We start from the raw sequence: 47,881 nt of genomic DNA on the forward strand, positions 1-47,881 counted from the left end.
CAGAGCCTCGCCTGCCGCAATCCAATCAGGAGGACAGATCATGTCGGACTATGACCGTTACGATACACGCGGCCGATCCAAGGGCGAGCAGCGAGGCCGCAACCGCGACAGCATCTTCAGCGGCTTCGGCGGCGGCCGGGATCGCGACCGTGAGCGGAACCGCGACCGCGGCGAAGAAATGGGCGGCTGGGCCGGATCCGGCCGCACTTCCGCTTATGACGAAGACAATGACCGCGGCGGCAATTGGCAAGGCGAACGCGAGAATTTCAGCTGGGGCCGCGGCCGCCGCGAACATGGTGGCCGGGACCGGAGCCAGCATATGGGCGGCGGCATGCACCGCGATCATGACAGCGAGCGCATGTGGAGCCACGACAGCAATGACCGGAACCGGGGCCACGACCAGGGCGAGCGGATGAGCAGCGGCTGGGGCGGCATAGGCGAAGGCCATGATCGCGAACGGCACCGCGAGCACCACCAGGATCGCGAGCGGATGCGGGATCGGGAACGCCATTACGGCCCCGACGATGCACGCTCGGGCCTGCCGATCGACGAGACGAACCGCCTCATCGGCTCCAACAAAGTCGAAGGCACCGTCGTATACGGCAGCGACGGCGAGCGGCTCGGCAAGATCTACAATTTCATGGTCGATAAATATTCCGGTAAGGTCGAATATGCCGTAATGAGCTATGGCGGCGGCCTGTTCGGCGCCGGCACGCGCTATTATCCGCTGCCCTGGGCGACGCTCACCTACAATGTGGAACGCGGCGGCTACGGCATCGCCATGCGCGAACGCGACCTCCGCGACGCCCCGAGCTTCGACCGCAATAGCGAGCCCGAGTTCAACCGCGACTATGGGGAGCGCGTCCATAGCTGGTACGGCGTCAAATATTGAACGAGAAGAGATGAGGCCTTGGCGAATGCCCGGGCCTCTTCTCGCCTGAGAACGCGCAACAGGCTTAACCGGCTTTAAACCCTCCACCGTTACGGCTGCGGCAAACAATTGGGGCTTTGCCGTGAGCTATTCCTTTGCCGATCTCGCCTCTGCCGTGCGCGGCGGAACGCCTATCTCAGCTGCCGAGGTGCTGGATGTGCGCCGCTCGGTGTGGGACGATGGCGGTATTTCCGCAGATGAAGCCGAAGCGCTGTTCGAACTGAACAACCTCGTCCGCCATGCCGCGCCCGAATGGACCGACTTCTTCGTGGAAGCGCTGACGCAGTATGTCGTCCAGAGGCAGGACCCGCCCGGCTATGTGGACGAAGCGAAGTCGGCATGGCTCATCTCCCGCATCGACCGGGACGGCAGGGTGGACACGGGCGCCGAACTGGAACTTCTGGTCAGGGTCTTCGAGACCGCTCTGAACGCGCCGGAGACGCTGAAATCCTATGCGCTTCGACAGATCGAGCAGATCGTGCTGGCGGGCGAGGGCCCCACCCGGCGCGGCCACGTGCGCCCCGGCATTGTCGACGAGGCGGAGGTGGCGCTCCTTCGCCGTCTCATCTTCGCCCCGGCCAGCAGCGGCCAACTGATCGTCAGCCGGGACGAAGCGGACATGCTCTGGCGGCTGAAGGACGCCGCGTTGGGGGCCGACAATGCCGCCGAATGGAAGACCTTGTTCGTGCAGGCCGTGAGCAATCACTTGATGGCCTATGGCAGCTTCAAGCCGCTGGAGATCGACGAGGCGCGGCGGCTGGAAGCTTTCATGAACGATCGGTCGAGCAGCGTCGGCGGCTTTCTGAGCCGTATGGGCAAGAGCATGGCGGAAGGCGGCTTCCTAGGCGTCTTTTCCCGACGGTCGGGCACCAATCACCAGGCGGCCGAAGCGCGGGCACGGGTGATTACAGCCGATGAAGCTGCCTGGCTCCGGCAGCGGGAAGAGGTCGATGGCAAGCTCGATGCGCTCGAGCAGGCGCTGCTCGACGCCATCGCTGCGGAAGGCAAGCCGCGCGACGAACAGCACCTGGATCCTGAGACGATCGTCTATGAGTATGAAGAGGCGCTTCGCGACATCATTGAGGATGAAGACCTCTAGGAGTCACGCTGCGGCGTCTGCCAGAACAGTGCTGAGAACCTAATACAGGTCAGAACGTTCTTTCGGCTGAACAATGATTTAGCCGAGGTTTGATGCGTACCCATCTTATTGCTGTTTCGCTGGCGGCGCTAATCGCCGCCACCGCTTGCAACCGTTCCCCCGACCAGCTTGGCGACCAAGCCGCTGAAAATGTGGAGCCGAAGGAGGTCTCGGCCTCTGAACTCCGCGCCGCAGTCGCCGATCCGCGCGTTAGGGCCTTCTACGAAGCGCGCGGCTGGAAGGCGGCGTGGAACGAGGATCAGGCGAAGGAACTGACCGAAGCGCTTCGCGAGGCGCCGCGCCATGGCCTTGAAGCGGTGAAGTTCCTCCGCGAGGGCGATGCTGCCGCCGATCCGGTGACACGTGAGGCTAAGCTGAGCCTCGCCGCAGTCAGCTATGCCGATGCGCTCGCCAACGGGCAGGTCGATCCGGGCAAGCTGTTCGAGGTGTACAGCGTCCCCCGACCGCGCGTGAACGTGGTTCAGGGCCTCAATCAGGCGATCGGCGGCGGCGATGTGGGCAAATGGCTCGCGAGCCTTGCGCCGCAGGATGCGGAATATCGGGCGCTGTCGGACGCTTTCGTCCGCTATTCGCAGGCGGCGCGGGGCAAGGCGCCGCAGGTTCCGGCCGGCGAGGCGTTGAAGCCCGGCGATCGGGATCCACGCGTGCCGCAGATTGCGGAGGCGCTCCGTATCAACGGCTATCTTGAAGCGCCGCAGCAGCAACAGCAGGGCGCGCGGCAAAAGCAGGTCCAAGCCGACGCCACCCGCTACACCCCTGAACTGGTGGCGGGAGTGAAGCGGCTGCAGCAGGATTACGGTCAGAATGCGGACGGCGTGATCGGCAAGGACACGCTGCAGATGCTGAACACTGGCGCTGCCGAGCGGGCGCGGACGCTGGCGATCAATCTTGAGCGCCGCCGCTGGCTTGAGCGGACGCCGCCCGCCACCCGCATCGACGTCAACACGGCCGCGGCTTTCCTCCATTACTTCCGCGACGGCAACCTGGCCGATACCCGCCGCGTCGTCGTCGGTCAGCAGGACTGGGAGACGCCGCAGCTCGGATCGCCCATCATGCGGCTAGTGGCGAACCCGCCCTGGAACGTGCCGGAATCGATCGAGAAGGACGAGCTTGCCGGCAAGAGTGCCGCTTACTTCGCGGCCAACAACTTCGTACGCAAGGAAGGCCGCTGGGTGCAGCAGCCGGGGCCGGACACGGCGCTCGGCCTCGTCAAGTTCGACATGGACAATCCGCACGCAATTTATCTGCACGACACGCCGGCCAAAACGCTATTCGGGACCAACGACCGGCATGCGAGCCATGGCTGCGTCCGGGTCCATAATGCGGTCCAGTTCGCGCAGCTTCTCGCGGGCCATGACGGCAAGGGCGCCGATTTCCAGCGCGCGCTCGCGAGCGGCAAGGAAAGCCCGATCGAGCTCAAGACGAAGATCCCCGTCCGCCTCCTCTACCACACGGCCTATGTCGAGAATGGCCGTGTCGTCTTCCGGGCCGATCCCTATGGATGGGACGAGGGGCTGGCGGGCGCGCTCGGCATGGAGAAGAGGCCGCGCCAGAAACTCCGCACGCATATCAGCGTTTCCGGACCATGAGGGACGACGACGAAATACCGCCTCTGGTGCAGAAGGAGCGGCGCCGCGGCACGTTGCTGACGATCGTCCTCCTCAGCCTCTTGCTGCTGGTCGTGCTGTTCTTCCTATTCGGAGAGGAATATTTGGACCGGGTGCCGCCGGAGCCGACCGACATCAAGGTCGAGGTCAGACCGGGCGAAAGCTAAGTTGTTCATCTGTCAGACAGAAACGACGAACGGAACGGACCCGGCTTGGTTTTCTGGGCGTTTTCCCCTATATGTCTTTCACGAGAAAGGTGTCTGTCGTGAAGAAGTTTGTATCAGTGACAGTCGCCGCGGTCATGGCCCTCAGCATCGGGGCTCCGGCCACGGCGCAAAATGGCAAGTCCGCAAAGACTCCGGCCAATTGGTCCTACGAGATCAAGAACGGCCAGCGCGTGCCCAAGGCCAATCGCGTGACCAATGCGGACGGAAGTTGGACCGAGGAGATCAAGCAGGGCAACTGCACGGTCACCCGCACCGGTCGTGACGGCGAGGTTCGCGAAGTCCGCACCTGCGGCTAAGCGCTGCGCGCTCATCCCGGCCGGCCTGCTCCTCGAGTGAAGGAGGTAGGCTTATGAAAAGATCGTATCTGACCTTCGCCGTAGCCGCCGTTGCCGTCGGCGGTCTTGCCGCGGCTGCCGCCTGGGCCGTCGCTCCCGAAAAGGACCGCAACACGCCAGCAAGCTGGCCCTACGAAATCAAGAACGGCAAGCGTGTCCCGCGTGTGCCCCGGGTCGTCAATGCGGACGGGAGCTGGACCGAAGAAGTGCGGCAGGGCAATTGCACCGTCACTCGCACCGGTCGCGACGGCGAGGTGCGCGAAGTCCGTAAGTGCGACTAAGCCCCTCCGAATGAACGGATAAGGCGGCATGGGCGTTTATCGCTCATGCCGTCGACCGTCATCAGGCGCCTTTCCTACGATCCCGACCGGGAGGAGCTGCTCGTCGATTTCGTGACCGGTCGCCGCTACCTCTATTCAGAAGTGCCGCCGCACGCGGCGTCAGACTTCGAAAAGGCGTTCAGCAAGGGGCGCCACTTCAACGCCCATATTCGCGACCATTATCCCTTCGAAGAGCTGGAGCCCGCCGACTGAGCAGTGGGGCAGGCGGGGAGCCCAAGCTGCTGCACATGCTCGCAGCTCCGCACCTGCGTATCGCCGTTGGGGGCGACAAACACCGCCCAGGCGCGCTGGGGCTCGCAATTCACGGCAAAGGCGGTGAGGTTCTCATAAGTTCCGATCTCCTGCGAGCCGACCACGCGGCGGCACCTCTGGCCGGAATCGATGACCGCACGGCGAAGCACGAGATCGCGGTCGCTCTGCTTCAGCGCCCGGAGCTTGCCAATATAGCTCCCCTCCCCCGTCACCTCGATCTTCTTCACCTGCCGGGGCGCGTCGTTGCCGCCACCGTCGCAGCCGCCGAGTAGGATAAGGGCCAAAGCCAGCTTCTTCATCGTCTCTCCTCGAATGTGCTTTCTTACACTGCCTTTTAGCAGCGACGAGAGGTCCGGTCACTTATCCGGCGAAAGCAGCGAGCTCTCGTAATTGCGGAGCAGGTCTTCGGGACCCTCATGGATTTCCACCGCGCCCGCCTCGCGAAGCTCCTCCTCCGAAAAGCCGCCGGAGAGGACGCCGATTGTGCGGAGCCCGGCCTTGCACGCGGCCTTCACGTCCCATGGGGAGTCTCCGACCACCACCGCATCACGGACCGTAATTGGCGCGACCTTCCGCATCGCCGCCTCGAAGATATCCGGGCAGGGTTTCGAGCTTTCGACATCGTCCTTCGACGTGCCGCCCGTCACCAGATCCTCGATGCCGAGCAGCCCCTTGTGGTGTTCGAGCTCGGCCCGCTTGGCGGAGGATGCGAGCACGATCTTCACGCCGTCGGCCGCCAGCCGCTCGAACAGCGCCCGCACGCCCGGAAACGGCACCACGCGCGGCAGATACTCATGCTGGAACAGCTCAGACCGAAAATCCTCGATCTCCTGCTGCTTCTCCTTGGCGAGTTCCGGCGGAAGCAAGGCGGGGATCAGATTGTCGCCGCCCTTGCCGATCTGGCTTCTGATTTCATTGAACGGCAGATCGACGCCGAAATGGCGGAACGCCTCCTGCCACGCCGCCGTGTGGAGGTCGTTGCTGTCGATGAGGGTGCCGTCGATGTCGAAGAGAATTGCTTTTGCCATGGCCGCGCCAACGCGCCCGCCTAGCCGAAGGTCCAATCGAGGAACATCATCAGCGCGAGGCCGCTCATCAGCGCGCCAGTCGCGACGCCCTCATGCCCCTTCCCGTGTGTCTCCGGGATGATTTCGGAGCTCACCACCCAAATCATCGCTCCGCCGGCAAACCCGAGGCCCCAGGGCAGCAGGCTCGAGGCGACCGAAACCGCGCTGATACCGAGAAAGCCGCCGACCGGTTCGATCAGACCTGTGCCTAGTGCCACCAGAAAGGCAAAGACGCGGCCATAGCCGACCGACACCAGGGCCACTGCCACCGCCAGTCCTTCTGGCACGTTCTGAAGCCCGATGCCGAAGGCGGTGGTCCAGCCGTTGCCGATCTCCGGGCCGCCGAAGCTTACACCGACCGCCAGGCCCTCCGGGAAATTGTGCAGCGAAATGGCAATCACAAACAGCCAGATGCGGCTCAGCCGCGACCGCGCCGCGCGGTCCGTCGGCCCCGTGATGAAATGTTCGTGCGGCGCCGCCTTGTTGACAATGTGCAGGGTCGCCGCGCCAAGCAGGATCGCCGCCGCGACGATGCCGCCGGAAATCGGGAGGCTTCCCGTCCGCTCCCGCGCCACCTCGAGACCCGGCAGGATCAGCGAGAAGAAGGAGGCGGCGAGCATTACGCCGGCGGCAAAGCCGAGGAACGCATTCTGCAATTTCTGCGACACATCCCGCACGACGAAAACCGGCAGCGCCCCGCCAGCGGTCGCAAGCCCCGCGGCGGCGCTCGCTCCCGTCGCAAGGCCAATCAACTTCCAGTCCACGGCCGCCAAACTAGCGGAAGATCGCCCGCTGCCAAGGCGGCTTGTGCGGCGGAGGCCGATCCGTCACACAAAGCGCATGACGACCGAGCTCACCGTCCTCGCCTGGGGCTGCATCCTAGCGCTGGTGCATGTCTTCGCCGCCGTGCGGGTGAAGACGCGGCAATATGGCACCCAGTGGAATATGGGTGCGCGGGACGAAGAGCTTCCGCCGCCGGAGCCGATCGTCGGCCGGCTGGCGCGGGCGCAGGCCAATTTCTTCGAGACTTTCCCGGTTGCGGCTGCGGCGATCCTGATCGTCAGCATCGCGGACTTGGAGACCCGCTGGACCGCGCTCGGCGCCATCATCTGGCTCGGCGCGCGCATTCTCTACCTGCCGATCTATGCCGCCGGCATTCCGAAGATCAGGACCCTGATCTTCCTCGTCAGCGTGATAGGGATCCTGATGATCCTCTGGCCGGCGCTCTTCTAAACGATCCCGCCGCCCAACATCAGGCGGACAATGCCGATCACGATCACGACGAGGTTGAGGTTGCGGCCGCTTTTCTGCCGCGACACCACGCCGAAGCCGAGGCCGACGAGCGCGATCGGAATGATGATCCAATAGGCCCAGCCGAGCAAAGGAAAGAAGGCGAGGATGCCGAGCAGAAGCGCTACGGCGCCGATCAGGAGCGAGATGAGGTTCAGCATAGAGGCAGGAATACTCCCTTAACGAGCTTCAGGCAAAATATGGGACAGGTCCCCCGAGTCGGCTGCATTGTGCGTCCGCCTCGTGCTCCCTATTTAGGAAGCGAACTTCAGCGGGAATATCGATGAACGACGATCAGAAGGAACCCAAAGGCGGCGGCAATCCCTGGATGAAGAGCCTCTTCATCTGGGCGGGCATCCTGCTCGCGCTCGTCCTTTTCGTGCAGGTGGTGGACGGCGGCCGCACCCCCGCGACCGACGGCATCGCCTATTCGGAGTTCCTGAACCGCGTGGACGAAGGCTCGGTCAAGGAAGTCGTCATCGGCAAGGACGTCATCAGCGGCAAGATGACCAATGACGAGACGTTCCGCACCTATGCCATTCCTGATCCCGATCTTCCCAACCGCCTGAAGGAGCGCGGTGTCTCCTTCGGCGGCGAGCCGGAGCAGCAGACGAGCGTCTGGCTGATCCTCCTCTACCAGTCCCTGCCCTTCCTCCTCATCCTCGGCATTGCTTTCTTCGTGATGCGGCAGATGCAGAAGAATGCCGGCTCGGGTGCCATGGGCTTCGGCAAATCCAAGGCCAAGATGCTGACCGAAAAGCATGGCCGCGTCACGTTTGATGATGTCGCCGGCATCGACGAGGCGCGGGAAGAGCTTCAGGAGATTGTCGACTTCCTAAAGGACCCGACCAAGTTCGCGCGCCTCGGCGGCAAGATCCCGAAGGGCGCTCTGCTCGTGGGTTCGCCGGGCACCGGCAAGACCCTTCTTGCCCGCGCCATCGCGGGTGAGGCGAACGTTCCCTTCTTCACCATCTCGGGCTCCGACTTCGTCGAGATGTTCGTCGGCGTCGGCGCCAGCCGGGTGCGCGACATGTTCGAGCAGGCGAAGAAGAACGCGCCCTGCATTGTCTTCATCGACGAGATCGACGCGGTCGGCCGCCATCGCGGCGCCGGCCTCGGCAACGGCAATGACGAGCGCGAGCAGACTTTGAACCAGCTGCTCGTCGAGATGGACGGCTTCGAGGCGAACGAGGGCATCATCATCATCGCCGCAACCAACCGTCCCGACGTGCTCGACCCCGCCCTTCTCCGCCCCGGCCGCTTCGACCGTCAGGTCGTCGTGCCGCGCCCGGACATCGAGGGCCGCGAGAAGATCCTTGCGGTGCACATGAAGAAGCTGCCGCTGGCGCCCGACGTCGATCCCCGCACCATCGCGCGCGGAACGCCGGGCTTTTCCGGCGCCGACCTTGCCAACCTCGCCAACGAAGCCGCGCTCCTTGCAGCGCGCAAGGGCAAGCGCCTCGTCGCGATGAAGGAGTTCGAGGAAGCCAAAGACAAGGTCATGATGGGCGCCGAGCGCAAATCGATGGTCATGACCGAGGACGAGAAGAAATCGACCGCCTATCACGAGGCCGGCCACGCGCTCGTGTCGCTGCACGTTCCGGGCTGCGATCCGCTGCACAAGGTCACGATCATACCGCGCGGACGGGCGCTCGGCGTCACCTGGAACCTGCCGGAGCGCGACCGTTACTCGATGAACATGAAGCAGATGAAGGCGCGGCTCGCGCTCTGCTTCGGCGGCCGTATCGCCGAACAGCTCATCTACGGCCAGGACGAACTCAACACGGGCGCGTCGAACGACATTCAGCAGGCGACCGACATGGCCCGCGCCATGGTGATGGAATATGGCATGTCGGAAAAGCTCGGCTGGCTCCGCTACCGCGACAATCAGGACGAGGTGTTCCTCGGCCACAGCGTCGCCCGCACCCAGTCGGTGTCCGGCGAGACGGCGAAGCTGATCGACCAGGAGGTCCGCCGCCTGATCGAGGAAGCGGAGGCGACCGCCCGGAAGGTGCTGACCGACAATCTTGACGAGCTGCACAAGCTTGCCGCGGCGCTTCTCGAATATGAAACGCTGACGGGTGAAGAGGCCAAGAAGGCGATCCGCGGCGAGGATATCGGCCGCGAGGACCCGAACAGCAAGAAGCCGCTGCTTCCGGTCGGCGGCACCTCGATCCCCAGCACGCGGAAGCCCCGCGGCGGCATCGGCGGCCCCGCACCGCAAGGCGCTTAAAAAGAACGGACATCCGGAAGGGGCGGGAAACCGCCCCTTCTTTTTGTCAGCCGCCGTTCATCGGCCACTGGCAAATGTCCGCTCCGCAATTCGGGGAGGGACCATGCGTAAATTGTTTGCCGCCGCCATGCTCGCGGCTCTGCCGCTCACGCCGCTTCAGGCGCAGTCGATGCCGATCTCGCAATTTCTTGCGAAGGCCGACGCGCTGAAGGCGAAAGGCGCGATGGCGATGTTTTCGAGCGATCTGGGCCTCCTGAAGAAGGAAGCCGGAAATAGCGGCAAGGCTCTCCGGGCTGAGCAGCAGGCAGCGGTCAAGGCCGGCCGGAAGCCGCCTTATTGCATGCCCGCCAAGGCTGCGATCAATTCCAACGAGCTCCTCGCGCACCTCCGGTCCATTCCGCCCGCCCAGCAGCGCCGGATGAGCGTGAAAGACGGCTTCGCGTCACTGGTGCGCAAGAAGTATCCCTGCTGAAGGGATACGCCTGCCCGGCCTGATCAGCCGAGCACCCCCAGCATCAGCAGCATCAGCGCGAACAGGCTCGCCGCAATTGCGGCAAAGACCAGCAGCATGAAGGTCCGCCACAACGCGCTCCAGCGGGAGAGCTGATAGGTGCCCTTCAGCTGCCGGTACATGTGCACCGGCGGGATCAGGATGATGGCGAGGGTGATGATCGTGTCGCTGATCCCCAGCGGCCGAAGCAGGCTAAGCGCGATCACGCCAAGGCTCATGAACGCGACCGAATAGGTCACGAACACCGTGTGGTCATAGGCCTTGAACTGACGGTAGCGCCTCCGGTGGAGGAACATCAGCCACACGAACGGCACGGAGATGGGTATCAGCGCCCAGGAGAATTTATAGGCGTTGGTCTGCAGCTTGTAGAAGAGCAGCGACGGGTTCTCCTTGGCTCTTTTGTAGGCGTCGTTGAACCAATTGTTGGCCCCATCGGCGCCCGACACGAGCACGAACTTGCCTTCGTCCGCCTGCTCGGCAGCGACCTTCACGGGGCCCGCCTTCGGCTGGGCTCCCTTCGCTGCGGCCGCTTCCGCTTCACGCTGCTCTTCGGCGCCGATCAGCGCCATGGCCTGCTTGAACAGGCGCTCTCGGAGGGCGATCTCGTCCTGAAGCGTTTCGATCTTGATATCGACGTTAAGCGTCGATTTTCCCGCAGCAGCCAACCGCGCGCGTTCCGCCCGAAGCTCTCGCATTTCAGCTTGGCTTTCCGCGCGTTCTTCGTCGAAATCCCGCTGCGCCTCAGCCCGCTCCTCCTGCGTCGTCTCGCCCTTGAAGTCGGCTCCATTGAAGCGAACCGGCCCGCCCAGTGTCGAGAACACCGCGAACATCATGAAGACCGAAAACAGGAACAGCGCCATCGGCGATACGAACCGCGCCCGCTCCCCCTCGACATAGCGGCGGGTAAGCTCGCCTGGGCGCCAAGCGAGAAGCGGCAAGGTGCGCCAGATCTTGCCGTCGAGATGGAGCACGCCATGGGCAAGATCGTGCCACCAGGCGGTGAGCGTGCGGTGGACATGGCCGCGCTGGCCGCAGCGGTGGCAGAAATCGCCCCTCAGCGCCGTTCCGCAATTGAGGCAGGCCTCGCCATGCCCGGCGCCTTCGCCCGCCTGCGGCTCGACCGCACGTGCGGCAAGGCCGCCCGTCACCGCTTCGCCGACCCCTTCCATTCCGACCATCGCATCCCCCTGCGCCTCCCCGAACATGCCGCAAGCGTCCTCACCCGTCGAGAGCGTTCGCACTCCTCGCCTGACATGCTATCGCACCCTCATGACCATGACCGGCCTCCTCGGGGGCAGCTTCAATCCCGGCCATCGGGGGCACCGGCAGATCAGCATCCATGCCGCCCGCGCACTCGGGCTTCAGGAGGTCTGGTGGCTGGTCTCGCCGGGCAATCCCCTGAAGGACGCCAAGGGCATGGCCCCGCTGCTACTCCGCTTCGCCTCGGCCCGAAAGGCGGCACGCGGCCTGCCCGTCCGCGTCACCGCCATCGAGCAGGAGCTCGGCACCCGTTATACGGTCGACACGCTCCGCGCGCTTCGCCGCCGCTTCCCCGACCGGCAATTCGTCTGGCTGATGGGTGCGGACAATCTGCAACAGTTCCACCTCTGGCGCGATTGGCGCCAGATTGCGCGGCTCGTTCCGATTGCGGTCGTTTCGCGGCCGGGATATGATGCGGACGCCCCCGCGGCTCGCGCGATGGGCTGGCTGCGCCGCTTCGTCCGGCCCGCAGACCAGGCTCGGCACTGGACGAAGTGGAGACTGCCGGCGCTCGTGCTGCTCAAATTGCCGCCCGACCCGACCTCCGCCACAGGCATCCGCGCTGCCGACCCCGATTGGCACAAAAAAACCGCTAAATCGTTCAACCCAAAGGCGCTCCGCGACGGCGTTACGCGGCGGCCATTGACATAAGGAGGCAATTTGCCCGCACCATCACCTGCTCCGCATCCAGGCGGAGATGCCGCCGAGATCGCAGCCCTGCACGATCTCGTGCTTCGCTCCCTTGACGACGACCAGGCTCAGGAGGTCGTCTCCATTCCGCTCACGGGCAAATCCAGCATCGCCGATCATATGGTGATCGCCAGCGGCCGATCGACGCGGCAGGTCGCCTCCATGGCGCAGAAGCTGACCGAGCGGATCAAGAAGGAGCTCGGCCGCAACGTCCGCATTGAGGGTCTGCCGATCGCCGATTGGGTGCTGATCGATGCCGAGGACGTGATCGTCCACCTGTTCCGGCCGGAAGTCAGGAGCTTCTACAATCTCGAGCGCATGTGGGCGTTCGAGGAAAGCGCCCCGCCGGCTACCGCCACGCAATAGGCCTTGCTGCTCCACATCGTCGCGCGGGGGAAGATCGGGCGCGGCCCGGAGGCGGAGCTTGTCGACCGCTATCTGAAGCGCCTTTCCTGGCCCTTCAAAATCACCGAATTGCCGGAAAGCGGCGGCAGGGTTCCTCCCCCTGCCGACAACAGCGTCACCATCATCTTGGACGAGAAAGGCGAGCAGCTCGGCTCGCTCGCCTTTGCGCAGAAGCTGGAACATTGGCGTGATCGGGGCAAGCGGGAAGCCCGCTTCATGATCGGCGGCGCCGACGGCTTCGGCGAGGAGGAAAGGGCAAAGGCCGACCTGCTGATCGCATTTGGCAAGGCGACCTGGCCGCATCTCCTCGCCCGCGCCATGCTCGCCGAACAATTGTGGCGGGCGACCAGCATCCTTGCCAATCACCCCTATCACCGCGAAGGTTAGACGATGAAGCGCCGCCTTCTCCTCGCCGCCTGCGCCGCAGCTTTGCTGACCGGCAGCTATGCCGCCGCCCAGTCGGTCGAGCAGGCGAGAAGGGAAGCGGCCGCCGCCGCAAAGCGCTCGGCCGACCTTCGCCGCCAGGCGAGCCAAGCGAACAGCGAAGCCGCCCGCGCCCGGGCCGAGGCGGAGGCGCTCGTCGCCGACATCCAGAAGACCGAGGCGGACATTACCGCCGCCGAGGCCCAACTTGCCGCGATCGAGCGCCTCCGTACGCAGCAGCGCGCGCGGATCGCCGAGAAACAGCAGCCGCTCATCCGCCTCACCGCCGCGCTCCAGACGATGGCGGCCCGCCCGCCCGCGCTCGCGCTCGCCCGTCCCGGCTCGATCGACGAACTTGTCCGCGTCCGCGCCCTGATCGCCTCCATGGAGCCCAAACTCCGCGCCCGCACGGCCGCCCTCCGCGCCGAGGCCGCCGCGGGCGACCGGCTGAAGGCTGAGGCCGACGCGGCGCTGAAGTCGCTCGCGGCAAGCCGGGAAGAGTTGCGCAGCCGACGCATCGCTCTCGCCCGGCTGGAGGAAAGCCAGCGCCGGCGGTCCGAGCAACTCGCCTCGTCCGCCTTTTCCGAGGAAGACCGCGTCGTTGCTTATAGCGAGGAGGCCCGGGCACTTACCGAACGCCTGCGCGACCGCGCCTTACAGGCTCGCCTCGCGAAGGACTTGGCTGCTCTTCCCGGCCCCCAGCTCCCACCGGGCGCGCAGCCTGCCGCTGCCGAACGCGCGCCGCCTTACCGCCTGCCGGTCCAAGGCCGGATCGCCATCGGCATGGGCGAATTGTCCGATGCCGGCGTCCACGCCCGCGGCACCACTTTCGAAACCGTAGCCGGCGCGCCCGTCATCGCCCCCCGCGCCGGCCGCATCGCCTATGCCGGCCGCTTCCGCAGCTATGGCGAAGTCGTCATCATCGACCATGGCGGCGGCTGGACCAGCACGATCACCAACCTTTCGGCCCTTCGCGTGCGGCAAGGGGATCGTGTGGGCGCCGGCGATCCGTTGGGCCGTGCAGGTCGCCAAGTCACGGTCGAACTTCGCCTTCAGGGCCGCCCGCAGCCGCTCACTTCACTGCTCACCTGAAGCGTTCAGCCCCGGTTGCTTTTCGTAGGCCTAAAATGGGCGTAGAAGCGCCTTCAACACGGACTCACGCAGGATCCCTCATGGCCAATAATCTCGTTCGCTCGATCGGTCTCGTCAGCGCCGTCGCCCTCATCCCCGCGGCCACCGCCGCGCTCGCCCAGGTCGACGTCAGCACCTACAAGGAGCTGGACGAATTCATGAGCGTGTTCGAGCGGGTCCGCTCCGAATATGTGGAGCAGGTCGACGACAAGACCCTGCTCCGCGGCGCCATCGACGGGATGCTGGCAAGCCTCGATCCGCACAGCTCCTATATGGACGAACGCGAGGTCGGCCGCCTCATGTCTAGCAATGAGGGCGAATATGGGGGCCTCGGCCTCAACGTCACGATTGAGGACGGCGCGGTAAAGGTCATCGCCGCGACCGAAGATACGCCCGCGGCACGCGCCGGCGTGAAGTCCGGCGACTATATTACCCATGTCGACGGCAAGCTTCTCTACGGTCTCGATCTCGACGAATCCGTCGATCAGATGCGGGGAAAGCCCGGCACCCAGGTGAAGGTCACTATTGTCCGCCCCGGCCGTGACAGGCCGTTCGACGTGACGCTTACCCGCGCGATCATCGACACGCCCGCCGTTAAGTGGGAAGTGCGGGATCGGGTCGGCGTCATCAACGTGACGAGCTTCCTCAGCCGGACGACCACCGAAGAGGCTCTGGCCGCTATGAATGCGGTGGAAAAGTCGCTCGGCGGCAAGCCGCTCGGCTACATTCTCGACCTCCGCTCCAATTCGGGCGGCCTTCTCGATGAAGCCGTGGACCTCTCCGACGCCTTCCTCGAACGCGGCGAAATCGTCTCGCAGCGCGGGCGCCGCAAGGGCGATATCGAGCGCTTCTATGCTCGCCCCGGCGATGCGGCGAAAGGCCTCCCGGTCGTCGTCCTTGTCGACGCCGGAAGCGCGTCGGCTGCCGAGATCGTCGCCGGCGCTCTCCAGGAGCATCATCGCGCCGTCATCATGGGCGAACGCAGCTTCGGCAAGGGCTCGGTCCAGACCCTGCTTCCGCTCGGCGACACTGCGCTTCGCCTCACCACCGCCCGTTATTTCACGCCTTCTGGCCGATCGGTACAGGAGGGGGGTATCACGCCCGACATTGCGGTGCCGCAGCTGTCCGATCCGGATTACAGGTCGCGCCCCCGCCTTCGCGAAGCCGATCTTCGCCGCCACCTCGTCAATGAAGCGAAGGTGGATGACGACGTGATCCAGGAGGACGGCAAGCCCGATCCGCGCTTCGCAATGACCGCCGATGAAGTCCGGAAAAAAGGCATCGAGGACTTCCAGCTCCATTATGCGCTTCAGACGATCGCCCGCCTCGGCCGGACACAGACCGCAGCCAAGGGCGCGGCCACCAAGGGCCGCTGACGGAGCGACGGGGGGAATGACGTCGCTTCAGCAGGCGCGCTGGCTAGCGCTTCTGGTGCCGACGGCGCTCCTCGCAGGCGCCTACGGCTCGCAATATCTGGGCGGCCTTCACCCCTGCGAGATGTGCTACTGGCAGCGCTGGCCGCATTTCGCGGCGATCGGCTTTGCCTTGCTCTCCTTCGCGCTTCGTAGTGCCGCCGACAGGGGGCGCAGCTTCGTCTGGCTGGCCGCTCTGTCGATCATCGCCAGCGGCGCGATCGGCACGTATCATGCGGGCGTCGAACGCGGCATTTTCGAAGGTCTCACCCGCTGCACCTCCGCGGCGGGAAGCTCGATCCAGGACATCCTCGCCGCGCCGCTCGTCCGCTGCGACCAGATCCCGTTCGAATTCCTCGGCATCTCCATGGCCGGATGGAACGCGATCCTCTCCATCGGGTTGGGCTTGGTAATAGCATGGCTGAGCCTCAAGAAACCGAAGGCGACCGCGTGAGCGCCGTACCCGGATGGAAGCCCGGCGACAGCCGCGCCGATATCCCCTCGATGATCCGTGTCGACCAGGCGGGCGAATATGGCGCCACCCGCATCTATGCCGGCCAGCTGGCCGTGTTCGGCGATCGCCATCCTGCCGCCCGCATCATCGCGCGCATGAATTTTCAGGAGCAGCGGCACCTCAGCCATTTCGATCAGTTGATGGCTGACCGCGGCGTCCGCCCGACCTTACTTCAGCCAGTCTGGAATGTGGCCGGCCACGCCCTGGGCGCGGTCACCGCGCTGATCGGCCCTGACGCCGCCATGGCGTGCACGGCCGCGGTTGAGACCGAGATCGACAAACATTATGCCGAGCAGCTGCGCCAGCTGAAGGACGACGATACGGACCTTTCCGGCACGATCACGGAATTTCAAGCGGAAGAGCTGGAGCACCGCGATCTCGCCATCTCGCATGGCGCCGAAAATGCGTTCGGCTACCCGATCCTCTCTTCACTTATCCGCGCCGGCTGCCGCGCCGCGATAGCTTTGTCGAAGCGGATATGAGCCGGGACGGAAGCGAACGAGCGCCTAGAGGCGGAACCATCCTCGCCATTCGCCCGCTTTTCCCTCAAAAGATCGAAAGATCGGAGAAGTTGAGATGAAGATCGTATTTCCCGTACTTGCCGCAGCCATGGCGGCGAGCGGCTTTGCCGCCGTCTCCGCAGCGCAGACGGCCGAGACCGCCACCACCACCGGCAGGGAGCGCATCCGTCAGGTGATCGTCTACGGCAACGACCCTTGTCCCCGCGGCAGCGGCGACGAAATTGTGGTCTGTGCACGGCGCCCCGACAACGAGCGCTACCGCATTCCCGAAACGCTGCGCGAGGGCGAGCGGCGGCGCGATGGCGAGAGCTGGGCCGTTCGGGCAGAGAGCCTTGAGACGATGGGCGAAACCGGCATCGAGAGTTGCTCGACCGTCGGCCCGGGCGGCTTCACCGGCTGCTGGGCGGAAATGATGCGCCAGGCACGCGCCGCCCGCAGGAACGCGCAGCCCCGGCCCCAATAATTCCACGCAATTACATTGTTCGAAATAGCCGGGGCGGCGACGATGGGATGTATTATCGTCGCCGCCCCGGTGGGCCCGCAGCAGGGATGCACTCCGCGGGCCAAGCTTGGTTAGTCGGCCTGAACGTCGATGCCCTTGGCTTCCAGCTCGGCGGCCGTGCCGCACACCTTCTTCGGCATTCTGGAGCCGGTGATCGCTTCAGCGTTCACGCAATAGCGCTTTTCTTCCGAGGCCTTGGCTGCCTTGCCTTTCGCTCTAGGAGCGGCGACCGCCGAGTGCGTTTGGTTGGCGTTAGCGTAAGCCATGGACAGAACACCGCCAAAGGTCATCGTGGTCGCGGCGACGGCGGCGATGGAAAAGCGAACTGCGCTTGTAAAAATCTGCATAACTGATCCCCTTCGAATGATGATCAGCATCCTTGCCGGAGGACTTTGCTCCCTCTCTTTAGCCGGGGAGCTTGCGTCGTTCCAACGAGCAAATGTTACGCATGTAGCAGGTGAACGGCAGATGAACCTTTCAGGTTCAAAGACTTAGAAGGTGATTTATCCGATTAAGTCAGTAGAATGACAGTGACGCGCGATGCGAATCGGCCGCTGCGTCAGCCTTCCAGCGTCACCCAGGTGGGGGCGTGGTCCGACGCCTTTTCCCGCCCGCGATATTCCTTGTCGACGCCGGCATCGAGGAAGCGGTCGGCGGCTGACGGCGACAGCAGAAGGTGATCGATGCGAAAGCCTGCATCCCGCTGCCAGCAGCCGGCGGTATAATCCCAGAAGGTGTAGATCGCGCCTTCCGGGTGCCGGGCGCGGATCGCGTCGGTCCAGCCTTGGTGGAGGATCGTGCGATAGGCGGCCCGCGTCTCCGGCTGAAGCAGGGCATCGTGCGCCATGGCCTTGGGGCTGAACACGTCCTCGTCAGTCGGAACGACGTTCCAGTCGCCCGCAAGCACCACTGGCCGCTCCTCGGCGAGGAGCGCCAACGCATGCTCCCGAAGCCGCTCCATCCACGCGAGCTTGTACGCAAACTTTTCCGTGCCGACCGGATTGCCGTTCGGCAAATAGAGCGAGGCGATGACGAGATCGCCGACTTCCGCCTCGATATAGCGGCTGTGCGTGTCGTCCGGATCGCCGGGAAGGCCCATGCGGCGCAGCACCGGCTCGCCGTCGCGGGTGAGGATGGCGACGCCGTTAAAGCCCTTCTGCCCATGGAAGATCGCCTTGTACCCCGTCGCCGCGACTTCCGCGGCGGGGAAGCTTTCATCGGCGCATTTCAGCTCCTGCAGGCAGAGCACATCCGGCTTCTGCTCCTCGATATACTCGAGGAAGCGCGGCAGCCGCGCCCTGATGCCATTCACATTGTAGGTGACGATCTTCATGAAGCCGCCTTAGCGGCTCGGGCCTAGATCGAAAAGCTGGTGCCGCAGCCGCAGCCGGAAGCGGCATTGGGGTTCGTCACTTGGAAGGATGCGCCGCCGAGGCTTTCGACGAAATCGACGGCACTGCCTCGGACGAGGTCGAGGCTTACCTCATCAACGACGAGAGTGACACCGTCCTGCACCGCCACCGTATCGTCCGTTTCCACCGCGTCCGCGAGGCCGAAGCGGTACTGGAAGCCGGCGCAGCCGCCGCCGTCCACCGACAGGCGGAGGATGGCGGGCTTGCCCTGCTTCTGCGCGATCGCGGCGACGCGCGCGGCCGCGGAGGGCGTCAGGGCAATGTCGGCGGCTTCGGTCATGCTCATGAGATAGGGCCGGGACTCCGTTGCCACAAGCTTAGCGCATTCCTGGCAGCAGACGGCCTTGTGCCGGAGCGGCCTAGTCGCCATAGAGGCGGCAACCCCGAACAGCGGCAAGCGAGGCATCATGAAGACCCGCGTATACGTCACGCTCAAAAACGGAGTGCTGGACCCCCAGGGAAAGGCAATTCACCATGCGCTGGAAGGACTTGGCTTCTCCGGCGTCAACGATGTCCGCGCCGGCAAGCTGATCGAACTCGATCTTGCCGATGGCGTCTCCGAAGGCGACATCGACGCTATGTGCAAGCAACTCCTCGCCAATACCGTCATCGAGAATTACCGGATCGAAAAGGCCGCCTGACATGAAGAGCGCCGTCATCGTCTTCCCGGGATCCAATTGCGACCGCGACATGGCCGTCGCGCTGGAGCAGGTAAGCGGCGTGAAATCGGTGATGGTCTGGCACCGCGAGACGGAGCTTCCGGAGGACCTCGACCTCATCGCCATTCCGGGCGGCTTCTCCTACGGCGACTACCTCCGTTCGGGCGCAATGGCGGCGCAATCGCCGGTTATGCGTGCGGTGAAGGAGGCCGCCGACCGCGGCGTTTCGGTGCTCGGCGTCTGCAACGGCTTCCAGATACTGACTGAGGCGCGGATGCTGCCCGGCGCGCTGATGCGGAATTCCGGCCTCAGCTACATCTGCCGCGAGGTCGATCTGAAGGTCGAGAACAGCCAGTCCAGCTTCACCAGCCGCTATCAGGCCGGCGAGGAGATCGTGATCCCGGTTGCCCATCATGACGGCAATTACACCGCGGACGAGGAAACGCTCGACCGGCTCGAGGGAGAAGGCCGCGTCGCGTTCCGCTATTCTGGCGAGGTGAACGGCTCGGCGCGGGACATTGCCGGCATCATCAACGAAAGCGGCAATGTGCTCGGCATGATGCCGCATCCGGAGCGGATGATCGATCCGGCGCACGGCCGCACCGACGGCCGCCGCCTTTTTGAAGGCATGCTGGAAGCGATCGGCTGATATGCCGCAGTCGCCGCGGGTCTGCGCCGACTGCCCGGTGCGCGACCAGGCGGTCTGCGCAGCCCTGGATGAGCGCGAACTCGCCGAACTCTCCAGTATCGGCCAGCATGTGAACTACAGCCGCGGCGAGACGATCTTCGCTGCGGGCGACGACAGCATTGCCTGCGCCACGCTCATTTCCGGCGCCGCCAAGATCTCAGCCGTAGACGCGGAAGGCACAGAGCGTATCGTCGCGCTTGTCCATCCGGCCGGCTTCCTCGGTCAGCTGTTCGCCGCGACGGCTAAGCACGATGTCACCGCGCTGACTGATACGCGCCTCTGCGCGTTTCCGCGCGAAGGCTTTGAACGCCTGATGGAGAACCATCCGAAGCTCACCCGTTCGATCCTGGAGCGGACGCTGGCGGAACTGGACGCCTCCCGCGCGCTCGCCGATCTGATCGGCCGCCGCGACATCAAGGCGCGGCTCGCCGGCCTGCTCCTGGCGCTCGCCCGCGCCGCGGCGCCGACGCCGTGCGGAATGGCGGACGCGTTCGAACTGCCGCTGAGCCGTGAGGAGATGGCGAGCCTCCTTGGGACCACCATTGAAAGCATCAGCCGCCGCCTGACCGAGCTGGAGCGGGACGGCATCATTGAACGGAACGGCGCCCGCGGCCTAACCATCCTCGATCAGGATAAACTCCAAAGCGCCGCGCATTGAAAACGCGCGGGAGCTAGGGAACTCCCGCGCGTATCCAGGCCCCCCTCCCGGATCCGGATCAGAGTGTTGCCTTAATGATGGCAAAGACGAGGGCGAGGCCAACCATCAGCGTCGGCAGGACCAGGATCTGCGCGAGCGCCTGAACGCCCGTTAGGCGGCCGGTGATGCACTCGACACCCTCGGACATGAACTCGCTCCAGCTCTGCTTGCGGAGGCCGTCGTCCGGCTTCACCCGGGCCCAGAGACCCGGCGTCACGAAGAGGGACGCAATGCCGATGAAGACGATGGCTGCAGGAACGATCAGGTCCTTGCCCATGAAGGCCGTGCAGAGGATTGCCGCGAAAGTCACATAGGTGCCGACGACCATGAAGTGCACGGCCGGGTGCAGCTCGAACGTCCGCTCGCCGCGATTGCGCCGCGCGGGCATCTCGGCATGCCGGATCGCCTGTTCGAAGAGGGCGGCGGGTTGATGAACGGACATTGTGTAACTCCTTCCCAGATGTTGGGCCGGAGATGCGCCGCTTCCTTGAGCCGCGCTTTGACGGATGTCAAAACTTCTTAAGCTTTTTCAGCCGGATGTTAAAAGATGAAGGCCAGCGAACCCGGGGAGGTCCGCTGGCCCTTCTCATGTCTTTCCAGAAATTGCGGAAAGAAAGTTCCGAATATCCGTGCAGTCATTCCCTCTGCGCCGGCAGGCACGACTGCACCAAACTTAATCTATGTGCGGATCACGAGCGAAGTAGTTAAGAACCCATCTTCTGAGGTCGATCATCTCCCTGCGATCATCCCCGCCACGAATTGACTTATAGTCAAGCATAGCGCGTTCTCCTTTTGCTTTATTGAACGCGTTCCAAACGGCTCCGTTCCGAACAGGGCCGTTTGGCTGCTAGCGCTTCAGGATTCGGGTGAAGCGGGCGAGGAGGAAAAGGATCGTCGGCCAGAACATCGTGTTCCAGACGTCCTTCCAGTTCGCATTCCATTTCGGCCGGCCGCCATGCGCGAAGGTGTCGACCACGTCCCAGATCTCGCCCGCCAGCGCGACGAGGAGAACGGCCGCGATCGGCTGCCAGTCCCGCAGCGACTTCCGAAACGCGATCACCACGAGGAGCATCACGCCGAGGCCGACATAGATGTGAAGCGCATCCTTGCCGAGCTGCGTCGCCTCCATGACCACGACCTTGGCGCTTTGCAGCGGGCTCATAAGGCCGCCTTGAACGGCGTGAAGTCCGTTTCCCTGTCATAGACGTCGATGCCCTCGCGGCGCTTCAGCCAGCCGACCACCGCATAGGTGACGGGCGTCAGCAGCGCCTCCCAGCCGACCTTCAGCGCGAACTGGGTGAGGAGCACGACGAGCAAGGTCTCATTGTCCCAGACGCCGTAGAAAGCGAGCGGGTAGAAGATGAGGCTGTCGATGCCTTGGCCGACGAAGGTGGAGCCGATGGTGCGGGTCCAGAGATGCCGCCCCTCCGTCCAGAGCTTCATCTTGGCAAGGACGTAGCTGTTGGCGAACTCGCCGGCCCAGAAGGCGACGATCGACGCGAGCACAATCCGCGGCACCTGCCCGAACACCGCTTCATAGGCTTCCTGCCCCTGCCATGTCGCGGCGGGCGGCAGCGCGACCACCACCCAGGACATGAAGGCCATGAACAAAAGGGCCGCAAAGCCCGCCCAGATGCACCGCCGCGCGCGGGCATAGCCGTAAACCTCGGTCAGGATGTCGCCGATCACATAGGACACGGGAAAGAAGAGGATGCCGGCGCCGAACGGCCATTCGCCGATCAGCGGCAGGTTCACCGTCGCGACCTTCCCCGCCCCAAGCACGTTCGAAAGCAGCAGGATGGTGACGAACGCCGCCATCACATAATCGAAATAGCGGAAGCGCGCGCCATGCAGCGCCGCCCCCTCGACCGCCTTGATCTCGCCCCCGCTCATTGGCCGACAGTAGCGAGGTTCCGCTTCCCGTCAAAGCAGGCTAGAGGGAAGCGGCGCGCGCCCGTAGCTCAGTTGGATAGAGCACGAGCCTTCTAAGCTTGGGGCCGCAGGTTCGAATCCTGCCGGGCGCGCCAAACCTCAGTCGAGCCGCCACATGATGCTGGGCGAGAAGGGCGTCCAGATGCCGGTGCGGACGCCTGCGGCGCGGAGGGCTTCGCCGGTCCATTCATTGCAGGTGCGGCCGGCATTGTAGCTGCCCTGGGCCTCGTAGAAGATGTCGGCGGGGCCGTAGCCGCGGCCTAGCAGCGGCACGGGCTTTCCAGACGCATCGAGGACGAAGCTGCCCCGGATATGGGCTGCGAGGCGCCGATATTCCTCCGGCCGCAGCGTCAGCGTCGTCTGATATTCGTTTGGCCTTGGCTGATGCTCATGCTCGACATGCATCAGCGCGGGGCCGCGTCCGAAGGCTGCCGCAAGCGCGGTGGAGAGGCTGAGGTCGGCCCAGGTCGGCGTGTTGAGATAGAAGTCGCGGTTGCCGAAGCCGAAGGCGACATGGCTGCCGCGGCCGTAGCGCGGGTCCCTGATGTGGCGCGGATCGGCCAATGGCCGCCAATCGACGCCCTCGGCCACTTTCGGCAGCATCAGCCAGGTATGGACGCCGTTGGTCCGCACCAGGATGGTGACGCCTTCCTCCGGCTCCCGCCAGTCGGAATTGGCTGGGATCAGCGATCCGGCGACGCCCGCGGCCAGATAGAAGAGCGGCAGGCCGATCAGCAGCCCGAGCGCCTTCAGCGCTCTCGCGGTCCGCAGCCGCTTTTTGTTGACTGAAGTCATTCAATAGTGACCCTACTCTGCGCGAACGAGGAGATCACACAGTCTGCTCGCTTGGAGCCTAGCCGCTACTCAGATCCTTATCCAAAAGGACGAAAAATTGCCCGCCCAACTATGTTGTTGAATGTATTGGCAGCGAGAGCATTCCCTAACCAGCTGTCAGGCGGTCCTTCAGATAGTAGCGCTCGACCTCGCCTAGGTTCTCGTCCAACTCGTAGACCATCGGCTGGCCGGTCGGGATTTCGAGGCCGGTGATCTCGTCATCGGGGATGTTGGAGAGGTGCTTCACCAGCGCCCGCAATGAATTGCCGTGGGCGGAGATGAGCACGCGCTCGCCCTGCCGCAGCGCGGGAGCGATCCGCTCCTCCCAATAAGGAAGCACCCGTGCGATCGTATCCTTCAGGCTTTCAGTGTTCGGGATCGCAATGCCCGCATAGCGCCGGTCATTGGTGAGGTCGAACTCGCTTCCGGCCTCCTGCGCGGGGGGCGGAATGTCGAAGCTGCGGCGCCAGATATGAACCTGCTCCTCACCGTGGCGGGCGGCCGTCTCCGCCTTGTTGAGGCCGGTGAGGCCGCCATAGTGACGCTCGTTCAGGCGCCAATGCTTTTCGACCGGCAGCCACAGCCGCCCCATATGCTCAAGGGCGATGTTGAGCGTCTTGATCGCGCGGGTCTGAAGCGAAGTGAAGCAGAGGTCGAAGTCCAGGTCGCGTGCCGCCATCAGCTCGCCCGCCGCCCGCGCTTCCTCGGCGCCTTTCTCAGTAATGTCGACGTCCCACCAGCCAGTGAAGCGGTTCTCGAGGTTCCAGTGCGATTGGCCGTGACGGATCAGAACGAGGCGCGGCATCAGCGCTTCGGCTTTTCGAGGTCGGGAAGGATCGCCCAAAGCGCATCCATGCATGAGCGGCCGAGCGCGCGGCTGCGGTCCGGCGACCAGCCTTCTACCGGATCGGGAAGGTCGTCATTGTCCTTGAACGGCATTTCCAGCGTCATCGAAACGGCGCCGTAGCGCTCGGCGAGCTGCGCCGTGGACATGGACAGATTGGCCTTGCCGGGAGCAGGAATCTCATAGCCCTTCTCCGTCTGGAAATCGGGAGAGATAGCGACCAGTGCATTCGAAAAGGCGTCGAACAAAGCGCCCTGCTCCTTCGTCCACGACGGAATGCCTTCGAAGCCCGCAAGGAAGTTCGCGGCGATAGCCTCGTCGCCATGCACGTCCATCGCAAAGTCGACGCCGGTTTTGTCCATCTCGTTGCGGACGTAGAGCACTTCGGGGCTCCTCTCCGCCGTCGGCTCGTGCCATTCGCGGTTGAGGTTGACGCCGACCGCGTTTGTGCGGAGGTGCCCGCGCTTTGAGCCGTCGGGGTTCATGTTGGGCACGACGTGGAAGGTCGCTCGTTCGCGGAGACGCCGGGAAACGGGATCGGAGTCATCGAGCAGCTTTTCGAGCGCGCCTTCCATCCACCATTCGGCCATCGTCTCGCCTGGATGCTGGCGGGCGTAGAGCCAGACCTGCAGCTTGCCGGTGCCGAACTTCAGATAATCCATCTCCTGCCCGTCGAGCGTCTGCCCGAGCGAGCGATACTCGACGGCCGGATGCTGCACGGCATCGGCAATGAGGTCGTGGTGCCGCTCCATCGTATAGGGCGCGAAATAGGCGAACCAGACGCTGTCGGCGGAGGGCGTGACGCGGGTGGTGAGAACGCCGCCCTTGTAGCTGCTCTCTGCGCGCTGCCATTCCTCCCGGTCGTGGGACATGCAGATATTGTAACCGTCCCAACCATGCGGATAGGCCGAGCCCGCACAATTCAGGATGCGAAGCTCCACTTCGCGGCCGGCGGCGCCGGTCAGGCGGAAATAGAACCATTGGTAGAAGTCGGACATGTGGTCCTTGACGATCTCAAGGTCAACGCGGTCGCCTTCGATGGCGACCAGGCGAATGTTGCCGCCATCGAAGGCGCTCGAAACGGATAGGGTCATGGCGCGCTGATAGTGCGGCCCGACTCTCCAGGGAAGTCACTAAACAAAGCCTGCGCAAGCCTTTCCACCGCCGCGCGCGGCGTAGCAGCGTCGGTGCCGGCACGGGCAGCGGTCTGGGCGCGGCCCTCCCAGAAGACGCTCTGGTCTGAGCGGCGACGGATCGAGACCTCGAGCTGGGTGGCGACTTCGCTTCCGGCGGCCGCGGAGCGAGGACTGGCGATGGTGCTGCGTCCCTGTGAAAGCGCGAGGCGGCTGCCCTGTTCGACGTCGATGAGAGCGATCTGTTCGGACTGCTGCGCATTCGGCACGACGGTCCAGCCAAGGCGCCGAAGCTGGCTCTCGACCGAATAGCGGTAGAAGGGAAACTCCACATTATTCCGATCCGCCGCATCGGCCGCGTCAACAGCGATGGTAGAGCGCGCGACCGGCTGGCCGAGATGGAAGCGCGTGGCCTCGACCGCGCCTTGCCGACTGCCGCCGCCGATGGTGGAGCAGGCGGCGACTGATGCCGCGAGCAGAAGTACAGAGCCGCGCAGAAGAGAAGCTTTCATCCCGAACCTCGTGCCAAGATCGTGTGAGCAGTGTAACGACCGTCGCCGCATTTCGCTGCATCTAAGTAGAAGGCAGAGACGTGCCGCAATGCTTGACTTTGACGGCTTCCCTCCATAGGGGAGCGCCTTCTTTTCCAGCAATTAGATTTGAAAGACAGGCGTTACGGCCATGAAGATCCGCAACTCATTGAAGTCCCTCAAGGCGCGTCACCGGGACTGCCGCGTGATCCGTCGTCGGGGCCGCACCTACGTCATTAACAAGACGAATCGCCGTTTTAAGGCGCGCCAGGGCTAAGCCCGCGCGCCGAAGCTCAGCTTCGCTACATCAGATAACGACACAGCACCGTTTTCGGCGCTGTGTCGTTGTGCCTGAACGCATCTGGCGAAGCCTGCCGCTTCTTCCTAGAAGGCGCCGCGATGCAGCTCAATAACCAGGAAATCGAACGGCTCGCGCGAGAAGGCGTCGCCGCTCTTCAGCAGGGTCGCCCCGCCGAGGCACGCAGCCGTTTCGAGAGCGTGACGGCCACCGGCAGGGCGGGGGTTCAGATCTGGCTTCTGCTGGCGACGGCATGCCGTGCCCAGCAAGATACGGCGGCAGAGGAAGCCGCGGTCGATCAGGCGCTGAAGATCGAACCGCAACTGGTGCGGGGGCTCGTGATGAAGGGTGACTGCCGCGCGAAGCTGGGCGACGATCGGAACGCCGTGTTTCTCTACAAAAAGGCGCTCCGCCTCGCTTCGGATCAGACCTTGCCGCAGGATCTCGTTGCCGAACTCCGTCGGGCGGAAACCGCCGCGGCGCAGATAGACGCCCGCTTTGCCAGTGATCTAGATGCTTCCTTGGCGGCTGAAGGCCTGCCTGCCGAACGTCGCAGCGCCCGTTTTCAGCATTCGCTCGACATCATGGCTGGCAGAAAGCAGGTCTACCTTCAGGAGCCGACCGGCTATTATTTCCCGGAACTGCCGCAGGTCCAATATTTCGATACAACGCTGTTTGATTGGGTGCCTGCCGTCGAGGCGGCTACCGATGCCATTCGGCAGGAGTTGGTGGCGGTAATGGAACCGGGTCTCGACGGCTTTCGGCCCTATATTCAGTCCGATCCCAATCAGCCGCGTTATCACCCGCTGCTCGACAAGCGCGACTGGAGCGCACTGTTCTTCTGTGAGAATGGAGTGCTGTCGGACGAGGTGATCGCGCGCTGCCCGAAGACGTGGGAAGCCGTGCAAGCTGCGCCTCTGGCCTGGGTGGGCGGCTGGGATCCCACGGTCATGTTTTCGCTTTTGCGGCCGGGCACGCGGATCCCCGCCCATACCGGCACCCATAACACACGGCTCGTCTGCCACCTTCCCCTGATCGTTCCGCCGAATTGCGGTTTCCGGGTGGGCAATGACGTGCGGCAGTGGGAGGAAGGGAAGCTGCTCATCTTCGACGACACGATCGAGCATGAGGCCTGGAACGACAGCTCCGAAGACCGGGTGGTGCTGATCTTCAACATCTGGAGGCCCGAGCTCAGCGAGCGGGAGAGGCGTGAACTAACCGCCCTTTTCTCGGTTGCCGGTATGGGTCAGGGCACAAACCGATGAGCACAAGCGTCCGCGGCGTCGTCTTCGACGTCGGCAACGTTCTTTACGGCTGGGACCCCGACAGCTTTCTTGTCCGGCAGGTTGCGGACGATGCCGAGCGCCTACGCTTCATCGAGGATGTGGGGCTTTGGGAATGGCATGACAGCCTCGACGGTGGTCGGCCCTTTCATGAGGCGGAGGCGGAGCTTTCCGGCAAATTTCCAGAATATGCGCATCTGATTTCCGCCTGGGGCAATCGGTTCGGCGAAACCATCTCCGATCCGGTGCCGGGGGTGCATGCGATTGTCGAGGAGCTGGACGCGAAGGGCGTGCCGCTCTTCGCCATTACCAATTTTTCCGCCGACTTCTGGAAGCCGTTTTACGAGCGGGAGAAGGCGTTCTTCGGACGCTTTCGCGATATCGTCGTGTCGGGCGAGGAGAAGCTGCTGAAGCCGGACCCCGCCATCTACTATCTCGCGCTCCGCCGCTTCGGCCTGAAGGCGGAAGAGGTGCTGTTCATCGACGACCGCGAGATCAATGTCGAAGGTGCGCGGGCGGTGGGGATGCAGGCGCATCTATTCACCACTGCCGAGGATTTGCGCCTGCGTCTGGAGGCGGAAGGGCTGCTCTGAACCTTTAGGCGGAATAAGCTTTGTCGTTTCGATGCGGCAAAGATGGCCTGAAAAGCTCTGGATCGTGCGGCACGGCCAAAGCGCCGGCAATGTGGCGCGCGAGGCGGCGCATGCGGCCGGGCACAGCATGATCGACATCCCGATCCGCGACGTGGACGTGCCGCTGAGCGATCTCGGCCAACGCCAAGCCCAGGCGCTCGGTCACTGGTTCGCGGCCTTGCCGGACGAGGAAAAGCCGGAGATCCTCATCTCCTCGCCTTATGTGCGGGCGCGACAGACGGCTCAGGCGATCTGCGTGGTGGGGGGCGTGGCGGAGAGGCGGCCGCCGATCCTCGACGAGCGGCTCCGCGAGCGGGAATTCGGCATCTTCGACCGCCTCACCACCAAAGGAATTCACGAGAAGTATCCGGAAATTGCGGAGCATCGCGCGCTCCTCGGCAAATTTTATCACCGGGCACCCGGCGGCGAGAGCTGGGCGGACGTAATCCTGCGCCTTCGCGGCGCGCTCGACACGATCAGCCTCCATCATGCCGATCGCCGCGTGCTGATCGTCTGCCACCAGGTCGTGGTGCTCTGCCTCCGCTACATCCTCGAGGAGATGGACGAGGCGCAGGTGCTCGCCATCGACAAGGAGGCAGATGTGCTGAATTGCGGCGTCTGCGAATATGAATTCCAGCCGGACGATGCGAAGCTCTGCGTGCCGAAGCTCGTCCGCTACAATTTCGCCGCGCCGCTCCTCGCCGAGCATGCGCCGATCACCGCCGAACCCGACGAGATCACAGGCGCACGATGAAGGAACCCCGCGCAGTCGACGCCGACCTGCTGAAACGTTTCCCGCTGCCTCGTCATCCTGACGATGCGGGGAAGGAGGATCGCGGGCGCCTGCTGGTGGTGGCCGGGAGCCGCGAATTGCCGGGCGCGGCTCTGCTTGCGGGAACGGCTGGTCTTCGCGCCGGATGCGGCAAACTTCAGATCGCGACTGCTGCCAGCATTGCAGTGCAGCTCGGCATTGCGGTTCCTGAGGCGCGGGTGATCCCGCACCGTGAGACGGAAGAAGGCTGCATCGATGAGAGCGAGATCGCACCTTTGCTCAAATGGGCAAAAGGTGCGCAGGCGATGCTGCTCGGCTGCGGGCTTCAGCAGGGCGCGCCGCTCGAAAAGCTGCTCGACGCGCTGCTAGCGAGCGGCATCGATATCCCGCTCGTGCTCGATGCCGCGGTGCTGAGCAAGCTTGCCCACCGCGCCGAACCGCTGAAGGCGTGGCAAGGCGGCGCGGTCATCCTGCCGCATGCCGGCGAGATGGCGAGCCTGCTTGGCCGTGAGCGGGAGGAAGTGGAGGCTGAGCCGCTTGCCGCAGCCCGCAATGCCTCCGAGCGGCTGGGCGTCACCGCCGTCATTAAGGGCGAATATAGCTTCATCGTCTCGCCGGACGGTGAAGCCTTCCGCTATCGCGGCGGCGGCGTCGGCCTTGCCACCTCAGGTTCGGGCGATGTGCTGGCCGGCATCGTCGGCGGCCTCTGCGCACGCGGCGCCGATCCGCTGACCGCGGCTTTGTGGGGTGTGCATCTGCACGGCGAAGCGGGACGAAAACTCTCCGCCAGCGTCGGCCGCGTCGGCTTTCTCGCCAGAGAGCTTGTCGATCTTGTTCCAAGGATCATGGGCGGCGGCGCCTAACTTTGGCGCCCGCCGCCCGTTCAGCCTTACCGCGCCCGCTGAGCCTGCGGCGTCGATTGGTAGGTTGAAGGCCGCTTCTGCGCTACCATCGGGAAGGTCTCGCCGCCGTGATAGGTCACGGTTCCGCACATATAGTCGCCCTTCGCCGAAAGCTTGCCGTCGAACAGGACGTCACCTTCGGTGGAAGCGACGACCATGTGGACATGGTTGCCCGTCAGAGTGAGCTCTCGCAGGACAACGGGCGCGGTCCTCGACGGCGCTAGCGATCCGCCATAGTCTGCGCCTACGAAGCCGATCGACATGAGTCCAAAGCTGGGCAGTCCCCGGGGAACCATCAGGAAATCCCAATGGCCGTGAAGGTTCGGGGCTTCGCCGCCCGCCGCAGCGGCTCCTGCGTCGCAGGTCACGGTAATCGGCATCGCAGGCTGCGCACAAACTGCCGCAGGGGCAGCGCAGGCGGCAAGCAGGGCAAGCGTCATCAAACGTATCATCTTCATTCTCCATGTTCGGATGGGAGGCGCTGGTCGCCCGGTGCCGCCGCCATTCGCCGGGCTCCGCCGCCTCGACAAGCCGGGCTTTCGCCAATAGCCTCGGCTTTTTCGCCAAGGTGGGATGCATGCAGTTCACGCAGCGCCAACGCCCTGATTGGGGCAGATGGAGGCCGCTCCTGGTGGCGCTACCGCTGGGCCTGCTCCTCGGCTTCCTGGGTCCCTTCGGCTCCTACCCGGCCTACCCGACCGCTACCCGCTACGCATTCTGGCTGGGGCTTACGGCCATGGGTGTGGTGGCTGCGGTCGCGGCGGAGGCCTTGCTGCCCGTATCCATATTTCGCAGCCGTGCTATCCGGACGGGAGCCGTCGCTCTGGTTTCCGCCTTGCCGATGATGTTCGTCGTGGCTTGGACAATGTCTCTTCTTCAGCCGGGCCGAGTTTTCATGCCCCAGCAGCTGCCGGCTCTGTTCGGGGCGGTCGCAGCAGTTCAATTGCTGATTGTCTACGCGGCCACCATTGTCGCCCCCAAGGTTGATGACGCCGATCCGGTCGGCCGTGCGCCGGCTCTGGCGGAACCTAGCGTGGAGGCAGTTCCGCCTGCTGCCTTTCCGACTGCCTTGCTAAGCAAACTGCCGCCCGGGGTCGGCAGCGAGATCATCGCGCTAGAAACCGAAGATCACTATCTTCGCGTACATACGAGCGCGGGAAGCGCCTTGATCCTAATGCGGATGGCCGATGCGGTGGCCATGCTCGACCCGCGCTTGGGTGCGCAGGTCCATCGCCGCTGGTGGGTCGCGGAACGAGCCGTTACGCAAGTGCAGAGGGATGGGCAAAAGCTCTGTCTCTGCCTGACGAACGGGATTGCTGTTCCCGTTGGCCGAACCTTCTTGGGCGTGGCGAGAGCGAGGTTCGCATCTGCCCCTAACGCCCACCCTTCGCCGATAGAGGTAGGCGTCTAGGCTTTCGCCTTGTGCCGTTCCAACTCGTCGCCGATTAGGCGGGCTACGTGCACGACGTTGGTTGAACCCGGCGTGCCGAAGGGGACGCCGGCGGTGATGATGATGCGCTGGCCACCTTTGGCGATGCCATGGCGGAGGGCCATACGCTTGGCCTTGGCAATCATTTCCTCGAAGCTGTTCACGTCCCGCGTTCGCACAGCATGGGCGCCCCAGAGCAGGCCCATCTTGCGCGCCGTCTTCAGCGAAGGGGTGAGAACGAGGAGCGGCACCGAAGGCCGTTCGCGGGCAACGCGGCGGGCGGTGGAGCCCGATGACGTGAAGCAGACGATTGCCGCAGCCTCGACCGTGCTGACGATGTTGCTGGCCGCCGCGGCGATCGCGTCGTTGGTAGTAGGGTCCGGAAGCGTCTCGGTGAAGTGGACGCGGGCATTGTAGCCCGGATCCTGCTCCACGCTGGTCGCGATGCGGTTCATGATGGCGACGGATTCGCAGGGCCATTCGCCGGACGCGCTTTCCGCCGACAGCATGATCGCGTCGCCGCCGTCATAGACCGCCGTCGCCACGTCCGACACTTCGGCGCGGGTCGGCGAAGGCGAGGTGATCATCGATTCCAGCATCTGCGTCGCGACCACCACTGGGCGACCGAGGCGGCGGGCGGTCTCGACAATGCGCTTCTGAAGTGGCGGCACCTGCTCGGGCGGGAGCTCAACGCCCAGATCGCCGCGCGCGACCATGACGGCGTCCGCAAGCTCGAGGATACCGTCCAGCCGGTCGATTGCGGCCGGCTTCTCGATCTTGGCAAGGAGCGCGGCCCGGCCCGCGATCAGCCGCCGCGCCTCGGCCACGTCCTCCGGCCGCTGCACGAAGGAAAGCGCGATCCAGTCGACATGATGGTCGAGCGCGAAGGCTAGATCCGCGCGGTCTTTCTCGGTGAGCGCCGCGAGCGGCAGTACCACGTCGGGAACGTTAAGGCCTTTGTTGTTGGAAATCGTGCCGCCGACTTCGACCATCGTCTCGATGCGTGTCTCGTCGATGCTGAGTACGCGGAAGACGAGCTTGCCGTCATCGACGAGCAGCCGGGCACCGGCCTCGATCGCTTCGAAAATCTCTTTGTGCGGCAGCGTGACGCGTGTCTCGTCGCCAGGCGCCTTCTCGCAGTCGAAGATGAAGGTCTGGCCCTTCTTGAGCTGCGCCTTGCCCTCGGTGAACTGACCGACCCGAAGCTTCGGCCCCTGCAAATCCGCGAGGATCGTGGTCGGCCGTTCAAGCTCTTTTTCAAGTCCGCGGATCGTCTCGATGAGCTTCAGGTGATCAGAATGCTTGCCGTGGCTCATGTTGATGCGAAAGGCGTCGGCGCCGGCTTCCGCCAGCTTCCGGATCATCTTCGGCGTGTTGCTCGCGGGCCCGAGGGTGGCGAGGATTCGCACCTTGCGGCTGCGGGGGACGAACTGGCTTTGTGCGGTCTCGAAGGTGGCCATGGGTGGCGGAATAGCCACTATTGGTGACAGTTCAACCCGTGGCGAAAAGGAGCCTTGAGCGGCCCGGCGGCCAATCCTACAGCCACGGCTTCATTTCAGAATCGGGGTGGGACTAGGAACATGGCGGAAGGATCGATCGCGGCCGACGAACTGAGGCTGCTCATCGAGCGGATCGAGCGGCTGGAAGAAGAGAAGAAGGCGATCGCCGACGACGTGAAGGACGTCTACGGCGAGGCCAAAGCCCGCGGCTACGACACCAAGACGATGCGGGCGATCGTCCGCCTCCGCAAGATGGAGAACCATGTCCGGCAGGAAGCCGAGGCGCTTCTCGACACCTACAAGGCAGCGCTCGGCATCGACTGATTGAAGCCGGTGAATCCCGTCGCTAGAAGATCAAGCGGGGCATTCACGAACATGAAGGTGACGAGCGGCGATGGCCGGCCATAGTAAATTCAAGAACATCATGCATCGGAAGGGCGCCCAGGACAAAAAGCGCTCGGCTATGTTTTCGAAGTTGTCGCGGGAAATCACCGTGGCGGCGAAGATGGGCACGCCCGATCCAGACATGAACCCACGCCTTCGCGCGGCCGTGCTCGCCGCCAAAGCGCAGTCGATGCCAAAGGACAATATCCAGCGGGCGATCGACAAGAGCTCGGCGGGCGACGCCGATAATTATGAGGAAATCCGCTACGAAGGCTTCGGTCCCGGCGGCGTTTCGCTGATCGTCGAGGCGCTCACCGACAACCGGAACCGCACCGCGACCAATGTGCGGACCATCTTCTCGAAGAATGGCGGCAATCTGGGCGCGTCGGGTTCCGTTAGCCATGGCTTCAGCCGGCTCGGCCTCATCACGTATCCGGCCGCGGCGGGCGATGCGGACGCAGTGTTCGAGGCAGCCATCGAGGCGGGCGCGGAGGATGTGGAGTCGGACGAGGACGGCCACCAGATCTGGACCGCGCAGGAGGACCTGCACGAGGTCGCCAAGGCGCTGGAGGCGGCGCTCGGGGAGCCGGAAAGCACCAAGCTTGCGTGGCGCCCGCAGACGCCGGTTGAGGTCGGCGAAGGCGAGGCCGGTACGCTGTTGAAGCTGATCGACGCGCTCGAGGACGATGACGACGTCCAGACGGTGTGGGGCAATTATGAAGTCTCCGACGAGGTGATGGAGAAGCTCGGCTGATCATAATCGGCCTCGATCCGGGCCTAGGCTGCACCGGCTGGGGCGTGATCCGCGCTGAGGGAAACCGGCTGAGCCACATCGCGAACGGGCAGGTCAGGACCGATCCTAAAGCGGAATTGCCGGAGCGGCTGGTGAAGCTGGATGCGGCGCTGGGCCAGCTCATTGCCGAGTATCGTCCGGATGCGGGAGCGGTCGAGGAAGTGTTTGTAAACGAGAATCCGCAGTCGACGCTGAAGCTCGGACAGGCGCGGGGCGTCGTGCTGCTTGCCGCCGCGAAGAGCGGGATGTCGGTCGGAGAATATGCGCCTACTTTGGTAAAGAAGGCGGTGGTCGGCACCGGCGGGGCGGACAAGGCGCAGGTGCACGCGATGATCGCGCGCCTGCTGCCCGGAGCGAAGATTGCCGGTGCGGACGCGGCGGACGCGTTGGCCGTGGCGATCACCCATGCCCATCATCTGGCGAGCGCGCGGGCGCTGCGGGGCGCGGCATGATTGCGAAGCTCCGCGGCCTCCTCGACAGCTTCGGCGCCGATCATGCGGTGATCGACGTGCAGGGCGTCGGCTATCTCGCCTTCGCTTCCAGCCGCACCCTGTCGCAGCTCGGCGCGATTGGGGACGAGGTCGTGCTCCACACCGAGATGCTGGTGTCGGAGGACGACATTCGCCTCATCGGCTTCACGTCTGCGGAGGAGCGGGACTGGTTCCGGCTGCTGACATCGGTTCAGGGCGTCGGCGCACGGGTCGCGCTTGCGATCCTCTCCGCCCTCACCGCCGACGAACTCCACCGCGCCATCGCCAGCGGCGACAATGCGATGGTGGCGCGGGCGCAGGGCGTTGGGCCAAAGCTCGCCCAGCGCATCGTTAACGAGCTGAAGGACAAGGCGGGCGGCGTGGTGCTCGGTCCTGCTGCTACCGGAGCGGCCGTACCCGCGGGAAGCCACGCTGCGGACGCGGTGTCGGCGCTGCTCAACCTCGGCTTCCGGCCCGCCGAAGCCTCGGGCGCAGTGGCCAAGGCGGAAGCGGAGCTCGGACCTGAAGCCAGCCTCGATGCTTTGGTCCGCACGGCGCTCAAGAAAGCCGCGCGATGACCGATCCGGGCCGTATCATCACCGGCGACCGCCGCCCTGAAGATCTCGACGCGGCGCTGCGGCCGAAGACGCTCGACGATTTCGTCGGGCAGAAGGCGGCGCGGGAGAATCTGCGGGTATTCATTGAGGCGGCGAAGAGCCGCGGCGATGCGCTCGACCATGTGCTCTTCTTCGGACCGCCGGGGCTCGGCAAGACGACGCTTGCGCAAATCATCGCGCGGGAGCTTGGCGTCGGGTTTCGGGCGACGTCCGGACCGGTGATCGCCAAGTCGGGTGATCTTGCGGCTTTGCTAACCAACCTCGAGGATGGCGACGTCCTCTTCATTGACGAGATCCACCGACTCAACCCGGCGGTGGAGGAGGTGCTCTATCCGGCGATGGAGGACCGGGCGCTTGACCTGATGATCGGCGAGGGGCCGTCCGCGCGGTCGGTGCGGATCGACCTGCCGAAGTTCACACTCGTAGGCGCGACGACGCGGCAGGGCCTTATCACCACGCCGCTTCGGGACCGGTTCGGTATTCCGGTGCGGCTGAATTTCTACACGGTCGAAGAGCTGGAAAAGGTGGTGCGCCGCGCCGCGGGGCTGCTGGGCCTTTCGCTCACCGATGATGGCGCGAGCGAGATTGCACGGCGCTCACGCGGAACGCCACGCATTGCCGGACGGCTGTTGCGGCGCGTGCGGGATTTCGCGCAGGCGGCGGGTTCGGCGGAGGTTGATGCGACCGTGGCGGACGGCGCCCTGACACGGATGGAGGTGGATGGGCTCGGTCTCGATGCGATGGACCGGCGCTACCTCAGCATGATCGCTGACATCTACAAAGGCGGGCCGGTGGGTGTTGAGACGCTGGCGGCGGGCCTTTCCGAGCCGCGCGACACGATCGAGGAAGTAATCGAGCCCTATCTTATTCAGCTCGGCCTCGTCGCACGGACGGCGCGGGGGCGCTGCCTCAATGGGCGCGGCTGGACCCATCTCGGGATCACGCCGCCCAAGTCGGCGCAGGAAGGGCTTTTCGACAGCAAGTGATCGGGGGAAGTATGCGTTTGATGAAGCTGGCAGCGGCCGGTGCGGCGCTAATGCTGGGCGCGCCCGCGACAGCGCAGGATGCGGCACCCAATTACGGTGAAGCTGGAAACTGGCTGTGCCTGCCCGGGCGGACCGACCCCTGCTCCTCGCCCCTGCCGACGACGGCGCTGAACGCCAACGGCTACGGCTCGGTCGGGCAGAGCATGCCGAACCAACAGGCGACGGTAGACTGTTTCTATGTCTATCCGACGGTGTCGCGCGATGCGGGGCTCAACTCCGACCTCACCACCGGCCCCGAAGAGATTGCGGCCGCAAGCGTGCAGTTCGCTCGCTTCTCCAGCGCCTGCCGTCCCTTTGCCCCCGTCTACCGGCAGCTCACCCTGTCATCGATCCCGCGCGCGGCGGCAGGGGAGAACGTGTTGCCGAACTTCGCCATTGCCTATGGCGACGTGCTCGCCGCCTGGCGGCACTATCTCCAGCATCACAATCAAGGCCGGCCCTTCGTTCTTGTCGGCCATAGCCAAGGGACGATCCACCTGCAGCGATTGCTGGCGCGCGAGATCGAGGGCACCCCCGCGGCAAGCCGCATGCTCTCGGCGATCCTGCTCGGCTTCAACACGGAGGTGCCGGAGGGGAAGCTGGTCGGCGGTACTTTCCAGAAGACGCCGCTCTGCTCCCGCGTCGGAGAGACGGGCTGCGTCATCAGCTACGTCTCCTTCCGCGCCACCAACCCGCCGCCACCCGGCGCCTTGTTCGGGCGTGCGGTGCGGCCGGGCATGACGGTCGCCTGCACCAACCCCGCGCGCTTTGCCAAGCAGACGGCGCCGCTCGACAGCTATTGGTGGGCCGGCGGTTCGGCGACGCGTGAGCCGTCGCCTATCAAATGGTCGAGCAGCGGCAATCCGCCGACCGGCTTCGTCCGTACGGACGGCCTCGTTTCCGCCGCCTGCGTCACCCGCGGCAATGTCGGCTACTTATCGCTGGTGGTGAATGCAGACCCTGCCGATGCGCGAACCGACGAGATACCCGGCGATGTTGCGATCGGTGGTGTTGTCCAGCGCGGCTGGGGCATGCATCTGGCAGACATGAGCGTGGCGCAAGGCGACCTTATCGCGCTTGTCGAGGCACAGGCGGATTTGTTTCGTCGGCAAAAGTGATTCAGTTCGTCCGTTCTACCTTCCGCGCAGAGTCCCGGATGGTTAACAGCGAGGCGTGAGCAGGGACATCGACAAGCCTTACGAGGGGGCTTTCACCGGCAAGACCCACCGCTTCGCGCTCCGCGTCTATTTCGAGGACACGGACACGGCGGGGATTGTCTATTACGCCAACTACTTGCGCTTCATGGAGCGGGCGCGGTCCGACATGCTGCGCTGCGTCGGCGTCGACCAGCGCGCGGCGCTGGAACGCGGCGACGGCGTCTATGCGGTGGCCGAGGCGCAGATCAAATATCGCATGCCGGCAAAGCTCGATGACGCGCTGGTGGTGGTGAGCCGCGTCGTCGAGGTGCGCGCCGCATCCTGCGTCATTCATCAACGAGTCATGCGCGGAGATGAAATCCTTACGGACGCGAAAGTGACGGCTGCTTTCCTTTCGCCGGAGGGCCGTCCCAAACGCCAGCCGCGCGAGTGGGTGGAGATATTCGAGCGGCTGAAAGGGGAGGATGAGTGAGCAATCTGGGTGCTGAGGGCGGAATGGCGGAGGCGATGTCCCCGATCGCTTTGTTCCTGCAGGCCGACATTGTCGTCAAATCGGTCATGGTCGGCCTGATCCTCGCCAGTATCTGGACCTGGGCGATCATCATCGGCCACGCCTTCCGCCTCCGCCGCCTCGCACGGGAGAATGCGCGGTTCGAGCGCGAATTCTGGAAGGCGCAGGACATAGACGCCTTTCACGAGGCCGAGGGGCGGAAGGACATCCCCAGCGCCAAGGTGTTCGCCGCCGGTATTGCCGAATGGCGCCGCTCGACGGCCGGTAAGACGCTCGACAGGGAAGGCACGCGTTCGCGGCTTTCGGTGGCGATGCATGCCGCCGTGGGTCAGGAGGTGGACCGGCTCGCCGACCGCCTTAACATCCTCGCCACGATCGGATCGGTCGCGCCGTTCGTCGGCCTGTTCGGCACCGTCTGGGGCATCATGCGAAGCTTCAACGACATCGCGGGCGCCAACAACACCAGCCTTGCGATCGTCGCGCCCGGCATTGCCGAGGCCCTGTTTGCGACCGCGATCGGCCTGTTCGCCGCCATCCCGGCGGTGATCGCCTACAACCGCATGACGCACGGCATCAACCGGATGGAGGCGCGGCTTACGCGCTTCGCCGACGGCTTCCACGGCACTCTTTCCCGCGAATTGGAGCATGAGGCCTGACCATGGCGATGGGCCCCATCCATAGCGGCGGGCAGCGGAGGCGCCGGACTCCGATGGCGGAAATCAACGTCACGCCTATGGTGGACGTGATGCTGGTGCTCCTCATCATCTTCATGGTGACGGCGCCGTTGCTGGTTGCCGGCGTGCCGGTGGACCTTCCGGACAGCAAGGCGGGCGCCCTCGATCAGGAGCAGAAGCCCGTCCAGGTTTCGCTCGATGCGAGCGGTGCCATCTTCATCGACGAGGCGCCGACCAGCGAGGCGGAGCTTGCAACGCGGCTTCAGCAGATCGCCGCCGCGAGCCGCGAGGAAGGCGGCCCGCGCATCTTTCTCCGCGCCGACCGTGGGCTCGATTACGGGCGCGTCATGGGCGTGATGGGCGAGATCAATAATGCCGGGCTCCGCAAGGTGGCTTTGGTCAGCGTCGCAGGGCCGGAAGGATAATGGACCGGGCGGAGGCAACTGGCTTTGGCGTTGCCGTGGCGGGCCATGCGGCCCTGCTCGGCGTGCTGTCGATGGGCTTTGCCAATGCCGTTCAGCCGCCGCTGATGAACGCGCCGATAGAGGTCTCGTTCGTTGACGAGGTGGGGCTGGAATCCACCGTCACCGAAATTTCCACCGAGCCGCCGGCGCAGAGCGTCGCACCCGAACTGGGCGCGCCGGAAGAGGCCGCGCCCGAACCTGCTGAAACGCCGGCGCCGCCCGAACCCGCGCCCAAGGCCGCCGAAGCGCCGCCCGAGCCGAAGCCGGTGCCGAAGCAGGCCGTGAAGCCGGCGCCTGCCAAACCTGCTCCAGCTAAGCCCGCGGTCGCCAAGCCGAAGGCCGCAGCGCCCTCGGGCAAGGCCAACGAAACGAAGGGATCGAGCCTCGGCGAATTGCTGAAGGGCATCGGCAGCGATCCGTCGCCGTCCAAGTCCGTGAAGCCGACCGGAGCGGTGATGAGCAATCAGGCCGCGGCCAGCATAGGCGCGGCCATCCAGCGCCAGATCCAGCCCTGCGCCGACCGCCAGGTGAACCCTGGCCCCGGCGCGAACCGGATCCGCACGCGCGTCAACCTCAGGCTCAATCGCGACGGGTCGCTGGCGGCGCGGCCTAAAGTGCTTGGCCAGACGGGCGTCGACGATGGAAACAGCCGCTATGCGGCGCGCGTAGCAGACCTTGCCATTGCCGCCTTCGTCGGCTGCTCGCCGCTTCGCGGGCTGCCAGAAGAGCTGTACGACGTGCCGCGCGGCTGGAGCAATTTCACCATGAATTACAAGCTACCCGGATGAGGGGAAGAATAGTGCGCGTATCGACATACTTGAAAACCGCGGCGGCATCTTTGCTACTGCTTGGGACCTCGGCATTTGCCCAGGAGACGCAGCCGCCCGCTGATCCGGCCGCGGAGCAGGGTGGGCTTGAAGTGGACGTAGTCGGCGGCATTTCGGCGCCGATGCCGATCGCCATTCCCCACATGCCCACGCCCGCCTTCGCCAACACGGCTGCGGGCAACACCGAAATGCTCGGGCGGCAAATTGCAGAGATCGTCACTGCCGACCTCCGCAATTCCGGGCTGTTCCGGCCGATGGATACGAGCGCGCTCCCTCGCGTCTCCTACCCGCAGGTGACGGCGCCAGATTTCGGCTTCTGGGGCGGCAGCGGTGCGCAGGCTTTGGTGCAGGGGTTTGTGCAGGCGAACGGCAACGGCACGTTGACGGTCGGTTGCTATCTCTACGACGTGCTCGCGCAGACCGAGCTCGCGCGGCAGGGTTTCGTCGTCCAACCGGCGCAGTGGCGGCGTGCAGCGCATAAATGCGCCGATGCTGTCTATGCGCGCCTCACCGGCGAGGGACCCTATTTCGACAGCCGCATCGTCTACGTCTCGGAAACCGGGCCGAAGAACCGGCGCACCAAGCGGCTCGCTATCATGGATCAGGACGGCGCCAATCACCGCTTCCTGACCAACGGCCAGAATGTCGTGCTGACGCCGCGCTTCGCGCCCAACCAGCAGACGATCGTCTACATGAGCTACGTCAACGATCAGCCGCGAGTCTATGTGTACGAACTCGGATCAGGACAGCAGCGGCTGCTCGTGAACCAGCCATACATGACCTTCGCGCCGCGCTTCTCGCCGGACGGGCGCTGGGTGCTGTTCTCGATGTCGGTCAACGGCAACACCGACCTTTACCGGGTCTCCGCATCCGGTGGCGCGCCGCAGCGGCTCACCAACGCGCCCGGCATCGATACCGGCGGCAGCTATTCGCCGGACGGACAGCAGATCGTGTTCGAAAGCGATCGTGGGGGATCGCAGCAGCTTTACGTGATGAATGCCGACGGCTCTGGCCAGCGGCGGATCAGCTTCGGCGGCGGCCAATATGCGACGCCGGTCTGGAGCCCGCGCGGCGACAATATCGCCTTCACCCGCATCGGCGGCGGCGGCTTCCGCATCGGCGTGATTAGCCCAGCGGGTGGCGGCGAGAAGATACTGACCGAAGCCTGGCAGGACGAGGGGCCGACCTGGGCGCCGAACGGCCGCGTCATCATGTTCTTCAGGACGGCGCAAGGCTCGGGCAAGGCGGACCTCTGGTCTGTGGACCTGACCGGCGTCAACGAACGCCGCATCCCGACGCCGCTCGACGGTTCCGACCCGGCCTGGTCGCCGCTGCTTCCATAAATGTACCGCGTTCAGAGGAGGAATAAATGAACAGACAGAGCCTGAAGATCGCCGCGCTCGCCGCCGCGCTCGCGCTCACCGCCGGCTGCGGCAAGAAAACGCCGGAGACGCTTCCGCCCGAACCGCCTCAGCAGGGGCAGACGGATGGCGGGCTCGGCACGGATCCGGGCGCAGGCAATGTCGGCGGAGCTGTCATTCCAGGTTCGCGCGCAGACTTCCTTCGCTCGGTGCCTTCCGACCGCGTCTTCTTTTCGACGGACAGCTATTCGCTCGATGCGGAGGACCGGGCGACGCTCGATGCGCAGGTGGCATGGCTGCAGCGCAACCCCGGCGTGCTGGTCACGATCGAAGGCCATGCCGACGAGCGCGGCACCCGCGAATATAACCTCGCGCTCGGGGATCGCCGCGCCAACGCGGCCAAGAACTATCTTCAGTCGCGCGGCATTGCCGCGTCGCGCCTGAACGTGGTGAGCTGGGGCAAGGAACGGCCGGTCGCACTCGGCTCAGACGAAGGCGCGTGGGCGCAGAACCGCCGCGCCGTCACGGTCGTCCCGCAATAAGCTAGGCGAGCGCCTCGTCCAGCAAGCGGGCGAGGCGCAGGCCGCCCTTGGCGATCCGCTCGCGAATGACCGGGATGAGGCGGCGAGTGGTTGCTTCGTCGATGACCGGCTCAGTCTCAGGAGCCGCGCCGCAGGGATCTTCCATCACGCTGCCATAGGCGAACTGGCGGGCCGCCTCCCAACCTTCGCGCGCCCAGTCTTCCGTCGTTCCGGTCCGCCACGCGGCCCGCTGTTCCGTACTGACTTCCGAAAGCACACCCGCGGCGTTGCCCGGCGGGTTGGAGATACCGCGGTCGGCGAGATAGCCGTCCCAGATGGCGTGAAGGTTGCGGCCGGTAATCGCGCCGTAGGATGCCCTGAAACGGTTGCCGCCGAGATCGCCCTTATCTCCGGCGTGGAGCGGCATGTGAAGATCGCCGACGAAATGGACGAGAAAGGCGAGGGCCATCAGCCGCTCTCGCTCCGGCAGCGTCTTGTCAGCAAGAAGCTTGGCATTGCGGTCGATCTGCGCGGACACGCAATTGCCGTCCCGGCAGGCGCTCTTCTGGTCGAACGGCTTGCAGACATCGACATTCTGATAATGCCAAGACGAGGCGTAGCTGAACCGATCGCCTAGCGTCTTTATGCAGTCGGGCCAGTAGCTCACTTCCTCGATCGTCGTGGCTGGGCAGGTCGGCGTGTCGAGCAACCCCGACTTCTTCATCAGCCGGTTAAGCTCGGCGCGCGTCGAAGGCTTCACCTCCATAAAGGCAATGCGGCCGACGCTGTAATGGCCATATTCCCACCAAGCGCCGGCAGGGGAGGCCGCAAGCGCAAGGGCGAGGCCGAGAAGGAGAGTGCGAAGCTTCAGCATGAGGCGCGTCTACGTTCCGATTGTGACAGTCATTCGTCGCCGTAGATGGCGACGCTGCGGCCCTTTGCCGATGCCATGCCGCGATACATTCCGGGCGTGTTGAAGGAATAGACGGTCTCGCCCTTCGGCGTCACGACGATGACGCCGCCGGTGCCGCCGAGCTCGCCAATCTCCTTCATCACAACGTCGGCGGCCTTCTGGGCGCTTTCACCTGCCAGCCGCATACGGGCGCAGATTTCATGGGCCGCACCTTCGCGGATGAAATATTCGCCGGCGCCGGTGGCCGAGATCGCGCAGGCGCGGTCGTCGGCATAGGTGCCGGCGCCGATGATTGGACTGTCGCCGATCCGACCCCAGCGCTTGCCCGTAAGGCCCCCGGTCGAGGTCGCGGCGGCGACATGCCCCTGCGTGTCGAGTGCCACTGCGCCCACCGTCCCATATTTCAGGTCGACGTCGAAATAGCTGAGGCTCTTCGACTTCAGCTCCTCGAGCTGGCGGCGGCGCTCCGGGGTGGCGAACCATTCCGGCGGCGCCTGCTCCAGCCCCTGCTGACGCGAAAATTCGTCGGCGCCCTCGCGGGACAGGAACACGTGCGGGCTCTTCTCCATCACCGCGCGGGCGAGGCTGATTGGGTTCTTGGTCGCCGTCGCGCCGGTCACCGCACCCGCGGCGCGGGTACGGCCGTCCATGATCGCCGCATCAAGCTCGTTCGTTCCCTGATAGGTGAAGACCGCGCCCCGCCCCGCGTTGAAATTCGGATTGTCCTCGAGCTCGCGCACCGTCGCCTCAACCGCATCGAGAGCGCTGCCGCCGCCCGCCAGCACCTTCGATCCCGTCGCCAGCGAATGGTCGAGCGCCGCCCGGATCTCCTTGTCCTTTTCCGGAGACAGGTTCTTCCGCTCGATCACGCCCGCGCCGCCATGGATGACGAGCTTCCACTCTCTTTGTTGGGCTTGAGCGGCATCGGTCATCAGCAAGGCTCCGAGAATCAATAGCAAACGCATGGGGCTACTCCCTAGGTGCCTGCCGCCTTAGCAGCGGCACGGCGGCGGCCCAACCGATTCCCTGCTATCAAGCGTAGGCGATAAGGCGGCCGAAGGTGGCGACGCCGAGCCACAGCGCCAGCGAGACTAAAGCCATCAACCGTGAAGGCGCGGTGGGCGGAGCGGCATCGAGCCGGCGGTAGAGGACGCGGAAGGCGACGGCATTTGCGAGCGCTATGCCGATCAGGACTAACTTCAGCCGGAAGATGCCGCTGCCGGCGAGCGCCACCGCATCTGCGGCGAAGAGAACGGAGCCGCTGGCGACGAGGATGAAGATTCCGGCAATTCCGAGCGGCGTCAGCGCCTCGGCCAGCGTCTGGAGCGGCAGGCGCGGGAAGGCGCCGAGCAGGCGAAGATCGATGAGGCCGATGCCGCCGAGGAGCAGGACCAGCCCCAGCAGATGGAGAACGTTCGCAACCGGGTAGGCGTAAGCCGAGCCGGCCGCCCATGCCGCAAACGGCGTCGACGCGACGGCTTCGGCAATCTGAAGCAGCAAAGGCCTAGCGGAGCTCGACCGTCTTGTTGCCGACGATCAGGCGCTCGATGCGCATTTCGCGGGTGCCGTCGCTGCGCGGATAGCCGACGAGAGTGACCTGCTGGTTGGGGGCGAGCATCGCCTGCGTAAGGCCGCGCGCTTCCATGCGGCTGACGGGGGCGAGAATCACATCCCATTGCTGATCGCGGAACGTAACCTTGGCCGCGCCGTGCGGGTTGCCCCAATGGAGGCTGGTAAGGTTCGCTTTATGGGTGATGGTCTTCGTCGCGTCGTAGCTGGACCAGCCATGATGGGCGAAGGCGGCAGCGGGGATGAGAAGGAGGGCAAGAACGGCCCCTTTCAAAGTGCGGGACATAGGTCTCTCCTGTTCAGCGGGTGAGCAGTTGCCGCAAATTATGCGAAGCATGGGCCGAGAGCCAGTGCCAAAGGTCACGCCGCGGGTTACGCGGCCACCCGCACTTCATTATATAGGCACTCGAACGTTCAGGAGTTTCTATGTCCATCCGTCCTTGGCGCGACATCGCCCGGCGGCCGTCGCGGCAGATCATGGTCGGCAATGTGCCGGTCGGCGGCGATGCCCCCGTCACGGTTCAGACCATGACGAATACGGTGACGGCGGACGTGAAGGCGACGATCGACCAGATTCGCCGCTGCGAGGAAGCGGGTGCGGACATCATCCGCGTCTCCTGCCCGGACGAAGAATCAACCGCAGCGCTTCGCCAGATCGTGCGCGCGGCCCGGGTGCCGATCGTTGCGGACATTCACTTCCACTACAAGCGCGCGCTTGAGGCCGCGGACGCGGGCGCCGCGTGCCTTCGCATCAATCCCGGCAATATCGGCTCCGAAGCGCGGGTGAAGGAGGTGGTCGACGCCGCCAAGGCGAACGGCTGCGCGATCCGCATCGGCGTCAATGCCGGCTCGCTGGAGCGCGACCTGCTCGAAAAATATGGCGAGCCTTGCCCAGAGGCTTTGGTCGAAAGCGCGCTCGATCATATCCGGCTGCTCGAGGATCAGGATTTCCGCGAATATAAGGTGGCGGTGAAGGCGTCGGACGTCTTCCTTGCCGTTGCCGCTTATCAGCAGCTCGCCGAGGCCGTCGATTGCCCGCTCCACCTCGGCATCACTGAGGCCGGCGGCCTTCGCGGCGGCACGGTGAAGAGCGCCATCGGCATCGGGTCTCTGCTCTGGTTCGGCATCGGCGACACGATCCGCGTCTCGCTGTCGGCGGAGCCGGAAGAGGAAGTGCGGGTCGGCTTTGAAATCCTGAAGGCGCTCGGCATCCGCAATCGCGGCGTGCGTGTGATCTCCTGCCCGAGCTGCGCCCGTCAGGGCTTCGACGTGATCCGCACTGTCGAGAAGCTGGAAGATCGGCTTTCCCATATCCGCACACCCCTGTCGCTTTCGGTGCTCGGCTGCGTCGTCAATGGCCCTGGGGAGGCTCGCGAAACGGACATTGGTATTACCGGCGGCGGCAACGGCAAGCACATGGTCTATCTCTCCGGCGTCACCGACCATCATGTGCAGGACGAGGATATGGTGGACCACATCGTTCGGCTGGTGGAGGCGAAGGCGGCGGAGATCGAGGCTGTAAACGCAGCGGTCGCAGACGCCGCCGAATGAAGCCCGTCAGCACGGCGGTCGCCTTCGTCGTCGCAACATTGGGTATCGCCCTTTTTTCGGTGATGGACGCGGTGATGAAGGGGCTGGTGCTGGCGATCGGCGCCTACGCCACACTGTTCTGGCGAAGCCTCGTAAGCCTCGGCCTCTCATCGGCGCTCTATCTGCCGCAGCGGCAGGGCTGGCCGAGCCGCAAGACGCTGCGCATCCACATCGGCCGCGGCGCTCTAACTACAGTCATGGGCGTGCTCTTCTTCTGGGGGCTTGGCCGCGTACCGCTGGCGCAGGCGATCGCCCTCGCCTTCATTGCCCCCTTGATCTCACTCTATCTCGCGGCGGTCCTGCTGCACGAAAAGGTGGGCGGAAAGACCGTCGGCGCGTCAGTCGTCGCCTTCGGGGGCGTGCTCCTGATCTTCCTGGGGCAGGCGCGGGCGGATCTCGGGCGGGAGGCTCTGATCGGAAGCTTCGCTATCCTCTGCTCGGCGCTCTGCTATGCGCTCAATATCATCCTGATGCGACGGCAAAGTCTCGCCGCCGGGCCGGTGGAGATCGGCTTCTTTCAGAATATGACCGTCGCCGTGCTGATGCTCGCCGCGCTGCCGCTGCTGGGGACCGAGCTGCCTTCGCTCGCGACATGGCCCTGGATTGTCGGCGCGGCGCTGCTTTCGACCGGGTCGCTGATGATCCTCTCCTGGGCCTATGCCCATGCCGAGGCGAGTTATCTCGCTGCCACCGAATATACGAGCTTCCTCTGGGCGGCCTTGCTCGGCTGGATCTTCTTTTCGGAAGAGGTTTCGCTCTACACATTGGCCGGCGCGGCCCTGATCGTGGCGGGCTGCATCTTTGCCGCGCGGAGGCCCGAGGAGGCCAACCCGCATCTGGAAGCGGCGGCATGAGGGAGGCGTTCTGATGGCCTGGTTCCTGCTGATCCTCGGCGGCCTTTTCGAAGTCGGCTTCACCACCTGCCTCCGCTTCGTAGAAGGCTTTCGCAACATTCCCTGGACGCTCGGCTTCCTCGCTTCGGTGACGCTCAGCATGGGGCTGCTCGAGGCAGCTTCTCGGACGATCCCGATGGGTACGGCTTATGCGGTTTGGGGCGGGATCGGCGCGGTCGGCACAGTGCTGGTCGGCATCTTCTTCTTTCAGGAATCCGCCGGCACGCTCCGCATCGCGCTCATCTTCGGCATCGTCGCCTGCATCGCCGGTCTGAAGCTGATCCACTGATGGCGTTCGACGAAGGCCTCTACGCCTGGGTTCAGGAAGCGCTGGAGCCGCTCGGCAGCGTCAGCATGCGCAAGATGATGGGCGGCGCGACGCTCTACCTCGACGGCACCGCGTTCGCGATCTTCGCTGAGGACGATCTCTGGTTTAAGGCGGACGGAGAGACGGACGCGATCTGGGACGAAGCCGGCTGCGAACGTTTCACCTACACGTTCAAGGACGGCCGCGTCGGGACGATGAACTACCGCCGCGCCCCGACGGACGTTCATGACGATACCGACGCGATGCAGCGCTGGGCAAATCTCGCGCTGCAGGCGGGCGTTCGCGCCGCTGCCAAGAAGAAGCCGACGAAACCGAAAGCTGTTTAGCACTTGAAGTTTGGACGAGGATCAATCCGTCGTGGCGCGCGATTTCTCCAGCTCCGTTCGCTCTTCCGCCGCCTTCTTTTCCGCAGTATTCAGGCCTCCCCACCAAGCGGATGCCGTCAGATTGCCCACTTGTGCATCGATGATCTCAAGTGCGTCCCACTCGTGATCGGACTCGATGCCACGCATCCTTATCGGCCGCAGTTCGAGCAGGAAGATATGGTCTCGATACGCTGTCAGGAATTTGTCGATAGGATGATCGGCGACGATCCCGACAGTGTCGACTTTGCCTACGAACTCCACATCAACCCACTCGAAGTCGCCGCCGGACCATCCGCGAAACCTCGCCTCGACCGTTCTGGATGACGATGGCGCCGCCTCAGGCTTTGCCGCCGGACCTCTGTCGTCGGAAGCCGGTGCGCAGCCGGTGAGCGCCAGCAATGCAAGTGTTACGATCCGCACGTAGCTTCACGTAACACCGGCGGAGCATTCAGGCGAGAGGCGCTTAGCGCCGCTGCGGCTCCAGCAGCGGCGCCACGGTGGGGCTTTCCTCAACGGAGCGGAGGAAGCGCGGTTCGATCCTCTTCCGCGACGCCTGCTCGTAAGCAAAGCCGAGCGAGAGGATGAAGGCGTCCGACCATTTGGGCCCGATAAAGCTGAGGCCAACCGGCAGGCCCTTCACATGCCCCATCGGGACGGTGAGATGCGGATAGCCCGCCACCGCGGCGAGGCTGCCCGCGCCGCCGCCGGCAATCTGGTCGCCGTTCACCGCGTCGATCAGCCAGGCCGGCGCCATGGTGGGACCGACCAGCGCCACGACATTGTGCTCCTTGAGGAGCCGGTCGATGCCTTCGACGCCGGCCTTGCGGAGCGAAACCTCCCGCGCCTTCTTGTAGGCAGGATCGTCCAGGCCCTTGGTGGCCTCCGCCTGCTCGAACGTCTCCTGATCGAACAAAGGCATTTCGCGGTCGGCATTGGCCTTGTTGAAGGCGATGAGGTCGGCGAGCGTCCGCGTCCGAACGCTCGGCGGCGTAGTGGCGAGATAGGCGTTCATGTCCGCCTTCAGCTCGGTCAGGAGCACCTGGAATTCGTTCTGGCCGATTTCG

At 64.7% G+C, this 47,881-nt stretch carries 65 protein-coding genes, 1 tRNA gene and 1 pseudogene; 44 read left to right on the forward strand and 23 right to left on the reverse strand.

All coding sequences use genetic code 11. The annotated features are described in order from the left end of the window. The 7 genes from VGD10_RS11335 to VGD10_RS11365 form a co-directional block, all read left to right on the forward strand. The coding region (locus VGD10_RS11335) for a PRC-barrel domain-containing protein (RefSeq protein WP_331040931.1) at window positions 1-892 on the forward strand (892 nt) is incomplete at its 5' end. Window positions 893-1,013: 121 nt separating this feature from the next. Beyond that, window positions 1,014-2,030: a hypothetical protein gene (locus VGD10_RS11340; protein ID WP_331040932.1), complete on the forward strand. Its 1,017-nt coding sequence runs from the start codon at window positions 1,014-1,016 to the stop codon at window positions 2,028-2,030. Window positions 2,031-2,122: 92 nt separating this feature from the next. Continuing rightward, on the forward strand, window positions 2,123-3,679 hold the full coding sequence (locus tag VGD10_RS11345) for a L,D-transpeptidase family protein (protein ID WP_331040933.1): 1,557 nt from the start codon (window positions 2,123-2,125) through the stop codon (window positions 3,677-3,679). Beyond that, entirely contained in the window at window positions 3,676-3,864 is a 189-nt protein-coding gene (locus tag VGD10_RS11350) for a hypothetical protein (RefSeq protein WP_331040934.1), read from the forward strand. The genes VGD10_RS11345 and VGD10_RS11350 overlap by 4 nt, the downstream gene beginning before the upstream one ends. Before the next feature lie 98 nt (window positions 3,865-3,962). Further along, window positions 3,963-4,220 carry a hypothetical protein gene (locus VGD10_RS11355; RefSeq protein ID WP_331040935.1) on the forward strand — a complete coding sequence of 86 codons (258 nt, stop codon included), beginning with the start codon at window positions 3,963-3,965 and terminating at the stop codon, window positions 4,218-4,220. A gap of 53 nt (window positions 4,221-4,273) precedes the next feature. Next, window positions 4,274-4,540, forward strand: a complete 267-nt coding sequence (locus tag VGD10_RS11360; protein WP_331040936.1) for a hypothetical protein — start codon at window positions 4,274-4,276, stop codon at window positions 4,538-4,540. Between the two features lie 45 nt (window positions 4,541-4,585). Further along, on the forward strand, window positions 4,586-4,792 hold the full coding sequence (locus VGD10_RS11365; RefSeq protein WP_331040937.1) for a KTSC domain-containing protein: 207 nt from the start codon (window positions 4,586-4,588) through the stop codon (window positions 4,790-4,792). Here VGD10_RS11365 and VGD10_RS11370 read toward each other — a convergent pair. The 3 genes from VGD10_RS11370 to VGD10_RS11380 are packed head-to-tail and all read right to left on the reverse strand — an operon-like array spanning window position 4,759 to window position 6,683. Next, entirely contained in the window at window positions 4,759-5,151 is a 393-nt protein-coding gene (locus VGD10_RS11370) for a hypothetical protein (protein ID WP_331040938.1), read from the reverse strand. The genes VGD10_RS11365 and VGD10_RS11370 overlap by 34 nt on opposite strands. Before the next feature lie 57 nt (window positions 5,152-5,208). Further along, window positions 5,209-5,880, reverse strand: a complete 672-nt coding sequence (locus VGD10_RS11375; protein ID WP_331040939.1) for an HAD family hydrolase — start codon at window positions 5,878-5,880, stop codon at window positions 5,209-5,211. A 20-nt stretch (window positions 5,881-5,900) separates the two neighbouring features. Beyond that, complete coding sequence (locus VGD10_RS11380) at window positions 5,901-6,683, reverse strand: ZIP family metal transporter (protein WP_331040940.1); 783 nt, start codon at window positions 6,681-6,683, stop codon at window positions 5,901-5,903. Window positions 6,684-6,759: 76 nt separating this feature from the next. Here VGD10_RS11380 and VGD10_RS11385 point away from each other — a divergent pair, with 76 nt between their 5' ends. After that, entirely contained in the window at window positions 6,760-7,152 is a 393-nt protein-coding gene (locus tag VGD10_RS11385; RefSeq protein WP_331040941.1) for an MAPEG family protein, read from the forward strand. Here VGD10_RS11385 and VGD10_RS11390 read toward each other — a convergent pair. Continuing rightward, window positions 7,149-7,370, reverse strand: coding sequence for a hypothetical protein (locus VGD10_RS11390; RefSeq protein WP_331040942.1), 222 nt, complete (start codon window positions 7,368-7,370; stop codon window positions 7,149-7,151). The genes VGD10_RS11385 and VGD10_RS11390 overlap by 4 nt on opposite strands. Before the next feature lie 122 nt (window positions 7,371-7,492). Here VGD10_RS11390 and ftsH point away from each other — a divergent pair, with 122 nt between their 5' ends. Then, the gene (ftsH, locus tag VGD10_RS11395) at window positions 7,493-9,442 is read left to right on the forward strand and encodes an ATP-dependent zinc metalloprotease FtsH (protein WP_331040943.1); all 1,950 of its coding nucleotides are present in this window, start codon (window positions 7,493-7,495) and stop codon (window positions 9,440-9,442) included. Between the two features lie 103 nt (window positions 9,443-9,545). Continuing rightward, window positions 9,546-9,914 (forward strand): hypothetical protein, encoded by a 369-nt coding sequence (locus tag VGD10_RS11400; RefSeq protein WP_331040944.1) that lies wholly within the window; start codon window positions 9,546-9,548, stop codon window positions 9,912-9,914. Window positions 9,915-9,937: 23 nt separating this feature from the next. On the opposite strand, the gene VGD10_RS11405 is transcribed toward VGD10_RS11400, so the two are convergent. After that, entirely contained in the window at window positions 9,938-11,158 is a 1,221-nt protein-coding gene (locus VGD10_RS11405; RefSeq protein WP_331040945.1) for a DUF3667 domain-containing protein, read from the reverse strand. Window positions 11,159-11,222: 64 nt separating this feature from the next. Between VGD10_RS11405 and VGD10_RS11410 the strand changes: the two genes are divergently transcribed. The 8 genes from VGD10_RS11410 (at window position 11,223) to VGD10_RS11445 (ending at window position 16,772) form a co-directional block, all read left to right on the forward strand. Beyond that, window positions 11,223-11,864: a nicotinate-nucleotide adenylyltransferase gene (locus VGD10_RS11410; RefSeq protein ID WP_331040946.1), complete on the forward strand. Its 642-nt coding sequence runs from the start codon at window positions 11,223-11,225 to the stop codon at window positions 11,862-11,864. 9 nt (window positions 11,865-11,873) lie between these two features. Beyond that, complete coding sequence (gene rsfS, locus VGD10_RS11415; protein ID WP_331040947.1) at window positions 11,874-12,269, forward strand: ribosome silencing factor; 396 nt, start codon at window positions 11,874-11,876, stop codon at window positions 12,267-12,269. A gap of 3 nt (window positions 12,270-12,272) precedes the next feature. Beyond that, window positions 12,273-12,695 carry a 23S rRNA (pseudouridine(1915)-N(3))-methyltransferase RlmH gene (locus VGD10_RS11420; RefSeq protein ID WP_331040948.1) on the forward strand — a complete coding sequence of 141 codons (423 nt, stop codon included), beginning with the start codon at window positions 12,273-12,275 and terminating at the stop codon, window positions 12,693-12,695. Window positions 12,696-12,698: 3 nt separating this feature from the next. Continuing rightward, window positions 12,699-13,823: a murein hydrolase activator EnvC family protein gene (locus tag VGD10_RS11425; protein WP_331040949.1), complete on the forward strand. Its 1,125-nt coding sequence runs from the start codon at window positions 12,699-12,701 to the stop codon at window positions 13,821-13,823. 80 nt (window positions 13,824-13,903) lie between these two features. Then, the gene (locus VGD10_RS11430) at window positions 13,904-15,238 is read left to right on the forward strand and encodes a S41 family peptidase (RefSeq protein WP_331040950.1); all 1,335 of its coding nucleotides are present in this window, start codon (window positions 13,904-13,906) and stop codon (window positions 15,236-15,238) included. Window positions 15,239-15,254: 16 nt separating this feature from the next. Continuing rightward, window positions 15,255-15,728, forward strand: coding sequence for a disulfide bond formation protein B (locus tag VGD10_RS11435; protein ID WP_331040951.1), 474 nt, complete (start codon window positions 15,255-15,257; stop codon window positions 15,726-15,728). A gap of 50 nt (window positions 15,729-15,778) precedes the next feature. Further along, a complete protein-coding gene (locus VGD10_RS11440) occupies window positions 15,779-16,270 on the forward strand; it encodes a demethoxyubiquinone hydroxylase family protein (protein ID WP_331040989.1) in 492 nt (163 codons plus the stop codon). Between the two features lie 94 nt (window positions 16,271-16,364). Further along, on the forward strand, window positions 16,365-16,772 hold the full coding sequence (locus VGD10_RS11445) for a hypothetical protein (protein ID WP_331040952.1): 408 nt from the start codon (window positions 16,365-16,367) through the stop codon (window positions 16,770-16,772). Window positions 16,773-16,882: 110 nt separating this feature from the next. Here the strand turns inward: VGD10_RS11445 and VGD10_RS11450 are convergent, their stop codons facing one another. From VGD10_RS11450 to erpA, 3 genes are all read right to left on the reverse strand, one after another. Then, the gene (locus VGD10_RS11450) at window positions 16,883-17,188 is read right to left on the reverse strand and encodes a hypothetical protein (protein ID WP_331040953.1); all 306 of its coding nucleotides are present in this window, start codon (window positions 17,186-17,188) and stop codon (window positions 16,883-16,885) included. 182 nt (window positions 17,189-17,370) lie between these two features. Next, a complete protein-coding gene (gene xth, locus VGD10_RS11455; RefSeq protein WP_331040954.1) occupies window positions 17,371-18,144 on the reverse strand; it encodes an exodeoxyribonuclease III in 774 nt (257 codons plus the stop codon). A gap of 23 nt (window positions 18,145-18,167) precedes the next feature. Continuing rightward, the gene (gene erpA / locus VGD10_RS11460) at window positions 18,168-18,503 is read right to left on the reverse strand and encodes an iron-sulfur cluster insertion protein ErpA (RefSeq protein ID WP_331040990.1); all 336 of its coding nucleotides are present in this window, start codon (window positions 18,501-18,503) and stop codon (window positions 18,168-18,170) included. 127 nt (window positions 18,504-18,630) lie between these two features. On the opposite strand from erpA, the gene purS reads away from it, so the two are divergent. The 3 genes from purS to VGD10_RS11475 are packed head-to-tail and all read left to right on the forward strand — an operon-like array spanning window position 18,631 to window position 20,228. Continuing rightward, window positions 18,631-18,864, forward strand: a complete 234-nt coding sequence (gene purS / locus VGD10_RS11465) for a phosphoribosylformylglycinamidine synthase subunit PurS (protein ID WP_331040955.1) — start codon at window positions 18,631-18,633, stop codon at window positions 18,862-18,864. Window position 18,865: 1 nt separating this feature from the next. Beyond that, window positions 18,866-19,531, forward strand: coding sequence for a phosphoribosylformylglycinamidine synthase subunit PurQ (purQ, locus tag VGD10_RS11470; protein WP_331040956.1), 666 nt, complete (start codon window positions 18,866-18,868; stop codon window positions 19,529-19,531). A 1-nt stretch (window position 19,532) separates the two neighbouring features. Further along, complete coding sequence (locus VGD10_RS11475) at window positions 19,533-20,228, forward strand: Crp/Fnr family transcriptional regulator (protein WP_331040957.1); 696 nt, start codon at window positions 19,533-19,535, stop codon at window positions 20,226-20,228. Window positions 20,229-20,286: 58 nt separating this feature from the next. On the opposite strand, the gene VGD10_RS11480 is transcribed toward VGD10_RS11475, so the two are convergent. The 3 genes from VGD10_RS11480 to VGD10_RS11490 form a co-directional block, all read right to left on the reverse strand. Next, the gene (locus VGD10_RS11480; RefSeq protein ID WP_331040958.1) at window positions 20,287-20,709 is read right to left on the reverse strand and encodes a hypothetical protein; all 423 of its coding nucleotides are present in this window, start codon (window positions 20,707-20,709) and stop codon (window positions 20,287-20,289) included. Window positions 20,710-21,114: 405 nt separating this feature from the next. Beyond that, window positions 21,115-21,429 carry a hypothetical protein gene (locus VGD10_RS11485; RefSeq protein WP_331040959.1) on the reverse strand — a complete coding sequence of 105 codons (315 nt, stop codon included), beginning with the start codon at window positions 21,427-21,429 and terminating at the stop codon, window positions 21,115-21,117. Then, window positions 21,426-22,160: a queuosine precursor transporter gene (locus VGD10_RS11490; RefSeq protein ID WP_331040960.1), complete on the reverse strand. Its 735-nt coding sequence runs from the start codon at window positions 22,158-22,160 to the stop codon at window positions 21,426-21,428. The genes VGD10_RS11485 and VGD10_RS11490 overlap by 4 nt, the downstream gene beginning before the upstream one ends. A gap of 57 nt (window positions 22,161-22,217) precedes the next feature. Between VGD10_RS11490 and VGD10_RS11495 the strand changes: the two genes are divergently transcribed. Next, a tRNA-Arg gene (locus VGD10_RS11495) sits at window positions 22,218-22,294 on the forward strand. Window positions 22,295-22,298: 4 nt separating this feature from the next. On the opposite strand, the gene VGD10_RS11500 is transcribed toward VGD10_RS11495, so the two are convergent. The 4 genes from VGD10_RS11500 to VGD10_RS11515 all read right to left on the reverse strand — a co-directional run bounded on the left by VGD10_RS11500 (window position 22,299) and on the right by VGD10_RS11515 (window position 25,522). Next, the gene (locus tag VGD10_RS11500; RefSeq protein WP_331040961.1) at window positions 22,299-22,994 is read right to left on the reverse strand and encodes a TIGR02117 family protein; all 696 of its coding nucleotides are present in this window, start codon (window positions 22,992-22,994) and stop codon (window positions 22,299-22,301) included. A gap of 145 nt (window positions 22,995-23,139) precedes the next feature. After that, complete coding sequence (gene gpmA, locus VGD10_RS11505; protein ID WP_331040962.1) at window positions 23,140-23,838, reverse strand: 2,3-diphosphoglycerate-dependent phosphoglycerate mutase; 699 nt, start codon at window positions 23,836-23,838, stop codon at window positions 23,140-23,142. After that, window positions 23,838-24,971, reverse strand: a complete 1,134-nt coding sequence (locus VGD10_RS11510; RefSeq protein ID WP_331040963.1) for a M14 family metallopeptidase — start codon at window positions 24,969-24,971, stop codon at window positions 23,838-23,840. The genes gpmA and VGD10_RS11510 overlap by 1 nt, the downstream gene beginning before the upstream one ends. Beyond that, on the reverse strand, window positions 24,968-25,522 hold the full coding sequence (locus VGD10_RS11515; protein WP_331040964.1) for a DUF4136 domain-containing protein: 555 nt from the start codon (window positions 25,520-25,522) through the stop codon (window positions 24,968-24,970). The genes VGD10_RS11510 and VGD10_RS11515 overlap by 4 nt, the downstream gene beginning before the upstream one ends. 169 nt (window positions 25,523-25,691) lie before the next feature. On the opposite strand from VGD10_RS11515, the gene ykgO reads away from it, so the two are divergent. The 5 genes from ykgO (at window position 25,692) to VGD10_RS11540 (ending at window position 29,388) form a co-directional block, all read left to right on the forward strand. Next, on the forward strand, window positions 25,692-25,817 hold the full coding sequence (gene ykgO, locus VGD10_RS11520; protein WP_118857849.1) for a type B 50S ribosomal protein L36: 126 nt from the start codon (window positions 25,692-25,694) through the stop codon (window positions 25,815-25,817). A gap of 122 nt (window positions 25,818-25,939) precedes the next feature. After that, window positions 25,940-27,103, forward strand: a complete 1,164-nt coding sequence (locus VGD10_RS11525; protein WP_331040965.1) for an aspartyl/asparaginyl beta-hydroxylase domain-containing protein — start codon at window positions 25,940-25,942, stop codon at window positions 27,101-27,103. Next, window positions 27,100-27,714 carry an HAD family phosphatase gene (locus VGD10_RS11530; RefSeq protein WP_331040966.1) on the forward strand — a complete coding sequence of 205 codons (615 nt, stop codon included), beginning with the start codon at window positions 27,100-27,102 and terminating at the stop codon, window positions 27,712-27,714. The genes VGD10_RS11525 and VGD10_RS11530 overlap by 4 nt, the downstream gene beginning before the upstream one ends. A gap of 31 nt (window positions 27,715-27,745) precedes the next feature. Continuing rightward, window positions 27,746-28,507, forward strand: a complete 762-nt coding sequence (locus VGD10_RS11535; protein WP_331040967.1) for a histidine phosphatase family protein — start codon at window positions 27,746-27,748, stop codon at window positions 28,505-28,507. After that, window positions 28,504-29,388, forward strand: a complete 885-nt coding sequence (locus VGD10_RS11540) for an NAD(P)H-hydrate dehydratase (protein WP_331040968.1) — start codon at window positions 28,504-28,506, stop codon at window positions 29,386-29,388. Before VGD10_RS11535 ends, VGD10_RS11540 begins: the two co-directional genes overlap by 4 nt. A gap of 26 nt (window positions 29,389-29,414) precedes the next feature. On the opposite strand, the gene VGD10_RS11545 is transcribed toward VGD10_RS11540, so the two are convergent. After that, on the reverse strand, window positions 29,415-29,879 hold the full coding sequence (locus tag VGD10_RS11545) for a hypothetical protein (protein ID WP_331040969.1): 465 nt from the start codon (window positions 29,877-29,879) through the stop codon (window positions 29,415-29,417). A 179-nt stretch (window positions 29,880-30,058) separates the two neighbouring features. Here VGD10_RS11545 and VGD10_RS11550 point away from each other — a divergent pair, with 179 nt between their 5' ends. Continuing rightward, window positions 30,059-30,838: a LytTR family DNA-binding domain-containing protein gene (locus VGD10_RS11550; RefSeq protein ID WP_331040970.1), complete on the forward strand. Its 780-nt coding sequence runs from the start codon at window positions 30,059-30,061 to the stop codon at window positions 30,836-30,838. On the opposite strand, the gene pyk is transcribed toward VGD10_RS11550, so the two are convergent. Next, window positions 30,835-32,316, reverse strand: a complete 1,482-nt coding sequence (gene pyk, locus VGD10_RS11555) for a pyruvate kinase (RefSeq protein ID WP_331040971.1) — start codon at window positions 32,314-32,316, stop codon at window positions 30,835-30,837. The genes VGD10_RS11550 and pyk overlap by 4 nt on opposite strands. Window positions 32,317-32,436: 120 nt before the next feature. On the opposite strand from pyk, the gene VGD10_RS11560 reads away from it, so the two are divergent. From VGD10_RS11560 to pal, 12 genes are all read left to right on the forward strand, one after another. Then, the gene (locus VGD10_RS11560; protein ID WP_331040972.1) at window positions 32,437-32,679 is read left to right on the forward strand and encodes a DUF2312 domain-containing protein; all 243 of its coding nucleotides are present in this window, start codon (window positions 32,437-32,439) and stop codon (window positions 32,677-32,679) included. 70 nt (window positions 32,680-32,749) lie between these two features. Next, window positions 32,750-33,493: a YebC/PmpR family DNA-binding transcriptional regulator gene (locus VGD10_RS11565; RefSeq protein ID WP_331040973.1), complete on the forward strand. Its 744-nt coding sequence runs from the start codon at window positions 32,750-32,752 to the stop codon at window positions 33,491-33,493. Beyond that, entirely contained in the window at window positions 33,490-33,984 is a 495-nt protein-coding gene (gene ruvC / locus VGD10_RS11570) for a crossover junction endodeoxyribonuclease RuvC (protein WP_331040991.1), read from the forward strand. Before VGD10_RS11565 ends, ruvC begins: the two co-directional genes overlap by 4 nt. After that, entirely contained in the window at window positions 33,981-34,580 is a 600-nt protein-coding gene (gene ruvA, locus VGD10_RS11575; protein ID WP_331040974.1) for a Holliday junction branch migration protein RuvA, read from the forward strand. The genes ruvC and ruvA overlap by 4 nt, the downstream gene beginning before the upstream one ends. After that, window positions 34,577-35,605 (forward strand): Holliday junction branch migration DNA helicase RuvB, encoded by a 1,029-nt coding sequence (ruvB, locus tag VGD10_RS11580; RefSeq protein ID WP_331040975.1) that lies wholly within the window; start codon window positions 34,577-34,579, stop codon window positions 35,603-35,605. Before ruvA ends, ruvB begins: the two co-directional genes overlap by 4 nt. A gap of 20 nt (window positions 35,606-35,625) precedes the next feature. Beyond that, window positions 35,626-36,762, forward strand: coding sequence for a DUF3089 domain-containing protein (locus tag VGD10_RS11585; protein WP_331040976.1), 1,137 nt, complete (start codon window positions 35,626-35,628; stop codon window positions 36,760-36,762). Window positions 36,763-36,817: 55 nt separating this feature from the next. Beyond that, complete coding sequence (gene ybgC, locus VGD10_RS11590) at window positions 36,818-37,273, forward strand: tol-pal system-associated acyl-CoA thioesterase (RefSeq protein ID WP_331040977.1); 456 nt, start codon at window positions 36,818-36,820, stop codon at window positions 37,271-37,273. A gap of 23 nt (window positions 37,274-37,296) precedes the next feature. Then, complete coding sequence (gene tolQ / locus VGD10_RS11595; RefSeq protein WP_331040992.1) at window positions 37,297-37,968, forward strand: protein TolQ; 672 nt, start codon at window positions 37,297-37,299, stop codon at window positions 37,966-37,968. Between the two features lie 2 nt (window positions 37,969-37,970). Then, on the forward strand, window positions 37,971-38,411 hold the full coding sequence (tolR, locus tag VGD10_RS11600) for a protein TolR (RefSeq protein ID WP_331040978.1): 441 nt from the start codon (window positions 37,971-37,973) through the stop codon (window positions 38,409-38,411). Continuing rightward, window positions 38,411-39,238 (forward strand): cell envelope biogenesis protein TolA, encoded by an 828-nt coding sequence (locus tag VGD10_RS11605; RefSeq protein WP_331040979.1) that lies wholly within the window; start codon window positions 38,411-38,413, stop codon window positions 39,236-39,238. The genes tolR and VGD10_RS11605 overlap by 1 nt, the downstream gene beginning before the upstream one ends. Continuing rightward, the gene (tolB, locus tag VGD10_RS11610; RefSeq protein ID WP_414639527.1) at window positions 39,235-40,620 is read left to right on the forward strand and encodes a Tol-Pal system beta propeller repeat protein TolB; all 1,386 of its coding nucleotides are present in this window, start codon (window positions 39,235-39,237) and stop codon (window positions 40,618-40,620) included. Before VGD10_RS11605 ends, tolB begins: the two co-directional genes overlap by 4 nt. A gap of 26 nt (window positions 40,621-40,646) precedes the next feature. After that, the gene (gene pal, locus VGD10_RS11615) at window positions 40,647-41,180 is read left to right on the forward strand and encodes a peptidoglycan-associated lipoprotein Pal (RefSeq protein WP_331040980.1); all 534 of its coding nucleotides are present in this window, start codon (window positions 40,647-40,649) and stop codon (window positions 41,178-41,180) included. 1 nt (window position 41,181) lies between these two features. Here pal and VGD10_RS11620 read toward each other — a convergent pair whose 3' ends face one another. From VGD10_RS11620 to VGD10_RS11635, 4 genes are all read right to left on the reverse strand, one after another. Continuing rightward, complete coding sequence (locus tag VGD10_RS11620) at window positions 41,182-42,033, reverse strand: S1/P1 nuclease (RefSeq protein ID WP_331040981.1); 852 nt, start codon at window positions 42,031-42,033, stop codon at window positions 41,182-41,184. A 29-nt stretch (window positions 42,034-42,062) separates the two neighbouring features. Next, on the reverse strand, window positions 42,063-43,037 hold the full coding sequence (locus VGD10_RS11625; protein ID WP_414639528.1) for an isoaspartyl peptidase/L-asparaginase family protein: 975 nt from the start codon (window positions 43,035-43,037) through the stop codon (window positions 42,063-42,065). A 67-nt stretch (window positions 43,038-43,104) separates the two neighbouring features. Then, on the reverse strand, window positions 43,105-43,572 hold the full coding sequence (locus tag VGD10_RS11630; protein WP_331040982.1) for a hypothetical protein: 468 nt from the start codon (window positions 43,570-43,572) through the stop codon (window positions 43,105-43,107). 4 nt (window positions 43,573-43,576) lie between these two features. Then, complete coding sequence (locus VGD10_RS11635) at window positions 43,577-43,927, reverse strand: DUF6152 family protein (RefSeq protein WP_331040983.1); 351 nt, start codon at window positions 43,925-43,927, stop codon at window positions 43,577-43,579. 140 nt (window positions 43,928-44,067) lie between these two features. On the opposite strand from VGD10_RS11635, the gene ispG reads away from it, so the two are divergent. Genes ispG through VGD10_RS11655 form a run of 4 tightly spaced genes read left to right on the forward strand, consistent with a single transcriptional unit; the run spans window position 44,068 to window position 46,778 of the window. Then, window positions 44,068-45,192, forward strand: a complete 1,125-nt coding sequence (ispG, locus tag VGD10_RS11640) for a flavodoxin-dependent (E)-4-hydroxy-3-methylbut-2-enyl-diphosphate synthase (protein WP_331040984.1) — start codon at window positions 44,068-44,070, stop codon at window positions 45,190-45,192. Beyond that, the gene (locus VGD10_RS11645; protein WP_331040985.1) at window positions 45,189-46,085 is read left to right on the forward strand and encodes a DMT family transporter; all 897 of its coding nucleotides are present in this window, start codon (window positions 45,189-45,191) and stop codon (window positions 46,083-46,085) included. The genes ispG and VGD10_RS11645 overlap by 4 nt, the downstream gene beginning before the upstream one ends. 13 nt (window positions 46,086-46,098) lie before the next feature. Beyond that, window positions 46,099-46,413 (forward strand): multidrug efflux SMR transporter, encoded by a 315-nt coding sequence (locus tag VGD10_RS11650; RefSeq protein WP_331040986.1) that lies wholly within the window; start codon window positions 46,099-46,101, stop codon window positions 46,411-46,413. Then, window positions 46,413-46,778: a TfoX/Sxy family protein gene (locus VGD10_RS11655; RefSeq protein WP_331040987.1), complete on the forward strand. Its 366-nt coding sequence runs from the start codon at window positions 46,413-46,415 to the stop codon at window positions 46,776-46,778. The genes VGD10_RS11650 and VGD10_RS11655 overlap by 1 nt, the downstream gene beginning before the upstream one ends. A 21-nt stretch (window positions 46,779-46,799) precedes the next feature. Here VGD10_RS11655 and VGD10_RS11660 read toward each other — a convergent pair whose 3' ends face one another. Together VGD10_RS11660 and VGD10_RS11665 are read right to left on the reverse strand one after the other, a co-directional pair. Continuing rightward, window positions 46,800-47,216 carry a hypothetical protein gene (locus VGD10_RS11660; RefSeq protein ID WP_331040988.1) on the reverse strand — a complete coding sequence of 139 codons (417 nt, stop codon included), beginning with the start codon at window positions 47,214-47,216 and terminating at the stop codon, window positions 46,800-46,802. A 64-nt stretch (window positions 47,217-47,280) separates the two neighbouring features. Further along, a pseudogene (locus VGD10_RS11665) lies at window positions 47,281-47,881 on the reverse strand (amidase); the annotation flags it as partial.

It is taken from the genome of Allosphingosinicella sp. (assembly GCF_036402135.1).
Taxonomy (GTDB): Bacteria; Pseudomonadota; Alphaproteobacteria; order Sphingomonadales; family Sphingomonadaceae; genus Allosphingosinicella.

What these genes read in the sequence shown, in the direction of transcription:
- VGD10_RS11500 (WP_331040961.1), bottom strand. Translation starts at nt 22,994, where the DNA reads ATGACTTCAGTCAACAAAAAGCGGCTGCGGACCGCGAGAGCGCTGAAG.
- VGD10_RS11440 (WP_331040989.1), top strand. Translation starts at nt 15,779, where the DNA reads ATGATCCGTGTCGACCAGGCGGGCGAATATGGCGCCACCCGCATCTAT.
- ispG (WP_331040984.1), top strand. Translation starts at nt 44,068, where the DNA reads ATGTCCATCCGTCCTTGGCGCGACATCGCCCGGCGGCCGTCGCGGCAG.
- VGD10_RS11645 (WP_331040985.1), top strand. Translation starts at nt 45,189, where the DNA reads ATGAAGCCCGTCAGCACGGCGGTCGCCTTCGTCGTCGCAACATTGGGT.
- ftsH (WP_331040943.1), top strand. Translation starts at nt 7,493, where the DNA reads ATGAACGACGATCAGAAGGAACCCAAAGGCGGCGGCAATCCCTGGATG.
- VGD10_RS11605 (WP_331040979.1), top strand. Translation starts at nt 38,411, where the DNA reads ATGGACCGGGCGGAGGCAACTGGCTTTGGCGTTGCCGTGGCGGGCCAT.
- VGD10_RS11585 (WP_331040976.1), top strand. Translation starts at nt 35,626, where the DNA reads ATGAAGCTGGCAGCGGCCGGTGCGGCGCTAATGCTGGGCGCGCCCGCG.
- VGD10_RS11635 (WP_331040983.1), bottom strand. Translation starts at nt 43,927, where the DNA reads ATGTCCCGCACTTTGAAAGGGGCCGTTCTTGCCCTCCTTCTCATCCCC.
- VGD10_RS11525 (WP_331040965.1), top strand. Translation starts at nt 25,940, where the DNA reads ATGCAGCTCAATAACCAGGAAATCGAACGGCTCGCGCGAGAAGGCGTC.
- gpmA (WP_331040962.1), bottom strand. Translation starts at nt 23,838, where the DNA reads ATGCCGCGCCTCGTTCTGATCCGTCACGGCCAATCGCACTGGAACCTC.
- tolB (WP_414639527.1), top strand. Translation starts at nt 39,235, where the DNA reads ATGAGGGGAAGAATAGTGCGCGTATCGACATACTTGAAAACCGCGGCG.
- VGD10_RS11405 (WP_331040945.1), bottom strand. Translation starts at nt 11,158, where the DNA reads ATGTTCGGGGAGGCGCAGGGGGATGCGATGGTCGGAATGGAAGGGGTC.
- VGD10_RS11350 (WP_331040934.1), top strand. Translation starts at nt 3,676, where the DNA reads ATGAGGGACGACGACGAAATACCGCCTCTGGTGCAGAAGGAGCGGCGC.
- tolQ (WP_331040992.1), top strand. Translation starts at nt 37,297, where the DNA reads ATGGCGGAGGCGATGTCCCCGATCGCTTTGTTCCTGCAGGCCGACATT.
- xth (WP_331040954.1), bottom strand. Translation starts at nt 18,144, where the DNA reads ATGAAGATCGTCACCTACAATGTGAATGGCATCAGGGCGCGGCTGCCG.
- VGD10_RS11650 (WP_331040986.1), top strand. Translation starts at nt 46,099, where the DNA reads ATGGCCTGGTTCCTGCTGATCCTCGGCGGCCTTTTCGAAGTCGGCTTC.
- VGD10_RS11510 (WP_331040963.1), bottom strand. Translation starts at nt 24,971, where the DNA reads ATGACCCTATCCGTTTCGAGCGCCTTCGATGGCGGCAACATTCGCCTG.
- erpA (WP_331040990.1), bottom strand. Translation starts at nt 18,503, where the DNA reads ATGACCGAAGCCGCCGACATTGCCCTGACGCCCTCCGCGGCCGCGCGC.
- tolR (WP_331040978.1), top strand. Translation starts at nt 37,971, where the DNA reads ATGGCGATGGGCCCCATCCATAGCGGCGGGCAGCGGAGGCGCCGGACT.
- VGD10_RS11560 (WP_331040972.1), top strand. Translation starts at nt 32,437, where the DNA reads ATGGCGGAAGGATCGATCGCGGCCGACGAACTGAGGCTGCTCATCGAG.
- VGD10_RS11530 (WP_331040966.1), top strand. Translation starts at nt 27,100, where the DNA reads ATGAGCACAAGCGTCCGCGGCGTCGTCTTCGACGTCGGCAACGTTCTT.
- VGD10_RS11535 (WP_331040967.1), top strand. Translation starts at nt 27,746, where the DNA reads ATGCGGCAAAGATGGCCTGAAAAGCTCTGGATCGTGCGGCACGGCCAA.
- VGD10_RS11435 (WP_331040951.1), top strand. Translation starts at nt 15,255, where the DNA reads ATGACGTCGCTTCAGCAGGCGCGCTGGCTAGCGCTTCTGGTGCCGACG.
- VGD10_RS11360 (WP_331040936.1), top strand. Translation starts at nt 4,274, where the DNA reads ATGAAAAGATCGTATCTGACCTTCGCCGTAGCCGCCGTTGCCGTCGGC.
- VGD10_RS11410 (WP_331040946.1), top strand. Translation starts at nt 11,223, where the DNA reads ATGACCATGACCGGCCTCCTCGGGGGCAGCTTCAATCCCGGCCATCGG.
- VGD10_RS11385 (WP_331040941.1), top strand. Translation starts at nt 6,760, where the DNA reads ATGACGACCGAGCTCACCGTCCTCGCCTGGGGCTGCATCCTAGCGCTG.
- VGD10_RS11485 (WP_331040959.1), bottom strand. Translation starts at nt 21,429, where the DNA reads ATGAGCCCGCTGCAAAGCGCCAAGGTCGTGGTCATGGAGGCGACGCAG.
- VGD10_RS11430 (WP_331040950.1), top strand. Translation starts at nt 13,904, where the DNA reads ATGGCCAATAATCTCGTTCGCTCGATCGGTCTCGTCAGCGCCGTCGCC.
- VGD10_RS11480 (WP_331040958.1), bottom strand. Translation starts at nt 20,709, where the DNA reads ATGTCCGTTCATCAACCCGCCGCCCTCTTCGAACAGGCGATCCGGCAT.
- VGD10_RS11400 (WP_331040944.1), top strand. Translation starts at nt 9,546, where the DNA reads ATGCGTAAATTGTTTGCCGCCGCCATGCTCGCGGCTCTGCCGCTCACG.
- VGD10_RS11425 (WP_331040949.1), top strand. Translation starts at nt 12,699, where the DNA reads ATGAAGCGCCGCCTTCTCCTCGCCGCCTGCGCCGCAGCTTTGCTGACC.
- VGD10_RS11450 (WP_331040953.1), bottom strand. Translation starts at nt 17,188, where the DNA reads ATGCTGATCATCATTCGAAGGGGATCAGTTATGCAGATTTTTACAAGC.
- VGD10_RS11490 (WP_331040960.1), bottom strand. Translation starts at nt 22,160, where the DNA reads ATGAGCGGGGGCGAGATCAAGGCGGTCGAGGGGGCGGCGCTGCATGGC.
- VGD10_RS11625 (WP_414639528.1), bottom strand. Translation starts at nt 43,037, where the DNA reads ATGCGTTTGCTATTGATTCTCGGAGCCTTGCTGATGACCGATGCCGCT.
- pal (WP_331040980.1), top strand. Translation starts at nt 40,647, where the DNA reads ATGAACAGACAGAGCCTGAAGATCGCCGCGCTCGCCGCCGCGCTCGCG.
- VGD10_RS11390 (WP_331040942.1), bottom strand. Translation starts at nt 7,370, where the DNA reads ATGCTGAACCTCATCTCGCTCCTGATCGGCGCCGTAGCGCTTCTGCTC.
- VGD10_RS11545 (WP_331040969.1), bottom strand. Translation starts at nt 29,879, where the DNA reads ATGATACGTTTGATGACGCTTGCCCTGCTTGCCGCCTGCGCTGCCCCT.
- VGD10_RS11540 (WP_331040968.1), top strand. Translation starts at nt 28,504, where the DNA reads ATGAAGGAACCCCGCGCAGTCGACGCCGACCTGCTGAAACGTTTCCCG.
- VGD10_RS11620 (WP_331040981.1), bottom strand. Translation starts at nt 42,033, where the DNA reads ATGCTGAAGCTTCGCACTCTCCTTCTCGGCCTCGCCCTTGCGCTTGCG.
- VGD10_RS11365 (WP_331040937.1), top strand. Translation starts at nt 4,586, where the DNA reads ATGCCGTCGACCGTCATCAGGCGCCTTTCCTACGATCCCGACCGGGAG.
- pyk (WP_331040971.1), bottom strand. Translation starts at nt 32,316, where the DNA reads ATGGCCACCTTCGAGACCGCACAAAGCCAGTTCGTCCCCCGCAGCCGC.
- VGD10_RS11475 (WP_331040957.1), top strand. Translation starts at nt 19,533, where the DNA reads ATGCCGCAGTCGCCGCGGGTCTGCGCCGACTGCCCGGTGCGCGACCAG.
- VGD10_RS11445 (WP_331040952.1), top strand. Translation starts at nt 16,365, where the DNA reads ATGAAGATCGTATTTCCCGTACTTGCCGCAGCCATGGCGGCGAGCGGC.
- purS (WP_331040955.1), top strand. Translation starts at nt 18,631, where the DNA reads ATGAAGACCCGCGTATACGTCACGCTCAAAAACGGAGTGCTGGACCCC.
- VGD10_RS11565 (WP_331040973.1), top strand. Translation starts at nt 32,750, where the DNA reads ATGGCCGGCCATAGTAAATTCAAGAACATCATGCATCGGAAGGGCGCC.
- ykgO (WP_118857849.1), top strand. Translation starts at nt 25,692, where the DNA reads ATGAAGATCCGCAACTCATTGAAGTCCCTCAAGGCGCGTCACCGGGAC.
- VGD10_RS11655 (WP_331040987.1), top strand. Translation starts at nt 46,413, where the DNA reads ATGGCGTTCGACGAAGGCCTCTACGCCTGGGTTCAGGAAGCGCTGGAG.
- VGD10_RS11345 (WP_331040933.1), top strand. Translation starts at nt 2,123, where the DNA reads ATGCGTACCCATCTTATTGCTGTTTCGCTGGCGGCGCTAATCGCCGCC.
- VGD10_RS11515 (WP_331040964.1), bottom strand. Translation starts at nt 25,522, where the DNA reads ATGAAAGCTTCTCTTCTGCGCGGCTCTGTACTTCTGCTCGCGGCATCA.
- VGD10_RS11375 (WP_331040939.1), bottom strand. Translation starts at nt 5,880, where the DNA reads ATGGCAAAAGCAATTCTCTTCGACATCGACGGCACCCTCATCGACAGC.
- ruvB (WP_331040975.1), top strand. Translation starts at nt 34,577, where the DNA reads ATGACCGATCCGGGCCGTATCATCACCGGCGACCGCCGCCCTGAAGAT.
- VGD10_RS11370 (WP_331040938.1), bottom strand. Translation starts at nt 5,151, where the DNA reads ATGAAGAAGCTGGCTTTGGCCCTTATCCTACTCGGCGGCTGCGACGGT.
- purQ (WP_331040956.1), top strand. Translation starts at nt 18,866, where the DNA reads ATGAAGAGCGCCGTCATCGTCTTCCCGGGATCCAATTGCGACCGCGAC.
- ruvA (WP_331040974.1), top strand. Translation starts at nt 33,981, where the DNA reads ATGATTGCGAAGCTCCGCGGCCTCCTCGACAGCTTCGGCGCCGATCAT.